The following is a 55,417-nucleotide window of genomic DNA, read 5'->3' on the forward strand; positions in this document are numbered from 1 at the left end:
AGCACGCTGCTCACACTGGCGTACTTCGCACGGCTCGTCGAACGCATGTTCTTCCGCGAACCCAGCGTCGACCTCGAACCCGCCGCCAAGCGCGTCGACGCGCGTGCTGACGGCGGCGAGGACGCGACCGGCGTCTCCTTCGGCATGCAGGCGACAGTGGTCGCTGCGGCCGTCCTCGCGGTCGCGCTCGGCTTCGCGGTCTTCGGCTACAGCGTCGACCTCCAACCGACAATCGAGGCACTCCTCTCATGACCGAAATCACTTCCATCCGGCCACTCGCTGCGGTGCTCGTGTCGGCAGTCGCAGTCGCGCCGATTCTGGCGTCCAACGGCCGCCCGAACGCCCGCGAAGCGTGGACGATGCTGGCGGCGCTGGCGAAGTTCGGGCTGGTGGCCAGCATGGTGCCGGCCGCGCTCGCCGGCGACGTCTACGTTACCAAACTCGGCCAGCTCGTCCCGTACGTCGAATTCACGCTCCGCGCGGACTCGCTGGGCCTGCTGTTCGCGCTGCTGGCGAGCACCCTCTGGATCGTGACGAGCTTCTACAGCATGGGCTACATGCGGGGGCTCGACGAGGACCACCAGACGCGGTACTTCGCTGCGTTCGCGGGCAGCGTCTCTTCGGCGGTTGGCGTCGCGTTCGCGTCGAACCTCGTCGTGCTCTACGTGTTCTACGAGCTGCTGACGGTCGCGACGTACCCGCTGGTCGCCCACGACGGCACCGACGAGGCGCGCGCCGCCGGCCGCAAGTACCTCGCGTACACGTTCGGCGGCGGCGTCGCCGTGCTCGCGGGCACGCTGCTGGTCGTCTACCTCACTGGAACGACGGCGTTCACGACCGGCGGCATCTCGGCGCTCGCGTCCGCCGACCCGACGCTCGCTCGCGCGGCGTTCGCGCTGCTGGTCACCGGCTTCGGCGTGAAGGCCGCGCTGATGCCGCTGCACTCCTGGCTGCCGGACGCGATGGTTGCGCCGACGCCCGTTTCCGGGCTGCTGCACGCCGTCGCGGTCGTCAAGTCCGGCGTGTTCGGCATCGCGCGCGTCCTCTTGGACGTCTTCGGCATCGACCTCGTCGCGGAACTCGGCGTTGGCGGCGTGCTCGCGGCGGTCGCCGCGTTCACCCTCGTCGTCGCCAGCGTCATCGCGCTCCGACAAGACCATCTCAAGCGCCGGCTCGCGTTCTCGACGATTAGCCAGCTCTCGTACATCGTCCTCGGCATCGCGGTCGCCGGAGCCGTCGGTCCCGGCGAAGCCGCGAAGTGGGCGCTCATCGGTGGACTCCTGCACATCCCGGCGCACGCGTTCATGAAGCTCACCCTGTTCTTCTGCGCGGGCGCGGTCCACGTCGAGACCCACGTCGACTACATCTCGGAGATGGCCGGCATCGGCAAGCGGATGCCCCTCACGATGGGCGCGTTCGCCGTCGCCGCCGCCGGTATGGCGGGCATCCCGCTGATTGCGGGGTTCGTCAGCAAGTACTTCCTGCTCATCGGGACCGTCTCCAGCGGCAACCTCGTGTTCACCGGGGCGCTGTTGCTCTCGGGCATCCTGAACATCGCGTACTTCTGGCCGGTCGTCTACACCGCGTTCTTCGAGAGCGCGGAGGGATCCGACGAGAAGCCGCTCGTCTCCGGGCCGCTCGGCGGTCGCTTTGGCGGCGAGGCCCGCACTGACGGCGGGCACGACCACGGCCACGGCGCGTTCGAGCGCCGCGCGCCGAACGGCGCCGAGTCGACGTGGTTCATCCTCGGCCCGATTCTGTTCGCGGCCGCCGGATCCGTCGTGCTCGGCGTCGTGCCGGACACCGCGGTGTTCCTCCAGCTTGTCCGTGACGTCGCCAACACCGCAGTGGGGGTGGTGGCCTGATGGACGCCATCGTGCCGCCGTTCGTCCCCGTGCTGGTGGCGGCGCTACTGCTGCCGTTCCTTGGACGGCGCGTTGGCCACGCGCTCGGCGCGCTCGCTAGCGCCGCCGTCGTCCCCTATGTCTGGCTCGTCTCCGACGGCGTCTACTTCCAGACGCAACTGTTCGGGTTCGACGCCGTGCTGTTCAACGTCGACCCGTTCTCGACGCTGATGGGGCTCATCTTCGGGTTCATCGGTGCCGCCGCCATCCTCTACTCGTACGCCAGCGGCGCCGAGAACCTCCAGAGCGCGTTCGCGCTCGGCTACGTGGGCACGAGTCTCGGCGCCGTCTTCGGCGGCGACTGGCTCACGCTCATTTTCTTCTGGGAGCTGATGGCCGTCACCAGCACGCTGCTGGTGTGGCACTACGGCGGGAAGGCCGTTCGCGCTGGCTTCCGGTACGCGCTCGCGCACGGCATCGGCGGCACGCTCCTGCTCGGCGCCATCGTCTGGCACTTCGCCGAGACCGGGACGTTCCTGTTCGCCTCGGTCCCCGGCGGCCCCGAAGCCGGCGGGCTCGCGGGACCGGTCGCGCCCGTGCTCGGCGCAATCGGCATCGGCGTCAACGTCGGGTTCATCGGGCTGCACGCGTGGCTGCCCGACACCTACCCGCGCCCGCACGTCGCCGCCAGCGTCTTCCTCTGCGTGTTCACCACGAAGACCGGCGTCTACGGCATGTACCGCGTGTTCCCGCAGGACGGCAGCGTCGCCGTCGCGTACATGGGCGGCTTCATGGCCGTCTTCGGCGCGACGATGGCGCTGTTCCAGAACGACATGCGCCGGCTGCTCTCCTACCACATCCAGTCGCAGGTCGGCTACATGGTCGCCGGCGTCGGCATCGGCTCGACACTCGCGCAGGCCGGCGCGTTCGCGCACGTCTTCAACCACATCCTCTATAAGGGCCTGCTGTTCATGGCCGCCGGCGTCGTCGTCTACCGTACCGGCGAGGAGAGCCTGAAGAAGCTCGGCGGGCTCGCACGCGAGATGCCGCTGACCGCCGCCGCGTTCACCGTCGCGGCGCTCTCCATCGCGGGCTTCCCCGGGTTCAACGGCTTCGTCAGCAAGGGCATCGTCATCGCCGCCAGCCACTACGACTTCCACGGCGTCGTCCACGTCTTCGGCCGCACCGGGCTGGAGTGGCTGCTGTTGATTGGGGGTGTCGGGACGTTCATGTCGTTCATCAAATTCGGCTACTACGCGTTCTTCCACGGCAGCTACGACGGCTCCGTGAAAGACGCTAACCGCGGCCAGTCGGTCGCGATGGTCACCGTGGCCGTGCTCTGTGTCGTCTACGGGCTCGCACCGGACGCCCTGTTCGCCGTGCTTCCCTACGACGTCACTAGCTCCGAAGTCGTCTCCCACGCCTACCACACCTACACCACCAGCCACATCCTCGAGGGCGTCGCGCTCGCCGCGGCGGGGCTGGTCGGCTTCGCGCTCGTGAAGAAGCCGCTCTCGAAGCTCGGCCGCGTCCCGGACGTCGACAACGCGTACAACCCACTGACGTTCTACGCCACCCGGTATCTGGTCGTCGGCGTCACCGAACTGTACGCCGCCGTCGACCGCGCCGCCGTCCGCACTGCCGACGCGACTGCGGCGGTCGTCACCGCGCCGGGCGCTGCCGCCGGGCGGCTCGTCGGCGAGGACCGCGTCTCGATGCGCGCGGACATGAGCACGAGCATCCTGCTCGTCGTCGTGATGGTCGCCGTCGCGCTCGTGCTCGTGCTGTAACCCCCGCGAACCCCTCTCACGGTCGCGCTCGTTCCGTCACCTTTTATTCGCGGCGCAAGTACTTCCGCCATGGATAGGCTCAAACAGTCCCTGCTCGACGCGCCCATCATCGAGAAAGACGGCTACCACTACTTCGTCCACCCCATCAGTGACGGCGTCCCGATGCTGGAGCCGGAGCTGCTGCGGGAGATCGTCATCCGCATCATCCGGAAGGCGGAACTCGACGAGGTCGACAAAATCGTCACCCCGGCCGCGATGGGAATCCACATCTCCACGGCGGTGTCGCTGATGACCGACATCCCCATCGTCGTCATCCGCAAGCGCGAGTACGGCCTGCCCGGTGAGGTCGCGCTCAGTCAGCAGACCGGCTACTCGGAGAACGAGATGTACATCAACGACGTGGAGGCGGGCGACCGCGTGCTCGTCCTCGACGACGTGCTCTCGACGGGCGGCACCCTGCGCGCCATCACGGACGCTCTCGAACACATCGGCGCGGACGTCGCGGACGTCCTCGCGGTCATCAAGAAGGCCGGCCCGAACGAACTCGACGACACCGACACGGACGTGAAGACGCTCATCAACGTCGACGTCCAGGACGGCGACGTCGTCATCGTCGACGCTGAAGGCGACGACTGAGCCGACTGCCGGCGGAACTCGCAGCCTCGACGGAGTTTTTCCCGCTGCCGCTCCACTGTTCGCGTATGCCGTCTGCACTATTCGTCGTCAGCGAGGAAGGCTACTGGGGAGAGGAGTGCGTCGAACCGCTCACGACGCTCGACAGCGAGGGCTTCGAGATTACGGTCGCGACGCCGAGCGGGTCGCCGCCGGTGCTCGACGAGCGCTCTGCGGACCCGGAGAACGTTGGCGAGGAGACCGCCGAGTGGGTGCGCGACGTCCACGAGAACGACGAGCGCCTCAACGACCCGGTCTCGGTCACGGAAGTCGAAGCCGCGGACTACGACGCGGTCGTCTTCCCCGGCGGCCACGGCACCGAGTGGGACGTCAATCAGGACACTGACGCCCGCCGCCTCCTCCGGAATGCTGTCGAGGGTGATAGCGAGAAGGCGCTGGTCGTCTGCCACGCTGCTGGGATTCTCGCGTTCACGCGGGACAGCGACAACGATTTCCTCGTCGCCGGCCGCGACGTCACCGGCTTCCCGAACGAGTGGGAGGAAGGCATCGTCGACGACCACGACCGGATGCCCGACGGCCGCAAGCTCCCCTACTGGGTCGAGGACGAAGTGAAGGCCGCTGGCGGGAATTGGGACGCCGAACTCGACGCCGACACCAGCGTCACCGTCGACGGCGACCTCCTCACCGCGCGCGGTCCCGGCTCGTCCAGCGCGGCCGCCCAGACCCTCCTCGAGGAACTCGACGTGTAGCTGGGGAGAACTCCCACACGGCGACCGAAACAGAACCCTTAACTGCGGCACCGGGCTACGATGGAATGCAGCGGGATGGGATAGCCAGGAGATTCCGCCGGGCTCATAACCCGGAGATCGGTGGTTCAAATCCACTTCCCGCTACTCCTCTGATACTCACACTCCGTAGCGTCGCCTCCGTGCGACGCGTCACGTGAGATTGTACGGAGTCGTGTCTACGGCTTGCAGCAGTTCAACGCGCCAGTTTTTCGCCGAGCGCCTCGCGGTAGCGGGCGGCGAGTTCGCGGACGACGAAGCGGTCGCGCGGGTCGACGCCGAGCACGTGGAGAGTACCGACGTAGACCGGGAGGCCGACGAGCACGCCGAGGGGAACGGCGACGATGCCGTCGACGGCAGTCCGAACGCCGGCGAGCACGGCGGCCATCACGATGCCGGCGGCGAGCGGGCGGAGGTAGGTCGCGTCGAACGGCCACAGGTCCTCGAAGCGCCGGAGAAGCACCACCTGAATGCCGTTCTGGACGGCGATGGCCAGCGAGGTGCCGAGCGCTGCGCCGACGAGTCCGAACTCCCGGACGAACAGGTACGTGAGACCGACGTTCAGCACGGCGAGCAGCCAGTCGAGGGCCATGCGGGCGTACTGGTGGTCAGTCATCATCAGTAGCCAGCCGGTCGCGCCGACGGCGCTCCCGACGAAGACGCCGCCGAGGTAGACCGAGAGCGGGACGTACCCGCGGACGTACGTCTCGCCGAACAGCGCGAGGAGTTCCCGCCCGAACACGAGTTGGACGGCGAGAATTGGGACGACCGTAGTCACGATGAGCCGCGTGACCGACGAGTAGACGGCGTTCAGGGTCGTGGTGTCGTCCTCGGCGTAGAGTCGGGAGGCGACCGGCGGCAGCAGTTGGTTGAACGACAGCAGGGGAATCCACGCGATGGAGATGAGTACGAGCACGACGTTGTAGACGCCGGCCGCGACCGCGGTCAGGAGTGTACCGACGAGGAGGACGTCGACGCGGTTTTGGAACACCTTCCCGAGGCTGCTCATCGCGACCGGGAGCGCGTGGTCGTAGAACTGGCGGGCTTCGCTGCGCGCGCCGCGCAGCGACGGCCGGATACCGGTGACGCGCGAGGTGACCGGGTAGCCGGCGACGACCACGACGAACAGGCAGGCGACGAACGCGCCCGCGACGCCGACGACGGTGTAGCCGAGCGCGAGCGCCGCGAGCGCCCCGACGAGCCGCGTGGCTGGCCGCAGGAGTTTGTTGAACAGGACTTCGCCGCGAGCGGACCCGCCAGCGCGGAAGGTCGCGGCGTACACCATCACGAGCCCGAGCAGCACGACGAAGACGCCGAACAGCCGCATCGTCGCCGGGAACGCCGGGTGGTCGACGGTCGTCGCGTTGATCCACGGCGCGAGCACCCACACGCCCGCCGCGATGAGCGCGCCGACACCGATGGTGGTCGCGTACGCGAGCCCGGTCACGCGGGACTGCTTCGCGGGGTCGTCCTCGGCGGCGGGGAGGTAGCGCTGGAGCGTCGGCACGCTGCCGAACGTGACGAGCCGGGAGAGCAGTTGTGCGATGCGCCACGCGAGGGCGTACACGCCGTACGCGACGGGGCCGAGGCCGCGCGCGAGCACGAACTCCGAGGCGGTAATCAGCGCGCGCTGCGCGGAGACGCCGCTGGAGGTCACGACCGCGCCGTGCGCAATCGTCAGCAGCGCGTCGCGTTCCGCTTCTGGGACCTCCTCGTCGTGCGCGCGACTCATCGCTTACTCTCGGGGGTGTCGGGTGCGAGCATTAAGCCGTTCGGTCGCCGAGGAAGGGCGTGAACCCGAAAGCGTTTAGCGGCGGCTACATACGGTTCCACCGATGGAGTACGGCGTCGTCGTTCGCTGGTGGCTGCTCTACCAGGCGTTGCTGATCGTCGGGCTGCCGTTCGCGGCGCGACTGCTGCCGGACGCCCCGGACCGCGGCGCGTCGCTGGCCGTGCCGACGGCCGTCGTGTTGCTGGCGGTGCCGACGCTGTGGGTCGGCCAACTCGCCTTCGGACTGTGGGTGGTCGTCGGCGTCGCAGCCGTGCTGGTAGCGGCGTCGGCGTGGCTGGCGCGCGGCGGCGTCGACGTGCCGAAGCGCCCGCTCGCGGAGGTCGTGGCGGTGTTCACCGTGGCGTTCCTCTTCCTGATAGCGATTCGCGCCGCTGCGGACGGCGTCCACCCTCGCGGCGGCGAGAAGTTCCTCGACTTCGGGCTGCTACAGAGCCTCCTGCGCGCCGACCGGCTGCCGCCCCAGGACTTCTGGTTCGCGGGCGAGCGCGTGGTCTACTACTACGGCGGCCACCTGATGGCGTCGATACTCGCGCTCCTGTCCGGGACGACCGGGCGGTTCGCCTACGACCCAGCGCTAGCGGGCTTCTACGCGATGGCCGTGACCGCCGCGTACGGACTCGCGAGCACGATTATGGCTGGCCGGTTCGAGGACAGCGAGCCCGTCGAGGGGTCGATAGCGCTCGGCGTCGCGGCGGTCGTCTTCGCCGTGTTGCTCGTGACGCTGGGCGTGCCGTGGTACTACCTCGCCGTGCCCGCGGCGTTCGCGGCCGCCGTGCTCGCGGGGTCGACGCGGGTCCGCGCGGGGATTCTGGCGGCGTTCGTCTACGGGTTCGCGAGCAACCTCGTGACGCCGGTGCGCCTGCTCGCGGGCACCTACGACGTGGTGCGGCAGGCGGTCGTCGCCGCGGGCATCAAGTCGAACCGCGCGCCCACGATAACGCCGGCCGAGTTCGACATGTGGCACGCGAGCCGCGTGGTGGAGACGGGTATCAACGAGTTCCCGCTGTTCGCGTACCTGAACGGCGACCTCCACGCGCACATGATGAGCGTCGCCGTGCTCTTTCTCGCGGTCGGCGTCGGGCTGGCGTACGCACGGACCCCCGAATCGGCGCGACGCCGCCGGCTCGCGTTGCTGTTCGGCGCGTTCCCGGTCGCGGCGGCGACGATTCTCACGGTGAACACGTGGAGTTACCCCGCCGTCGCCGGCGTCGCGATGCTGAGCGTCGCGCTCGCAGACGCCGACCCGCGAACGCTGCTGCCCGAGTCAGTCGCACGGCGGATTGAGCGGTCGAGCGCGGCCGCGCGAGAGGTACAGCGAGTCCTCCTCGGTGTGGGCGTCGCGGTCGCCGTCGTCAGTCTGGGGTTCGTCGTGGCGTTGCCGTTCGTGCAGAACGTCCTGCTCGCGGGCGCGAGCAACCAACATCCCGCGGCGTTCCCCGTTCCGACGCAACTCGGCGCGTTCCTCCTCGTGCACGGCCTGTTCCTCGTTTCGTTCGGCGCGTACCTCGTCTCCCGGGTCGCCCGCGACGGCTCGGACTGGGCCGCTGCGGGCCTCGCTGCCATCGCTGCGGTCCTGCTCGCCGCGACCGTCGACCCCGTGATTGCCGGCGTGCGCGTCGGCGTCGTCGGCGTCCTGCTCGCCGGTCCGATACTCGTGGGCGCGTGGCTGCTCCGGCGCCGGGACGCGGTCGGCTTCGAGGGCGTGCTCGTCGTCGCCGGCGCGGGCCTCGTCGTCATCATCGAGTACGTCTACGTCGCGGACGCCGCCTCCTACGAGCGCTACAACACGATTTTCAAGGTGTACGCGCAGGTGTGGGCGCTCTGGTCGGTGCCGGCCGGCGTCGCGCTCGCCGCCCTCGCTGCGCGCACGCCCGACGCGTCCCGCCTGCGGTCCGTCGGTGGCACCGCGCTCGCCGTCCTGCTTGTGGTGTCGGCGTCCATCTACGGCGGGTTCGCGGTCGCCAGCCACGTCGACAGCGCGGACGACGCGACCCTCGACGCCTTCGAGTACGTCAACGACGAGCGCCCCGACGAGGGCGCCGCAATCGAGTGGCTGAACGAGAAGCCCGGCCAGCCACACATCGTCTCCGCGCCGGGGACGACGCCGTACACGTGGCAGAACCCGGCGTCGAGTCTCACTGGAATCCCGACGGTCGCGGGCTGGTCGCACGCCGGCAACTACCACAGCGACTCCGCGTACCGGACGCGCGTCAGCGACGTCGGCGTGGTCTACGAGACCAGCGAAGCCGTCTCGCGGGCCATCGTCCTGCGGAAACACGACGTGCAGTACGTCTGGGTCGGGCCGGTCGAGCGCGAGCGCTACGACGTGCGCGTGACTGACGAGGAACCGGGCATCCGTGTCGCGTTCACGAACGAGAACGTGACCGTCTACGAAGTCACGCAGTCCGAACTCGTCGAACAGTAGGGTCGAAGCCGAGAATCAGACCGCGAGGTCGCCGGCGCGCTTGTGGACGGTGACGTCGTCGGCGTCGACGGTGTCGACATCCAGCCAGTGCGGGATGAAGTTGCGCTTCTCGTAGTCCTCGAACTCGTCCTCGTCGCCGACGACACACCACAGCTGGACCTCGTCCGGGCCGTGCCAGTCGCCGTTGCGCGTCACCTGGAAGAGGACCTTCTCCTCGCCGTCGTACTCGATGACGCCGTCACGGCGCACGCCGGGGTCGCCGTGGATGATGAGTCGCTTCATGGCTGCGGCTTCGGAGGGTGGCGGATTAAACGCTTCGAAGCCGGCCGTCACGCGTCCGCGGCGAGCGCGGCCCCCAGCCAGTACGCGGGCAGCCCGAACACGGCGAGCAGGCCGACCCACGCGACGAGCAGGAACCAGAACAGCGCGCCCGGTCCGAGCAGTGCCACGACGCCCGCCAGCGGGGCGACCACGGCGACGAGCGGGACGACGGTCGTCCTGATTCCCTCCCACTCGCTCGCGCGCTCGATTCTGGTCGCACCGACGACGGCGAACGTCCAGACGTGCGCGGCGAGCAGGCCCGCCGAGAGCGCACGTCCCACGGTCCGGAGCGCAACCCCGGGGTGGGCATAGGAGCCGACGACGGCACCGAGCACACCGAGCACGAGCGGTGTCCCGACTGCAGCGGCTGTGAGCAGCCGCGTATCGTCGAGCCGCCCGCTCGCAGTGAGTGTGCCGACGACGACCGCCGTGAGGGCGGTGAACAGCGCGGTCGTCCCGACGAGCATGAAGTAGGTGCTCGCTAGCCCGGTCACGAACGCAACGAGAGCGACCAGCGTACCGGCTGCTGCGAACGCCACGCCGACGCGCTCGGTGTCGTCGGGTGTACCGACGCGGTCGACCAGTGCGCCGAACCCACGCAGGAGGCCCGCGAGCACGACGACTGGGACGGCGAGCACGAGCGCAGCGTTCGCGAGGAAGCCGGGGAGCACTTCGACGCCGATTGCGAGTTCGGTCGCGACGGTCGAGACGACGCCACCGTCCGGCGCGAACGCGACGAAGTCGTCGTCTACGGAGTCGCCGGCCCGCCACGTTGCGACCGCGTCGCCGCTCGCGCCCGCGGTGATGGTGTAGCCGTCGGGCGCGTGCAGGCGGAAGGTGTCGGTGTCCACTTCCCAGCCGGTCGGCGTGTCGCGGAGTGCGTCCGCGAGCACGACGCCGCCGACGGACGCGTGCCCGAAGTCGGGGTCGGTGTACGTGATGCTGACGCGAGAGCCGTCAACAGAGAGGGTGGCGTCCTCGGGAACGGGTGCGAGTCCGTCGTCCTCGTCGGCGAGCGCAGCCACGACCGCGTCGGAGTGGTTCGCGACGCGCGCCGCGCCGTCGCCCGCGAGCTCGTCCTCGACGACGACACGTGCGCTCCCGTTCGCGCGAACGTGGACGTCCAGCGAGGATTCGACGACGGTGACCGGTTCGTCGGCTGCGTCGGCGGCGGACTCGAACGATTCGCCGCACGCGCCACAGACGTCCTCGGGCGGCGGTGCGGCCGCGGTGCCACCAGCGACGAGCGCGAGCACGACGACGAGCGCGACTGTGGGGAGGGCGAGCGTGCGACGCGGGGTCATAGTCGAACCGTCGCGAGTGGGACGCAAAAACCTGTGTGTGCATTGGGGGTTCCGTCCCCGAAACCAAACGGATTTTAAGCAGCCACGTGTAACCGAGAGACAACAGAGCTGATTTAGCCTATGGAGATGCCACGCCGATTCAACAGCTACTGCCCGCACTGTGACGAACACAACCAAATCGAGGTCGAGAAGGTCCGAACCGGCCGCTCGTCCGGCATGAAGTGGGACGCTCGCCGCACCAAGCGCGCGAACGCCTCCATCGGGAACCACGGTCGGTTCTCGAAAGTGCCGGTCGGCAACAAGCCGACGAAGAAGACGGACCTCAAGTACCGCTGCAACGAGTGCGGGAACGCTCACCTCCGCGAGGGATGGCGCACCGGCCGTCTCGTCTTCCAGGACTAACAATGGCGGGAGGATTCTTCAAAGTCGAGTGTCCGGATTGCGAGAACGAACAAATCGTCTTCGGTAAGGCCTCCTCGGAGGTCGCCTGCGCCGTCTGTGGAACGACGCTCGCGCGTCCGACCGGCGGCGAGGCGGAGTTCACCGGTGAGGTCGTCGAAACCGTCGAGGCCAGATGAAGTACGTCGGCTGGCCCGAGGAGGGCGAACTCGTCGTCGGCAAGGTCGACGACATTGAGGACTTCGGCGTGTTCGTCGACCTCGAAGAGTACGAGGACAAGCGCGGCCTCGTACACGTCAGCGAAGTGGCCAGCGGCTGGATTAAGAACGTTCGCGACCACGTCAACGAAGACCAGACGGTCGTCGCGAAGGTGCTGGACGTCGACGAGTCCGCTCAGCAAATCGACCTCTCACTGAAGGACGTCAACGACCACCAGCGCTCGGACAAGATTCAGGAGTGGAAGAACGAGCAGAAGGCCGACAAGTGGCTGACGCTGGCGTTCGGCGAGGACATGGACGACGACCAGTTCCGCCGCATCGCCAACGAACTCCTCGGTGCGTTCGGCAGCCTCTACGAGGGGTTCGAGCAGACCGCGATTCACGGTTACGAGGCCCTCGAGAAGACGGACCTCGACGACGACGAGCAGGACGCCATCGTCAAGACCGCACGCGAGAACGTCTCCGTGCCCTACGTCACGGTCACGGGCTACGTGACGCTGACGTCGCCCGACCCCGACGGCGTCGACGACGTGAAGGAAGCCCTGCAGGCCGCCGAGGGGAACGGTGAGGTCCCCGACGAGGCCGACCTCGAAGTGACGTATGTCGGCGCGCCCGAGTACCGGATTCGGGTGCAGGCGCCGAACTACAAGACCGCCGAGGACCAGTTGGAAGCCGCCGGCGCTCGCGCCGTCGAGGAAATCGACGCGCAGGGCGGCGAGGGGAACTTCCACCGCGAGCGCCAGCTCGAAGAGGAATGAAGTCCGACATCCGGGTGTGTTCGGCGTGGCGCGACCGCCACGACCGCCCGGTGTACACGCTTTCTGCGGAGTGTCCCGACTGCGGAGCCGACGCCGTCAACAGCGCGCCGGCGCCGTTCGACCCGGAGGACCCGCACGGGCGCTACCGACGCGCTCTTAAGGAACGCAGCCGCCCCTAGGGTATGGACGAAATCGACATCGCGTGGGAATCCGAGCCGGAGCTGGACGACCCCGTGTTCGTCGAAGGACTACCCGGCGTCGGACACGTCGGGAAACTCGTCGCCGAGCACGTCGTCGATGAGGCGGACAGCGAACTTGTCGCGCGCGTGCATAGCGAGCACTTCCCGCCGCAGGTCACGGTCGGGGACGACAGCGTCGCGGCGCTCGCGCACGCCGAGATTCACGCCGTCGACACGGAGGGCCGGGACCTCCTCGTGCTCACGGGCAACCACCAGGCCCAGGACAACGTCGGCCACTACCGCGTCACCGAGGCGTTCCTCGACGTCGCCGAGGACTTCGGCGCGAGTGAGCTGTACGCGCTCGGCGGCGTCCCCACGGGGGAACTCGTCGAGGAGCACGACGTCATTGGTGCCGTCTCCGAGGACGACCTCAAGGAGCGCCTCAAAGAAGCGGGCGTGGAGTTCCGCAGCGAGGAGCCCGCGGGCGGCATCGTCGGCTCCAGCGGCCTGCTGCTCGGGCTGGGCGGCCGCCGTGGCTTCGACGCCGCCTGCCTGATGGGTGAGACGTCGGGCTACCTCGTGGACCCGAAGGCCGCCAAGGCCGTCCTCGCGGTGCTCGAAGACATGCTCGGCTTCGACCTCGACGAGGAAGCCCTCGACGACCGCGCCGAGGAGATGGAGGAGGTTGTCAGCCGCCTCCGCGAGATGGAGGAGGGCCCGAGCCCCGGCGGCGAGGAAGACCTCCGGTACATCGGCTAACGGCGACTCACCTTTTCCTGTCTGCTCGCGGACCGCTGGACCTAACCCCATGTAGTGCCGACTGGGGGGCGTGAGCGACACTCCGTCGTGGCTGGCGTTCGGGGAGCGTGCCGCCTACCTCCCGGAGGCGGACGCGCTCGTGCTTGCTGACGTCCACGTCGGCCGGGACGCGGCCTCCGACGTCGCCCTGCCGCTGGGCGAGCGCACGGACCTCGTGGAGCGCCTCGACACCTTGCTCGCCGAGTTCGAGCCGGCGACCGTCGTTGTCGCGGGCGACCTCTTGCACGTCCACGGAACCATTCCCGACGGCGTCCGCAGTACCGTCGACGCCATCGAGACGGCGGTCCGTGGAGCAGACGCCGCGTTCCGCGTCGTGCGCGGGAACCACGATTCGATGCTGGATGCCGTCGGCATCGACGCCGAAGAGTCGGTCGTACTCGCGGACGGCACGGCGGTCTGGCACGGCCACGATGACCCGCCCGTGGACGCCGAGCGCTACGTCGTCGGCCACGAACACCCCGCGGTCGAAATCGAGGGGACACGCCACCCGTGTTTCCTCTACGGCCCGCGCCAGCACGAAGGCAGCGACGTCGTCGTGCTGCCGGCGTTCACGCGCCTCGCGCCGGGTACGCTCGTGAACGGCCTCCGACGCGACGATTCACTGTCGTCGATGCTCTCGGACCCGGACGGTTTCCGGCCCGTCGTCGTCAGCGAGGGCGAGACGCTGGCGTTCCCCGCGCTCGGCGACCTCCGAGGGCTACTGTAAGTCTTCGCTGACCGCGTCGGCCGCCGCTCTTCCGCTCTCCAGTGCGCCGTTGATAGAGGCGTCGTGGGTGTAGTCGCCCGCGAGGTAGACCGCACCGTCTGGCGCGCGAGCGTCGGGGAGTCCCTCGTGGACGCCCGGCGGCTGCGCGAACTGCGCAAATGGGAGTCGGTCCGTGCGCAGCAACTCGAAGTCGCCCAGCGACGCCGCCGGATACCACGCGGAGAGGATGTCTCGCGTCTGGGTTTCGAGGTCGCCGTCGGACTCGATTCGCACGTCGTCGCCGGCGTCCTCGTGGCCGACTGTCGTGGCGGCGACGAGCGCGCGGTCGTCGGGCGCGTACTCGGGAGCGACGCCGGACAGCGGCGCGACCGTCGTCGGCACCTCGCCGCCCGCGTTCAGGTGGATGCGGTCGCTGTTCGCGAGCGGGTGGCCAGACGGCACCGCGAAGTACTGGGTGACGCAGCCGCGGCCGTCGGTCGGAATCGCGTCGACGCCCGTGAGGTCGCGGCTGGACTTCGGATCCGCGGCGACCACGACCGCGTCGGCGTCGACGGTCTCGCCGGGAATTTGGACGTCGACCGCGGCGTCTCCCGGGGCGATTCCTTCGACCGGCGTCTCCGTGACGATGCGCGCGTCCTGCGTAATCGCACGGTCGGCCAACTGGTCCGAGAGTTCGCCCATCCCGCCTGCTGGGACGACCGTCTTCCCCTCCGAGAGCATCTTGAACGTGAATTCGAAGACGCGCTTGGAGGTGTCGAGGTCGCGGTCGAGCGTGATGCCGCCGTAGAACGGCCGCACGAACCGCTCGACGTACCGCTCGGAGAACCCGTACGTGTAGAGGTGCTGCTCGATGGTGGCGTCGGGTTCGGCGAAGATTTCCTCCACGGACTTCGCTCTGAGGTCCGCGCGCAGCCGGAGCGTGCGGAGTTTGTCCATCGTCGAAATCTCGGCGTTGAACAGTGTCTGCGTGAGCGCGCCGGGCTCCCGCAGCGGGTCGGCGAGCACGGAGCGCTGGTCGCCGCGGCAGATGGTCGCGCCCGCCGAGAACGCGCGCAGGTCCAGCGCGCCGAAGTCCAGTTCACGCCGCGCCGCGGGGTACGCGGTGAACAACACCTGGAAGCCGCGGTCGAAAATGTAGCCGTCGCCGCGCCGCGAGCGCACGCGCCCGCCGACGTCCTCGTTGCGCTCGAACAGCGTCACGTCGAAGCCGTCCGCGGCGAGGTGGCGCGCCGCCGTGAGTCCGGCGACCCCGCCGCCGACGACCACGACCTGAGAGTCAGACATACCTGGCTGTTCGCCCGCGGGCGACAAGAACGTGCGGGCTCCTGGGGCGACCGCGCCGGAAGGGACAGGGCTTTTCGCGCCCGCTACGAAGGCCCGCACATGGAGACGACGCCGGCGTTCGAGGGGCTTCAGTGCGTAGACTGCGAGGAGACGTTCGACCCGGACGAGGCGACTCATCGTTGTCCAGACTGCGGGGGCATCCTCGACCCGACCTACGACTACGACAGCCTCGACGTCACTCGGGAGACGTTCGAGTCGCGGCGCTTCGACTCGATGTGGCGCTACGAGGAACTGCTGCCGTTCTCGCGGGACGCCGCGGTGTCCATGGACGAGGGCGCGACGGCGCTCGTGTCGTGTCCGACGCTCGCCGACGAGATGGGCGTCGGCGAGGTGTACATCAAGGACGAGGGCCGGAACCCGACGGGGACGTTCAAGGACCGCGGGCAGACGGTCGCCGTGACCGCCGCCGACCAGCACGGCGCTAGCGACGTGGCGCTCGTCTCGGCTGGGAACGCTGGCCAGTCGGCGGCCGCGTACGCGGGTCGCGCGGACATCGACTCGCATGTCTTCCTGCCGTCGCGGTCCGGGTTCGCGAACAAGGCGATGGTGAACGTCCACGGCGGCGACATGACTATCGTGGAGGGTCGCATCGGGGACGCGGGCGCTGCCTTCGACGGCGCGATGGACGAGCAGGACGACTGGTACTCGGTGCGGACCTTCGAGACGCCGTACCGCCACGAGGGCAAGAAGACGATGTACTACGAGACCGCAGAACAACTGGACTGGGAGACCCCCGACCACGTCGTCTATCCGACCGGCGGCGGCGTCGGCCTCGTCGGCATGCACAAGGCGGCGAAGGAGCTCCGCGACCTCGGGCTCACCGACGACCTCCCGAAGATGTACGCCGCCCAAGCGGAGGGCTGCGCGCCCATCGTGCGCGCGTTCCAGGAGGGCCGTGACGTCCACGAGCCGTGGGACACACCGGACACCATCTGTGGCGGCATCGAGATTCCAGACCCCGGAGCCAGCCCGCTCGTGCTGGAGGCGCTCCGCGAGAGCGACGGCGGCGCAGTCGCGACCAGCGACGAGGAGATTCTGGACGCCGCGACGACCGTCGCCGCCCACGAGGGCCTGGAGATGGGTGCGACGTGTGCGGCCGCCGCTTCGGGTGCGTCCGCGCTCGCCGAGGACGGCGCGTTCGGCGAGGACGACACGGTCGTCATCCTGAACACGGGGAGCGCCAACAAGGACGCCGACGTGCTGCGCTCGCACCTGATGAGCAAGGGCATCTGAGGACGACCTCGCCTCGATACCCCAGAACGAGCGACGAACGCCGTTCCGACTGAGGTCGGAACGGCACGCCCTGGTGACGGTCGCGGTCACGTTTCTCGCAACGACGCAGAACAGTCCTAACGTAAAAATCGTCGACGACAGCGGCGCGCTCAGGCGGACGCTGTGTCGGGCGTCTCGCCGGTCGAACCGAGCTCCCGCCGGTTCTTCAGCGTGAGCGCGACGAACAGGACGAAGCCGACACCTCGGAGCGTCAGGTCGAGCAGTAGCGCGTTGGCCGAGACCGTAACGCCGACGAAGCCCAGCAGGTCGAACACCGACGTCGAGAGGAGAGCGGGAGCCATGAGGAGGAGAGAGCTGAGCGCGAAGCCCGCTCGCTCGCTCCGGTTGACGTCCGTGTACAGCGTGCCGATGACGGTCGCCCCGAGCGCGATGACGCCGAGGAAGACGCCGGCAATCGGCACCAGTATCTCGGGCACGGAGTACGACAGCTCCGCAAGGTCGCCGAAGTTGACCACGCGGTAGCGCTCCCGCAGCGGCAACTCGGCCGCGTTCGCCTTCTCCCGGAGGAGGACGATGCCGGGCGCGAGCACGAACGCGAAGGGGACGATTGCTTTGTTCAGCGACAGTGAGAATGCCTTCACGCCGGTCTGGAACGGGTCGGACTTCGCGACGCCGCTGGCGGCGTAGGCCGCGACGGCGACCGGCGGCGTGATGTCGGCGATGACGCCGAAGTAGAGGATGAACAGGTGCGCGGCCAGCAGCGGGATGCCGAACTCAACGAGCGGCGTCGCGAGCATCGAGATGAGGATGATGTACGTCACCGTCGTCGGCATCCCCATACCGAGGATGATGCTCGCGACGGCGGTCACGAGCAGCATAATCACGATGGAGCCGCCGGAGAGCGCGAGCAGCAGCGAGGTGAGGTTCGGCCCAAGGCCGGAGACGCTGATGACACCCGGGATAATGCCGGCAGCCGCGACTGCGATGACGACCGGGACGGCCGTCCGCGCGCCTTCGTCCATCGACTTGACGACAAAGGTGCCGGTGCGGAACAACTGGTTCTTGCCGAGGTCGCGTCCGGCGCGTTCGCCGGCGGATTCGGCGGCGTTCTGGACGGTCGGGTTCAGGTCCAGCAACGCCGACTGCACGTCCGTGTAGTACAGCATCGTCAGGACGCCAGCGAGCATCGCGTACCAGCCGAACCGCGGGACGACGATGCCGGCCGCCTCGCCGAGCGGGATTCCGGCACCGCCGGCACCGCCGAGGAAGCCCGTGACCGGGACGCCGGCGACGACGAAACTCAGGAGGTCAGCGCCGGCGATAACGGCCAGCGACCCGAGCAGGAAGGTGCGCGTCCGCTCGCTGTAGGCGGCGATGAACGTGATGAGTGCAACGAGCGCGACAAGCGTGAACCACGCCGAGCGGGAGACGGAGAGCCGCTCGATGATGAGGTAGTACAGCAACAGGAAGATGGGGACGAGGTAGAACCAGCCGCGCTTGAGGTGGTCGCGCATCGACGCGGTTTCGACGCTCTCGACGCCACCGATACCCTCCTGGACGGCTTTCAGGTGCACCATCACCCAGACGCCAAAGAAGAACACGATGGCCGGCACGGTCGCGAGGAGGATGATGTCGCGGAACGGCGTCGCGGTGTACTGGACCATCAGGAACGCCGCCGCGCCCATCACTGGCGGGAGAATCTGGCCGCCGGAGGACGCAGAGGATTCGACGGCACCGGAGAACTCCGGCGAGTACCCCGAGCGCTTCATCAGCGGGATGGTGAACGCGCCGGTGGTGACCGTGTTCGCGATTGACGACCCCGAAATCGTCCCCATGAAGCCGCTCGCGAGGATGCTCGCCTTCGCGGGGCCGCCCTTGCGCTTGCCGGTCGCGGCGTACGCGAGGTCGATGAACCACTGGCCGGCGCCGCTCATCTCGAGGAACGAGCCGAACAGGATGAATATGTAGATGAAGCTCACGGAGACCGTCACCGGAACCCCGAAGACGCCGTTCTCCGTGTTGTACCAGAGGTTCTGCACGATGTCCGGCCAGGTCAGCCGGGGAATCGCAAGCAAGCCCAGGAACGGCGTGTCGCTACTGATGAGGAATCCCCAGCGTGCGTACACGATGAACGTCGCGACGATAATCATCAGTGGGAGCCCGAGCGTCCGACGCGTCGCTTCGAGCACGAGGGCGATGCCGATTGCGCCCAACAGTAGCGCGTACGAGAACTCGCTGACGAACGGCACGCCGCCGAGAACCGGTTCGAGGAACGGGTAGACGCCCGTGACCGGCCGACCGGACTCCAGCCCGAACACGCGCATGTCTCGTATCTCTCCGAACTCGGTGAGGAAGTACAGCGCGGTGAGTACCGCGAAGCCCATACAGACCACGTCGAAGGGCGTGACGCGACTTCGGCTGGGGTCGACGAATGCCCAGCGAGCGACGCCACGGAGTCTGTCGAGAACGCGTGCGACAGGGTTCGCCGAGCCGAGCCGGGCGGCCGCTGCGTCGACCGCGGTCCCGAGGCGCTTGGAGAAGACCCCCTCGCCCATCGTCGCGGGGAACATTAGGAACGTCAACACCAGGGCGAACGCCACGTGGATGGCGTTCGCCTGCAGGAGCTGTAATCCCACTTCGATGTCGGCGACCAGCGGAAGCGGAATCGTGAAGTAGAAGCTCTGGGCAGCCAGAATCAACTGGAACAGCGAGAAGAGAATCCCTATCGCTGAGACGGCGAGGGCGGCGAGCCCCTTCAGCGACCGCCGCCGTTCGATTTCGTCGATGAGCTCATCGGCCTCTTCTCTGGAAAGCTCCGCTTCGTCACTGTCGTCTGGGTTGTTCGTGCTCATAGGAATACGTCGGTCAACGTCCGCCGTTCGACGTGAATGCGGACATCACTCGCGTTCGTCTGCGCCACCAAGTCAATCCGTCGGTCGTCGACGATTAGTGTGTGGTTCGCAACCCGACCAGGGGACACTGAGAGCGTCTCGAGGATCATGATTGGTTCCGGCGGGTCGTAGACGAACGTTCCGTTGACGTTCGTGACGTTGACCCGCGATGGGAGCCCCCAGCCGTAGGATTCGAACTCCATTCGCGTGTTGACGAGCGTCTCGCCGTCGATGCGATACACGTCGTTCACTGGCGTCTTCTCGACACTGTGCATGTACCGTAGTTCGACGGTGCTGCCCGTCTCGACCGGCTCCGTGACGTATCGTTCGCCCGTGTCGAGGTCTTCGACCACGAGCACCTGCCCGGTCGAGATACCTGCTGCTCCGCCAGCGAGAGCGACCAGTAGCACGGCGACGACGGCTACCAGCGCTACCACGACCCGCTTTCGTCGGAGGATTCGGTGAATCACGATGGGTAGTGGAGGGGATTACCGCGACGGCACCGAGGAGGAAGCGAGTGTCGGCGCCGCGATGGCTGTCTGTGTGGTTTACGCGTCGAAGTACGCCGCTGCGCCGTCGTGGAGCTCGATGGACATCCCGTCCTGCGCACTGTCCGCGGAGATGAAGTCCGTCTTGATGGTTAGCTCGTCGACGTTGTCGAAGATGGCCGCGGTGACCGTTTCGACGGTTTCGGCAGCCACGCCCGAGTGTGTGGCAATCATCGCCTGCACGGCGACAGTCTCGACGGCCTGGTCGACGCCGGTGTACGTCCCGGCCGGAATCGTGTCGTCGGCGAACCACGAGGCGGCGTCCTTGACGGCCTGCCGGTTCTCGCCCTGAATCGGGACGATCTGGACGTCGTTCGTGTTCGCGAGGTCCTCGATTGCGCCGACCGGCCAGCCGCCGACGACGAACGCCGCGTCGATGTCGCCGTTCGCGAGCTGTTCGGACGCCTGGGAGAAGCCGGCGTTCTGCTCGTTGTAGTCGGTGATGCCGACCGCTTCCAGAATCTGGTTCGCGTTGACCTGCGTCCCGGAGCCGAGGTCGCCGGTGTTAATCGTCGCGCCGCTGAGGTCGCTCAGCGTCTCGATGCCGGTGTCCTGCAGCGTCACGACGGTGATCGTTTCGGGGTACAGCGTCGCCACGCCCTGGAGGTTCTCGATTGCGTTGCCCTGGAACGTATCGATGCCTGTCCCGTTCTTCGCGAAGTACGCGATGTCGTTCTGGATGAGTGCGAAGTCCGCGGAGCCGTCCGAGAGGCTCCCGACGTTCTCGACGCTGGCACCCGTGGACTGGACGTTCAGCGAGAAGTCGGTGTTTGCCTCGACGATGGTCTTGATTTCGTTCGAGAGTGGGTAGTACGTGCCACCTGTGCCGCCCGCGTGCCAGCTCAAGCGGTTGCTCCCGCCGCCACTCTGTGTTGTCGTCGAGTCGCTGTCCTGTGTCGTCGAGTCGCCGTCCTGTGTCGTCGAGTCGCCGTCGCCGCCATTCCCGCTGCAGCCAGCGAGCGCCGCAACGCCAGCAATACCCGCTGCTTCGAGGAACCGACGACGCGTCTTTTCGGATGACATACTATGACACAAAACGCCCGGCAGGTTTATATCACTATCGAGTACCGCCCGTCAATGGCCGGAACGCCCAGCCGCGGCGCGCACGGTGCACGGGCGTACAGAACACGGACGCGGACTCCACACGCCAGGGTAGTTCGCTAACGCCAACTATTTGTTTAGACGCGTCTAAACTACGACAACGAATGCTCTCGGACGTCATGGAGGACTATCTGAAGGCGGTCTACGTGCTCCAGCGCGAGCATGGCCCGCCGGTCAAGACCTCCGCCATCGCCGACTACCTCGACGTCACGCCCCCGACGGTCACCAGCATGGTGGGGAAGCTCGAAGAGCGCGGGCTCGTCGCCCGCGAGAAGTACAAGGGCGTCGAACTCACCCCCGAGGGCGAGACGGTCGCGCTGGAAGTGTTGCGCCACCACCGCCTCCTGGAGTCGTTTCTCGCGGACCACCTCGACTACGAATACGACGAGGTCCACGACGAGGCCGACGCGCTCGAACACCACATCAGCGAGGAGTTCGAGCGCCGCCTCGCCCGGAAACTCGACGACCCCACCGTCGACCCGCACGGCGACCCAATTCCGAGCGCGGACCTCGAACCGCCCGAACACCCCGACACCACCGCGCTCGCCGACCACGTCGCCGGCGACCGCGTCGTCGTCGCGCGCGTCGACGACCGCAACTCCGAGGAACTGCGCTACCTCACCGACGCCGGCATCGAACCCGGCACCGAGCTCTCTGTCCGCGAACACGCCCCCATCGGGCTGTTCGTCGTCGACGTCGACGGCGAGGACGTTCACCTCCCGGACCGCGTCGCGGCCGTGATTCGCGTGCGCTCGCTCGACGAGGTGTCCGAACCGTGACCGGCTTCGCGGAACTCGCCGGCATCGCGTTCGCCGCCCAACTCGCGGTCCTGCCGGGCGAGAAAGTCCAATTCATCATCGCGGGGCTGTCCACGCAGTACGACCCGAAAGTCGTCGTCGCCGCCGCCACCACCGCGTTCGCCATCTGGACGGCCGCCGAAATCCTCGTCGGAAACGCGCTCCGGAACGCGCTCCCCGGCGTCTACCTCGACGCCATCACGGGCGCGCTGTTCTTCGTGTTCGGCGTGCTCCTGTTGCGCTCGATGCCCGCCGACGGCAACCCCGGGCCGATGCAGGGCGATGGCGGCATTGTCGCGGTCGGCGGCCGCTTCGAGCAAGCCACAATCTTCGGGCGCGCCATCCCGACGTACTTCGGCGGGTTCCTCCCCATCTTCGCGATGATGTTCGTCGGCGAATTCGGGGACAAGACCCAACTGGTCACCATCGGACTGGCCGCCCAGTACGGCGCGGCACCGGCCATCTGGGTCGGCGAGATGGCCGCCATTATCCCCGTCAGCCTACTGAACGCGATGTTCTTCGCACGGTTCTCCCAGAGCTTCGACGCGCGCCGCGCGCACCTCGCGGCCGCCACGCTCTTCTTCTTCTTCGCGGGGGACGTCGCGCTGCAACTCCTCTTCGACGTCTCCGTCTGGGAGGGCATTGTCGGCGCGGTCGCTCGCGCGCTCCCGGTGACGCTGGCGGCGTAATCGGCGGCTTTTTCGCGGCCTGCGACTATCTGTAGTCGTGTTCGACGTTGCCGTCTCCGTGATTGCTGGGCTCGCCCTCGGACTGTCGCTGGCCGCGCCGCCGGGCCCGATGAACGCCGTCATCGCCGAGGAGGCCGTGACTCGCGGCTGGCGTGCGGGCTTCTTCGCGGGCCTGGGCGCGATGGCCGCCGACGCGTGCTTCTTCGTGCTCGCGCTCGTCGGCGTCGTCGCCCTCATCCACGACGCCCCGGCCGTCGAGACAGTGATGGTCGGTATCGGCGGCGTGCTCATGCTCTACTACGCGTACGGCGCCTTCCAGGACGCCGGATCGTTCTCCGACGCCGAGCCCGCAGAAGGCCGCGGCTTCCGGAAGGCGTTCGTGCTCGCGCTCGCGAACCCCTACCAGATGACGTGGTGGCTGACCGCCGGCGTCGCCCTCCTCAACCCGACCGAGATTTCGGCGTTCGGCCTGCAGCTGGCCGCGGGCAACGGCGCGCTCACCATCGCCGGCTTCTTCGCCGGCATCTTCCTCTGGGCCGCGGGGTTCCCGGCGTCGCTGCGCGCGGCCGGCGAGCGCGTCGACGCGTTCGGAAAAGCAGTCGCGTACGTCAGCGCGGGCGCGCTGGCAGTCTTCGGCGTCCTCTTCCTGAAGACGGCGGCCGGGCTGTAACTACTCGCGCATCCCCGGCACTTCGGCTTCCAGCCACTCCCGGAACCACCGCACGCGCTTGATGCGCTGGTGGGCGATGGAGTCGGCGGTGTCGCTCTCCACGCGCTCGGCGGCGTTCTCGCCGCGTTCGAGCACGCGGTCGACCATCTCCGCGGCGTCGACGTGCGTGCGGGCCTCGTACCCCATCCGCAGTAACATCAGCGCCGCGCCGTTCGCGCCCGCCTTGTCGAGGACGTCGGCCTCGATGAGACACCGCGTCTCCAGCGGCAGTTCCGAGAGGTCGCCCTGGTGGGAGTGGTCGGCGATGGCCGCACACACCTGGTCGACGAACGACGGCGCGAAGTCGCCGTGGGTCTCCAGGTACTTCCGCGCGATGCGCGCGCCCTCGTCGGCGTGCTCCTCCTGCTCGGCTTCCAGTTTCGCGATGTCGTGGAACAGCGCCGCGACGCGAACGACGTCGATGTCCGCGCCCTCCTCGCTCGCGATGCGCTCGCCGAGCTCGACGACGTTACGGATGTGGGTGAAGCGGTACTCCGCGGAGTGCCACGGGTACCACCGCATTCGCCCGCCGTCGTCCTCGTTCTCCACGCTCGCTTCGAGGTAGTCGCGGACGAACGCCGCCATCTCGTCGAACTGCGGCTCGGAGACCGGCGACTCCTTTATCTCGACGCCCACAGTCTCACCTCCGTTGGCCGGCGTACACGTACTGTCATTACTACAACGAAGGCTTGTTTCTCTCTTTAGCCTTTTGCAGGTCTCCCGAGACCGGCCGAACGGTCAGTCGAGGTCGTACTCGGCGACCGCCGCCTCGCAGTCCCGCATCGCCTCGAAGCGCTCCTCGTCGGGGTCGTCGATGGCGACCGACTCGACCTCCAGCCAGCCATCGTCGTACACCAGCCCCCTCACCCAGTCGTCGGTGCCGAGGATGACGCGTTCGGTGATGACGACGGGCTCGCGGGTGTCGGCCTCGACGGCGTCCTCGCGGTCGACGGGCACCACCAGCGAGAACGCGTCGGCGTGGTTGAGCGCGGTGACTTCCTGCTGTCGCAGCGGGCGGTCCGGCAGCGACTCCAGCGTATCGCTCATACGCGCTGGAGGCGGCCGCGACGGTTAGGCCGTTCGCTCTGTGGGCTCCTGAGGCCTATTTATTCACGACGGTACAATACACACAAAACATATATACTGGCACTTCATCGCCTTCAATCGAGATGCCGCTCTGCCAGAACTGCGAGTCGTTCGTCACCAAAGACTACGTCCGCGTGTTCACCCCGCCCGGCGTCGAACAGCCACGCGTCTGCCCGGACTGCCCCGACATGGTACGGGACGGTGCGGACGTCCGCGAGGCTCGCGCCACCCGGTCGTAACGGCGAAGAATCGACGCGCCCGCTACAGGCGCGTGACGTTCGTCGCGCGCGGTCCCTTCTCGCCCTCCTCGATGTCGAACTCGACTTCCTGACCTTCTTCGAGGTCCGCGCCACCGACGTCCTCCATGTGGAAGAACACGTCGTCGTCGGCGTCCTCGGTCTCGATGAACCCGTACCCCTTCTGGTCGTTGAAGAAGTCGACGGTGCCGGTTGCCATAGTGGGACTCCACGAGAGTGCTCTCGTGGACGACACTTAACCGCTCTGCCCGCGCCGGGCGTGCGCGGCTACTGCGCGGCGTCGGCGCGCTCGACCAGTCCCACGCCCGTGATTTCGAAGCGGGCGCCGTCCTCGCTGTCCGCGACGCTGACCGACCAGCCGTGCGCGTTCACGATTTCCTCGACGATGGCGAGCCCGAACCCGGTGCCGTCGTCGCTGGTCGTGTACCCGTGTCCGAAGACGGCCTCGCGCTCGTCCTCGGGGATGCCCCAGCCGTCGTCCTCGACGTAGAACCCGTTGCCGTCGTCGAGGCGGCCGACGCGCACCGTGATACCCTCGCCACCGTGTTCCACCGCATTTCTGAAGAGGTTCTCGAACACCTGCTGGAGGCGGTCGCGGTCGCCACGGACGGCGAATTCGTCGACCACGTCCAGCGTTGCCGACGTGTCGGCGACGCGCGCCCAGCACTGCTCGGTAACGTCTGTGACGTCGACGTGCTCGCGATCCGAGACTGCCTGTCCTTCCCGGGCAAGCGTCAGCGTGTCCTCGATGAGCGTCTCCATGCGGTCCAGCGACGCCGAGACCGCTTCGAGGTGTTCGCCGTCGCGCTCCTCGCGAGCGAGCGCCAGCCGGCCACTGGCGACGTTCAGCGGCGCTCGCAGGTCGTGGGAGACGATGGTCGCGAATGCCTCGAGGCGCTCGTTCTGGCGCTCCAGTTCCTCCGTGCGCTCACGGAGTTGCTGCTCGGACTCCAGACGCGTGAGCGCCTCCCGCGCGTGGCCCGCCAGCAGTTCCGCCAATTCGCGGTCCGTCGCGCCGAACGCTTCCGGCTCGCGCGAGACCGCCTGGAACGTCCCGATGTCCGCAATCGGCGTCGTCAACGCCGACCGATACTCGGGGTCCGCGGGCGTAATCTCGAACTTCCGGAGGTCGTCGACGACGATGGTCTCCTGGCGCTTGTACGCCCGCGTCGCGAACGTATCCTCCTCCAGCGGCGTCACCTCCCAGTAGCCCTCCGTGTCTGCGTCCAGCGACCACGCCGCCTGCACGAGCGCGTCGTCGTCGTCGTAGACGTCCACCGCCACCAGGTCGAAATCGAGGATGTCCTCGGCGGCGTCCACGAGAATCTCGTACACCTCGTCTTCGGTGTCCGCCGCCTCCAGGTCCGTCGCCGCGTCGTGCAGCGCCGCCAGCGCCTCCCCGCGCTCCCGGTTCTGCGTGATGTCGCGCACGGTACAGACGAGTTCGTCGTTCTCCGTCAGCGCCAGCGTGTGGTCCTCGACGAACGTCTCGCCGTCCGCCCGCAGCCCCGTCGTCTGCCCGCTCCACACGCCGGCCTCCCTGACCTGCGGGAGGATTTCGTCCTCGACGAGCGACACGGCGTCATCCGGGTACAGCACCCGCCAGTGCTCGCCGACGAGGTCCGCGCGCTCGTAGCCGTAGAGGTCGGCGTACGCCTCGTTCACGTAGATGAACTCGCCGTCCTCGTCGAGGATGCTGATGCCCTCCTTCGCGGCCTCGATGGCGTCCAACTGCCGCTGCCGCTGGGACTTCGCGCGCGCCGTGTCGACGTAGTTCAGCACGCGGTTCGCCAGAATCGTGTACTGGTCGGTGCCAGCCTCCTTCTGGAGGTAGTCGGTCGCACCTGCCGAAATCGCTTCGCTGGCGACTTCTTCGCTACCCTTCCCCGTGAACAGCACGAACGGTAACTCGGGGTACTCCTCCCGCACGGCTTCGAGGAACTCGATGCCGTTCTGCCCCGGCATGTCGAAGTCCGAAACGACGCAGTCGATGTCTTCGTCGGCGAGTATCGAGTGTGCGTCGCTGGCGTTCGAGGCGGTCACCACCTCGATGCGGTCGTCCTCGCGTTCGAGGAATTCGCCCGCCATCTCCGCGAACCCGGGCTCGTCGTCGACGTGGAGCACGCGGATGGAGTCAGTCATTATCCTCGGTAGGGGCTACAGATTAACGGGTTTGCTGGTCTGCTCGCTTCGAAGCACGACGTCCCTTTAGTTCTTCACGTCGCCGCGAAAATCTCGGTAGCGGGTTCGGTTCGTTGCTCTGCTACCGGGTTCAAAGTAGTGGAGAACGACACCCAAGCCGTATAAGAAAATTGACAATAGTCCCGGGCGGATTCGAACCGCCGTCATAGGCTGTCTTTCCGGTACGCAAACCCGCACCGGTCCAAAGGCCCATATGATTGGCCACTACACCACGGGACTGCATTCGACGGTAACCGGCGGGCACACAATAAGATTGCTCTTCACGGATTCCAAGAGGGGAGCGCCACGTCACCGTCCTCGACGCGACGGTGACACGACCGACAGAGACAGACCACGTTCTCTAGGTGGTGGGCGTCCTCGGGGTCATCGAAATCCCGAACGCGGTCGAGGTGATGGACGTCCGGCTTCCGACCCAGTTCCTCGACCCCGGCGCCGCAGTTCTGGCACTCGTACTCGTCACGAACCAGTGCCGCACGCCGGACTTGCCACCACGAGGAACCATAGGGAATCGTCCCACCCTCCCACTGGTGGTGGGACTCCCCGACGACGTTCTCTGACAGCCACTCACCGTAACATTCGAGGTCGCAGAACTCTCCGTACGACGCCGACTCGACGCGTGATGGGTGCCGTTCTAACGTCTCTCCACAGTATTCACACTCGACTTCGACGTGCGGGACAGGCAAACTTTCGCCGGGGAGTAGACCGTCCGCGTCCTCGACGCACCCCGAACAGTAGACGCCGTCCCTGTTCGACGGGTAGTAGTCGAAGGTGTCGCCGCACTGCTCGCACTCGGTCGTCTCTTTCGCACCGCTGTAGTTCCCGTTTTTCTCCCCCGCCTGAGAGTAGCAGTCGTCGCAGTACGTGCGCCGCGACTTCGGGTCGTAGAATTCAGTACCACAGTCCGCACAGGTCCGGTTCGGGAGTGGTTCGTCGTGGACTTTCGTATGGTGCTGGCGCATCCCTCGCTCCGTCGAGAGCGCCTTCCCGCAGGTCGGGCAGTCCATACGGACGCCACGCGCGGACCCGACTAGAAATTTAGCCCACTTAAAGAACCGCTCAGTCGTCGGCTTCGATGCCTTCCTCGACGAGCAGGCCGCAGGCGTCGGCTTCCGCGTCGAAGCACTCCGGACACTGCGGCTCGCGGTCGATAATCATGTCGAGGCGGTCCGCGACCGTCTCGTCGATGACTGGCTCCAGTTGTCGGGCTTCCGCGCGGAAGTCGTCGACGTCGAGGACGTTCGCGAGGAAGCGTTCGAGGATGCAGTACGTCTGCAGCGCCTCGCGGGCGCGGGCTTCGCCGTCGTCGGTGACGGTCGCACCTTTGTACTTCTCGTGGGCGACGAGCCCGCGGTCTTCGAGTTTCCCCACCATCTCGTTGACGCTCGCCGGGCTGACGCCGAGGCGGTCGGCGAGCTCGCCGGTCGCCGCCGGGCCATCTTCGAGCTGCTCGACGAGGAAAATCGTCTTCAAGTACTGGTCGGCAGTATTCACGCGACACACCTCCGCTGTGGGGTCGGTTGTTCCGTGCTCATGCGCGGGCCTCCATCAGTTTCGCGACCTCTTCGACGCCCTCGGCTTCCGCGTGGCGGATGTCCCGGAGCGTCTCCAGGACCGCCTCGCGGTCGACGCCGAACGTGGCGTCGCTGGCTTCGACGGCGTCGATGAGGTCGTCGTAGAATTTGTACGCGGTCTCCTCGCCGTGGAGCTGGTCGTAGAGTACGCCGTCGAAGTCCTCCGGGCCGGTCTGCCCGTAGCTTCCCGCGACGAGCTCTTTGACATCCTCGAAAGGGATGCTGTCGGCGTCAAGGTCCTCGACGAGCGATTCGAGTCGGCGGCGGTGTTCGGCGGACTCCGCGCTGGCCTCCGAGAGCAGCTCCTCGATGGCTTCGTCGCGCTCCTCGACGGGCAGCGACTGGTAGTGTCTGTGCGCGCGGGCCTCCACGACCTCTTCGAGCACGATGCCGATCTGGAGGAGGCGCGCGAGCTGGTCGTCGGAGTCGACGCGGGCCGCGACCGAACTCACGGCGTACACCTCGACGGCGGTACTCCGGTCATACTACTCGTAACTGAGAGAGAAGCGGACTTAAACCGTTCCCTCCGACGACGGCGCGACAGTGGCCGTCCTCAGAGCGCGAACGCCTACTGCAGGCGCTCGTGGATGCGCGTCTGGAGGTCCTCGCGGAGCTCCTCGACTTCGACTTCCTCGAGCACCGGCACGAAGAAGCCCTCGACGAGCATGTCCGTGGCGAGCTGCTCGGGGACGCCGCGGTTCTCCATGTAGAACAGCGTCTCCTCGTCGACCTGACCGACGGTCGCGGAGTGGCTGGCCTCGGTGTCGTGGTTGTTGATGATGAGCTTCGGGGAGGCGTCGGCCTCGCTCTCGTCGCTCAGCATCAGCGTGTTCTCGCGCTGGTAGCTGGAGGTGTCCCAGGCGTCTTCGCCGACGTCCTGGACGCCCTCGTACACCGAGCGCGCGTCGTCGTCGATGACGCCGCGCGTGACGAGGTCGGCGGTCGTGTGTTCGCCGCGGTGCCAGACCTTCGAGTCGAGGTCGAAGTGCTGGCCGTCGTGGCCGAAGAACGCGCCGACAATCTTCGTCTCACTGGAGTCACCGTTGAGTTCCGTGGAGACGCTCGTCTTCGTCAGGCGGCTGCCGAGGTTGCCCTCGATCCAGTCGACCGTGCTGTAGGTGGTCGCGTCGCCGCGCTTGACGGTGTAGTTGTACGTGTCCTCGTCGAAGTCCTGCAGGCTCCCGTACTGGACGTAGGAGTTCTCGCCCGCGTCGACTTCGACGACGCCGGAGTAGTACCGGCCGTCGTCGACGGCTTCGGCGTCGTCGCTCGTGTCCTGGCGCTCCAGGATGGTCACCGAGGAGTTGCTTTCGGTGACGACGAGCGTGTAGTTGAACAGCGACCGGGAGGTCATTGACGTCCGAATCTTCACGTCCTCGGCGTCGACGCCGGCGGGCACGTAGACGACCGTGCCGGTCGTGAACAGCGCCGTCGACAGCGCGGTCAGGCGGTTCTGCTGCGGGTCGACGATGCTGCCGAAGTGCTCCTCGACGAGTTCGGCGAGGTCATCGTCCTGCAGGGCCTCGTGGAACGACGCGACTTCGACGTCCTCGGGGCCGACCTGGTCTTTCTGCTCGGTCTGGGTGAGTGGGTCGACCAGCGCCTCGAAGTCGAGGTCCTCAAGGTTCGTCCACTTGCGGCCGGGCGTCTCGATGACGCTCGGATAGTCGAGGTCTTCGAGCGCGTCGAGGGCGTCCAGTCGCGTCTGGAGCAGCCACTCGGGCTCGTCGTGCTCGTCGGCGAGCTGTCGTACGGTCTCTTCGCTGATGTCCTGGTGCAGTTGGGTGCTCATGTTATCCGAGGCTCCCCTCCATCTCGAGTTCGATGAGGCGGTTGAGCTCCACCGCGTACTCGATGGGCAGTTCCTCCGTGATGGGCTCGATGAAGCCCGCGACAATCATCTGCTTAGCGTCGTCGTCGTCGAGGCCGCGAGACTGGAGGTAGAAGACGTCCTCGTCGCCGATCTTGCCGACGGTCGCCTCGTGGGCAACGTCCACCTTCGACTCGTTAATCTCCATGTACGGCATGGTGTCGCTAGTGGACTCGTTGTCGAACATCAGCGCGTCACACTCGACGGACGTCGAGGAGTTCTCGGCACCGTCAGCGATGTGGACGAGGCCGCGGTAGTTCGTGCGGCCGCCGTCTTTCGCGATGGACTTGGACTCGATGGTGGACTTCGTATCGGGCGCGTTGTGGTAGACCTTCGCGCCGGTGTCGATGTCCTGGCCCTCGCCTGCGAACGCGATGGTGATGTGGTTGTCAGTCGCGCCGCGGCCCTTCAGAATCGACGAGGGGTACAGCATCGTCGCCTTCGACCCCATGGAACCGGAGACCCACTCCATGGTGGCGTTCTCCTCGACGATGGCGCGCTTCGTGTTGAGGTTGAACGTGTTCTTCGACCAGTTCTGCACGGTCGAGTACTGCACGTGAGCGTCCTCTTTCACGAAGACTTCGACGCCACCGGAGTGGAGGTTGTGGCTGCCGTACTTCGGCGCCGAACAACCTTCGATGTAGTGCACTTCCGAGCCTTCCTCGGCGATGATGAGCGTGTGCTCGAACTGACCCATGCCCTCGGAATTCATCCGGAAGTACGCCTGTACGGGCATGTTCACGGTCACGTCCTCGGGGATGTGCACGAAGCTCCCGCCGGACCAGACTGCGCCGTGGAGCGCCGCGAATTTGTTGTCGCTGGCCGGCACGCACTTCGTCATGAAGTGCTCTTTGACCAGTTCCGGGTACTCCTGCACGGCTTCGTCCATGTTACAGAAGACGACGCCCTTCTCCTCCCAGCGCTCCTGCATGTTCTGGTAGACGACTTCGGACTCGTACTGGGCGCCGACGCCGGAGAGCGCCTCGCGCTCGGCCTCGGGGATGCCCAGCTGTTCGAACGTGTCCTGAATCTCGTCCGGGAGGTCCTCCCACTCGTCCGCGCCCGAGCGCTTGTCCACGTCGGGGCGGATGTAGGGAACAATCTCTTCGACGTCGAGTTCGGAGAGGTCCGGCTGGCCCGGCCAATCCGTCGGCATCGGCATCTTCTTGTACTGCTCGAGGGCGCGCAGGCGCCGGTCGAGCATCCACTCGGGCTCGTCTTTGTCTTCGGAGATGAGCCGAATGGTCTCCTCAGTAAGGCCTTTCTCGGACTTGAAGGCGGACTTCTCCTCCTTCTTGAATTCGAATCGGGCCTCGGTGTCGGTTTCTTCGAGGTGGTCTTGGTCTGAGCTCATGATTGTGGTTTACGCAGTCTCGTAGACCTGGTCGCGCACCCAGTCGTACCCCTTGTCTTCGAGCTTCTCGGCGAGCTCGGCGTCCCCTTCCATGACGACTTCGCCGTCAAGCATGATGTGGACGCGGTCGGGTTCGACGTAGTCGAGGATGCGCTGGTAGTGGGTGATCTGGAGGATACCCGTGTCCTGTTCGTCGCGCAGTGCGTTGATGCCCTTCGCGACGTCCTGCAGACGGTCGATGTCGAGGCCCGAGTCGATCTCGTCGAGCACGGCAATCGACGGTTCGAGGATGGCAGCCTGGAGGACCTCGTTCTGCTTCTTCTCGCCGCCGGAGAAGCCGGCGTTGAGGTAGCGCGTCGCGAACGACTCGTCCATGTCCAGGGCTTCCATCTTCTCGGAGAGGAGTTCCTGGAACTCCGCGACGCCGACTTCGCCTTCGTCGGCGGGGCCCTCCATCGGGGAGGTCTCGTAGCCCTCGTCGTCTTCTTCTGCTTCCTCGTCCTCACCGAAGAGGAGTTCGTCGCGCTCTTCGAGTTTTGCGTTGAGCGCGGTGCGGAGGAAATTCACGAGCGTGACGCCCTCGATTTCGGCAGGGTACTGGAAGCCGAGGTAGATGCCGAGCGCGGCGCGCTCGTTCGGCTCCAGTTCGAGGAGGTCCCACGTCCGTGCGTCCTCCGGCAACTCGGCGACGTCGTCGAAGTCACCCTCCTCGAGGTGGAGGAGGACTTCACCTTCGGTGACGTCGTAGGCCGGGTGGCCGGCGATAATCTTCGAGGTGGTCGACTTCCCCGAGCCGTTCGGGCCCATCAGGGCGTGGATTTCGCCCGACGGGATTTCGAGGTCGACGCCTTCGAGAATCTGCTCTCCGCCCTCTTCTGCGACTTTCGCGTGTACGTTTTTGAGTTCGAGCGTAGCCATTGCCTCAGTCGTCTGTAGGGAGGGGCGTGGGACGCATAACGGTTACGGAATTCACGGGTTCCGGTTCGCGTTTGCGAAAAAACTGTTTTCGTTTGGGAAAACCTAAACCCCTGAACGGGTCGTGATGGGGACCTGTTTTCGCCGCAGACTCGGCCAACTATCAAGCCCCTCGCTGCCGTTCGGCCGCACATGGTCTCAGCAGGACTCAACGGCGAAGTCGCCATCGTCACCGGTGCCAGCAGCGGCATCGGCGAAGCCACGGCGCGCGTGCTCGCTCGCGACGGCGCGACAGTCGTGCTCGCCGCACGCCGCCGCGAACGCCTCGAAGCGATTGCCAACGATCTCGCCGCCGAACACGACGCCGACACCCACGTCGTGCCGACGGACGTGACGAACGAAGCCGAAGTTCAGTCGCTCGTGGCCGCCACCGTCGAGGAGTTCGGTGGCGTCGACGTGCTCGTGAACAACGCCGGCCTCGGCCGCGGCAGCGACGTTGAGAGCCTCGACACGAGCCAGTACCGACAGATGATGGACGTCAACTGCGACGGCGCCTTCTTCGCGACGCGGGCGGCGCTCCCACACCTCCGCGAGGCCGACGGCAACCTCATTTTCGTGGGGAGTTTCGCTGGCCAGTACCCGCGGCCGTCGAACCCCGTCTATGCCGCGACGAAGTGGTGGCTGCGCGGGTTCGCTCACAGCGTCGAAGCCGCGTACGGCGACGACGGCCTCGCGGTCACCGTCGTCAATCCCACGGAGGTCCGCTCGGAGTTCGGCAGTGAGGACGGCGACACCTTCGAGGAGGTGTTCGAGCCCGGCGAGGTCACCGAGCCAGTCGAAATCGCGGAAGCCATTGCGTTCGCCGCTCGGCAGGAAGCGCCGACGACGACCAGCGAAATCGACGTCTACCGCCGCGACAAATTCAGCCACTTCTGACCGCCGCCGGCCGGACGAACGACCAGAAATTCGCCGGACACGAAACCTTCTTGCTGGCTATCGTTCTATGCTAACGTGTGACAATATGATTCGTGCGGGCCTGACCGCGAGTCGAACTGGCGACTGAGCACACTCACACACAGGACCGTGTCAGCACGCGAATCAGAGCCGATACGACGGAGTATCGAGGTCGAATACTGGGTCATCGACGAGGACGGCCGACTGACCGAACCCGGCGCGCTCGTCGACGCGGAGGGTGCAGAGCGGGAGTTCGTCGAACCGGTGCTGGAAGTCAAGACGACGCCCTGCGAGACGTCGGCTGAACTGCGCGCGACGCTGCTCGACCGTCTCCGGACCGTACTCCGCCATGCGGACGACGCCGGGAAGCGCCTCGTCCCGCTGGCGACGCCCGTGAACCACGACGAAATAGCCGAGCGGACGAGCGACCGCACGCGCATCCAGAGCCGGGCGGTCGGCGAGCGCTTCGACTACGTCCGGCCCTGTGCGGGCACGCACGTCCACGTCGAACAACAACCCGGCCACGAGGTCGCGCAGTTCAACGCGCTCGTCGCGCTCGACCCGGCGCTGGCGCTAGTCAACTCCTCGCCGTACTTCCGGGGCGAACGCGTCGCCGCCGGCGCGCGCTCGAAGTGCTACCGTCGACTGGCCTACGACGCCCTCCCCGAGCAGGGCGAACTGTGGCCGTACGTCGAAGACCCCGCCGACTGGGAGGACCGCCTCGACCGCCGCTACGAAGAGTTCGTCGATGCCGCCGTCGACGCAGGCGTCGACCGACAGACGGTGGAGTCGACGTTCGACCCGGAGAACGCCGTCTGGACGCCAGTGAAGTTCCGCGAGGAGTTCGGCACCGTCGAGTGGCGCGCGCCCGACACCGCGCTCCCGAGTCAGGTGCTCCAACTCGCCGACGACGTCGTCAGCGTTGTCGAGCACGTCCGCGAGGACGGGTTCCGGGTCGGGGAGGACGGCGGAATCACCGAGCGCGGCGTCGTCGCGCCGGCGTTCGACACCGTCCGCGAGTACGTCGACGCCGCGATTCGCGACGGACTCGATTCGTCGGCCGTCCGCGCCTACCTCGAACGCATGGGGTTCGACGTCGACGCGTACGACCCGATAACCCACGAAATCGACGGAGACAGAACAGTGTCGCGCGAGCGAGCCAGGGCGCTCCGCCTGGAACACGCCGACCGGCTCGAACGCGACGTCCAGCGGGCGCAGTCGATCCACGGCGACTGACGCCCCTGGCGCTTCACATGAAGTTGCCGAGCCCGGTCTGGGTCTGCCCGCTCTTGACCTCGTCCCAGGAGATGTCCAACGCTTCGAGGATGCGCTCGATAGGGCCCTTGAGGGTCTTGTCGAGCATCACGTCGTAGTCGATTTCGAACGACTCGGGAATCTGGTCGGCGTACTCGTAGCAGATGACGTCGTGGTCAGTCTTGAACTCCACGTACAGCGGGTCGTCGCGGATGTCCGGGTTCTCGCCCTCCAATTCGCGGAAGAACTCCGGATGCACCTTCTGCAGGTAGACGCGCTTGGGCTTCGAGCCGCGCTGGAAGTTCGTGCCGAGCAGGAGGTTCGCGTACTTCGCGCCCCGAACCTGCGCGGTGTCCGTGTCGTAGTTGTCGAGGCGCTTGCCGATGCCACCCGGGATGCCGATGTCGTCGAGGTCGACGTCCCCGTCCTGGTACTCCTCGATGACGTCGTGGACGTACTCCTCAACGGCGTCGACGTCGCCCTCCTTGACGATTAGTTCGATGACGCGCTTCTGCACGCGCTTCGTGATGGGCGCGATGTCCGAGCGCTGGTACTCGAAGCCCGTGATGTCGATGTCGTCGACGTCCTTGCCCTCCTTCCAGACGATGTGGCCGGCGTAGCGCTTCTTCTTGCCCGCCTGGAAGAACCGTCGGTAGAGCTTCTCGAATTCGATCTGGAAGCGGTGCTCGTCGGCGTTCAGTTCCTCGCTGGCGAAGTCGTCGTAGGCCGCGTTGATGTGGTCCTCGATGTCGAAGGACTCCTCGATGGCCTCCTCCGTGGTGACGTCCCCACCGAGTTCCAACATCACGCTGTCCGTGTTGTGGAGGACGATTCCGCCGACGGCGTCTACGAAGTTGTCGTTCTCCGCGACGCTGAGGTCGTACACGTAGCCGTCGTGTTCGGCTTCGCTGACGACCGGGTCGTGGCCCGACCGATAGTAGTCGCAGGTTCGAACCGTGTACGAATCCTTCTCGTCCCGGTACTTGAGCGAGTGCTTCTTCCCGCGCTGCGTGAGCAGCATCGACAGTCCGGCTGCCAGTTCCCGACTCGTCGTCTCGTAGTCGAAGTTCCACTCAGCGTACTCGTCGCTGTAGCGTGGGAATTCTCTCGACCCGTCCCCCTCAATAAGGACGTCGAGGAACAACTCTTGGAGGTCGTCGTCGAGGTGGTAGACGAACGACGGAATTCGCTTGCCGCGTGACGTCTGTCCCGCGAACTCCCGGAAGAACACTGCCGAGAGTTCGTTCATCATCTGGAGTTTCCGCGTTGTGTCGCCGTACGAGACCTCACTCTCGCCATCCGCGGTGCTGTATCCAACTGTTCGTTCGTCGCTCGAATCGCTCGAGATCACGCTAACTGTCGCGTTTTCGAACAGCCTATCGTAATCTTCCTGCAGCCCTTCGAGCCAGGGACGCCGGGATTCAGCTATGCTCGCTCCGAACTTCGATTCGGCGGTTTCCTTCGTCGTAGCGCTTCCTTCGGTGACGTACGCGGCGAGGAGCCGGACCAGCGCCCGACCGTCCTCGCTGTGTACGTCGACGTGGCGCTTGACCTTAATCGTGGAGTTGAGGTTGCCGTGATGCTCGTGGCCGAACCAGACGTACTCGTCGTCGGCGTGGACGCGTTTCACTTTCTGTTCGGCGTCAGCCGACCCGACGCTCCGGCCGTCCTCGTAGGTCCGCGTGTACCCCGACAGTACCTCGTACACGTCGATCTCTGCTACCTCGTCGACGTCGGCAAATCCGGGGATTCGGAGCGGCTTCGAGACATCCTCCGGCGACATCTCCACGTATTCGTCGCCATCCTCGACGACGTACGAGTGGTCGCGGGTGGTCGTGGACTCACCGAACTTGTGCTGGAGGTTCAGCACTGGCTTGTCGGTCTCGTGGCGGATGGCTTGCTGGATCGGCTGCCACTCCGGTTCGCCGCCGTCGCTCAGCGACAGTGCTTCCCAGCCCTCCAGTGACCGCCGCGTCTTCCCCGGCGTCGCACTCGCAACGACATCCCCGTCCGCGGCGATGAGGACTTCGGACTCCGTCTCGCCGTGCTCGAAGAGGTCCTCGATCGGGAGAATGCGGACACGCCCGTCCGGGTCCCGGATGACGACCGGCCGGTCGCCAGTGACGCTGTCCCCGTACGCGACTTCGTGGCCGACCTCGTTGGCGGCCTCCTCCGTGAACGAGATGACTTCGCGGCCCGTCGCGGTGACCGCCGCGCCCATCTCCTTGTCGTAGAGGCGGAAGCGCTCCCAGCCCAGCACGCCGTAGAGACTGTTCATGATGACCTTCACTGCGGCCTGCTGGCGATCGTAGCGGTCGTAGTCCTCGCTCTCTGGGTCGTGCTCGTTTCTGAGGGCTTTCTTCTGCTCGCGCTCCGCGAGCGTCTCGTCGATAATCTCCCGGATGATGCCGTCCGGCTCCTTCCGGAAGTGCGTCCCGTTGGGCGCGCGGTATGTCTCCCCGTCGTAGGCCTCGCGGTCGACTTTCGTCTCCGGTGACGCGTTCGTCGTCACCATGCACATCGGGTAGAGGCTCTTCAGGTCGAGCACCGTGACGTTCTCGCGGACGCCCGTAATCGGGTCGAACACCGCGCCGCCCTCGTAGTCCTCGGACTCCTGCTGGCCCTTCGACGGCAACACGAACCGGCCGTACGCCTTGTGCAGGATGTACACGTCCACCGCGTCCCCGGGCGTGGTCGCGTCTTCGAGCTTGCAGCCGACGAACTCCGCGACCTCCTTCCAGAACGGGACGATGTTCTGCTTGCGGTCGATCTCCACGCAGAGCTCCACGTCCCTGACGTTGTACTCCAGCAGGCGCTCGGGGTCGTTCTCCCAGAGGTCGCCGATGTCGCCCGTGTAGCGCTCCTTGCCGGCGTCCAGCTCTTTCTCGCCGACCGCGTCCAGCCGGTAGGAGTCCAACTCGGAGCGCTGCATCCGCTGGTAGCCGTACAGCAGGTCGAAGACGACCCGCCCCTTCACGTTCGGGCCGCCCCAGCCAGACGTCCAGACTTCGTCCACGCGCGAGAGCCTGTCCGAATCGAGGTCGTGGTCGGTGTACGGGTCGAGTTCGTCCAGCCGGTCGATGTAGTACGGCGCGTCGAAGTCGTCGAAGTTCCAGCCCGTGAGCACGTCCGGGTCGGTCGTATCGAGGTAGTCGACGAACGCCTCGTGCATCGCCTCCTCCGTGTCGAACGCCCGGACTTCGAGGTCCGCGCTCTGGTCCATCAGGTCGTGGTCGACGAGTTCCTCGGGTGAGGGTGCGGTCGCCTCGGGCGCCTCGTAGAGCCACGCGATGTACTCGTCGTCGTAGGAGTCGTGGCTCGTCAGGCACAGTATCGGCTCTTCGCCCTCCTCGGGGAATCCGGAGCGGTCGTCGACCTCGATGTCGAAGGTGTTGACGCGGACGTCGGCGTCGACTTCGGCGGTTTCGATTTCGTCGTGGTGGACGTAGACCGCGTCGTCGTCGTCGGCGCGACGCTCGGGCACGCGCATGCCGCTGGTGATGTCCTTGTCGATGAGCAGGCGGTTCGGGAACAGGATGTCCGCCTCGTAGTGCTCGAAGCGGTCCCGGACGTTCCCGACGTCGCGGGGCGTGCGCCCGAAAATCTTCGTGAGTTTCTCGCCGCGGATGGACTTATAGGGGTCGCCGTTCTCGTCGGTCTCCTCGGAGCCCGTGATGACGTCCTGCGCGAGGTCGTCCTCGTCGATGCTGTCCGTGGGTGCGTAGAAGTACGGCCGGAACCCGTGGACGCGGACGTGCTCGGCGGTGTTGTCGGCGGTACGGCCGAACACGTGGACGACGGGGCGCTCGCGGTCGCCGTCGCCCTCGACGGTGTAGTCGACCTGCGTGACCATCAGTTCGACGTCGCCGTCGGCGTCCGGGAGCGCGTCGGCTTCCGCGGAGACGATTTCGTTCACGACGGGGTCGCCGTCCCCCGCGACGACTTCCGCTTCCGCGCGGACCGTGTCGTCGGGGACGTCCGCCGCGTCGTCGGCGGCGTCGCTCCCCTCGTGCATGAACTCGGAGAGGTCCGTGTCTTCCATTACGTAATCGTTCGGTCCTGTCGCCTAAAAACTCGCCCTTCCGGGCGGCGAAATCGGACATCGGGAGAAGGCTTATGGTATGCTACTTCCTACCACAGATCGAGGTGACAGACGTGACTGACCACGCAGCGGGCGACACGCACCGCCACAATGACGTCCCACAGCTGCCCGAGGCCGAGGAGGCCCGAGACTCCGTGGAGTCCTACGACACAGAGGACGGCGTCGTGTTCTACGACGCCGACAATCCGCTCGCGTGGCTCAAAGCGACGAACGCCGTGTCGCTGGGCGACGTGCTCTGATAGGCAACGCTTTTCCACCGACGCCGCCCTTCTCCGAGCGTGTTCGACGAGTCCGAAGCGGACGGCGACCACGACTTCCTCGACGACGAACCCAGCGACGCCGAGCAGGAGCTCGCGCCCGAGGTCGACGTCCCGTCTGTCGACGCGCCCGAGATTCCGGACGGCTCGGACGCACCCGCGGGCCTCCGCCGGAAGTTCTGGACGCTCGTCGCCACGTTCAACGTCGCGCTGCTCGCCGTCAGCCTCGGCCTGATGTTCGTCGCATTCCGCGGCCGCTGGCAGTACGGCGGCCTCGCGGTCATCCTCGGACTCGTGCTGTTCGCGTTCGGCTACTGGCGCTACCAGCGCTACACCGGCGACGAAACCGACGGCGAGTGACACCCCGGAAGGCCTAACGCCACGCGCCCGCTCGTTTCTCACATGCGTACGGTTCGCGACGACGACGGCAACCACTATCTCCTCCTCAAGCAGAGCAGCGACAGCAGTCTCGTCCGCGACCCCGAGACCGGTGACGAGCGCCACGTCCCGAACGACGACCTCGAACCCGCGGACGGCGACGCGCCCCTCGACGCGCTCGCGACCGCCGTCCCCGAGCCCGCGCGCCGCGTCGTCACCGCCTGCCACGACGACTGGCTGCTCGGCCTGCTCGTCGATTTGGCGGACCGCGGCCCGTTGGCCGCCCGCGAGATGCTCGGCGCGTACGACACCTGCGAGAGCGACCTGCTTGGTGGCGTCACCGAACTCCGCGCCGCCGGCCTCGTCGCGGAAGCGACGGTGAACGGCGAGCGCGGCTACCAGCTCACCGAGACGGGGAGAGACGGCATCGATGCGCTCCGTCAGAACTAGTCCGCCAGCACTTCCTCGGCGTCCCGCACCACGCGGGAGCGGTTCGTGGTCGCGTCTTTCTCCACGCGCACCACGTCGTCGGCGGCGTCCACGAGTTCGTCGTCGTGGCTCACCACGACAATCTGCTCGACGCCCATGCGGCGCATCTGCTCGACCAGTTCGACGAGCTGCGAGACGTGCCCCGAATCGAGGAACACCGTGGGTTCGTCGAGGATGAGCGGCGGGAGCGGTGCCTCGCCGTCGATGCCCTCCGCGAGCAGCCGGTAGATGGCGCACCGCAGGCTGAGGTTGAACAGCGCGCGCTCGCCCCCAGAGAGTTGCTCGGGTTCGAGTGGTTCGCCGTCCTTCTGGTAGACGGTGAGTTCGTAGTCCCCGGAGAGTTCGATGCGGGCGTACGAGTCGTTCTGGTACACCAACTCGAACGTCTCGTTCAGCAAGCGCTCCAGTTTCGCGACGTTCTGCTGGCGCAGTTCCGCGCGCAGGTCGCCGTACATCGACTCCAATTCGGAGACCTCGTCGTGAATTTCTTGGAGTTCGTCGAGGCGCGCGGCGACCGTCTCGCGCTGGTCGCGCAACGCCTCCAGTTCCTCAATTGCGTTCTCCGCCGCGCCAATCCGGCCCTGTAGATCGTCGCGGCGCTCGTGGAGGTCGTCCAGTCTGGGTTCGACCTGTTCGAGGTAGTCCTCGGCGCGTTCCTTGTCCGCCTTCGCCGCCTCGATGCGGTCCTCGTCGAAGTCGGCTTCGAGGCGCTGCTTGCGCTCCCGGAGGTCGCTGAGGCGGTCGCGGCGCTCGCCGTTCCGGTCCTTGAGGCTCGCGCGCTTCTCCGCGAGTTGGTCGGCGGCCTTGCGGTGGTCCGCGGCCTCCTCCAGTACGTCCACGAGGTCGGCCAGCCGCTCGATGCGTTCCTTGAGCGTGGACTGTTCGGCGTTCAACTCCGCGAGTTCCTCGCGCTTGGCTTCGGCCTGCTCGCGCTTGGACTCGGCTTCCTCGCGAGCGTCCTCGGCGTCGGCTTCGAGGTCGTCGGCTTCCTCGCGCTTGGACTCGGCTCCCTCTCGCGCTTCGCTCGCGGCGTCCTCGTGGTCGTCGCGGCGCTCGACGGCCAACTCGCGGTTGCGTTCGAGGTCGGCGACCTCACGCTCGCACTCCACAAGGCCCTCGGTGCGGTCGATGCGCTCGGTCACGTCCGCGACATCTTCCTCGATGGTCTCCAGTTCGGCTTCGAGGTCGGCGACGCGCTCGCGGTACTCGTCAACGCTCTCGACGTGCGGCGACCCCTCGATTGGCTGGCCGCACTCCGGGCACTTCCCGGCGTCCAGTAGCTTCTCGGCCTCTGCCACGCGGTCCTCGGCGGACTGGAGGTCCGCGCGAACGCCCTCGCGGCGCTCCCGGAGGTCGTCGAGGTCCGCGTTCAGCGAGTCGAGGTGTGCTTCGGCGTTCCCGAATTCGACTGGTGCGTCCTCGAACGCCGCCTTCGCCTCCGCGATTTCCCCGTCCAACTCCTCGATGCGCTCGATGGCTTCCTCGCGCTCGGCCTCGAGTTCCTCGACCTCGTCTTCGAGGTCGTCGGCCGCCTCCCGGAGGTCCGCTACGCGGGCTTCGAGGTCGTCGGCGCGCTCGGCGGCGTTGTCGGCTTCCGTCGATAGTTTCGACACCTCGGGTGCGACCTCGGAGACGCGCTCGGTGACGTTCTCGCGCTCGGCGGCGAGTTCCTCGCGCTTGCTTTCAGCGGCTTTGGCGTCCGCCTCGTTCAGTTTGGTCTCCGCGACCAGCTCGTCGGCCTCGGCTTCGAGTTCGTCGGCCTGCTCGCGGTGCTCGCCGATTTCGTCGGCGAGTTCCTCCCGTTCGCTCTCGGTCTCCGCGATGGCCTCCCGGACGTCGCTAATCGTCTCCGCGACGTCGTCCAGTTCCGCGCGCTTCTCCTCGTAGGCTTCGAGGACGCTCTCGGCGTCCTCGAGCGTCTGGCGGGCGGTCTCGCGCTGGTCCTCGTAGTTCTCGATGTCCTCGGTGACGTCCGCGAGTTCGGACTTCAGACTCGCGAGCGCGTCGTGGGGATTCTCGGACTCCTTGGCCTCGATTTGCTCGTCGAGCTGGTCGAGCTTGCCCGCGACGTTGCTCCTGACGTCCTCCACCCCGAGCCGCGCGTCGCCGGCGCGCTGGCGGTAGTCCTCCAACTTTCCGAGCTGGAGGAGGTCGTCGAGCATGTCCTGGCGCGTGCTTGGGGAGGCGTTGATGAGCTTGTTCACCTCGCCCTGCCGGACGTACGCGCAATTCACAAACGCCTCCGCGTCCATCCGCAGCAGGTCGCCGACGTACTCCTCGACGTCGGTGACGCCGTCGATACTCCCGGACGGCGTTTCGAGCGTGCAGTCCGGCGTCGACGCGCGCTCGCCCGTGTTCCGGACGCGCCGGTGGACGTGGTAGTCGCTGCCCGCGTGCGTGAACCAGAGGTCGATTTCGGCTTCTTCCGAGCCGATGGTGACGATTTCGTCCAGCGTCTTGTCGAGCGCGCTCGCGCCGTACAGCGCGAAGAAGCAGGCCTCGAGGAGGCTCGACTTCCCGCTGCCGTTCAGCCCGTGGATGACCGTGACCCCGCGGTCGAGGCGTACGTCGGCGTCTTCGTAGCACTTGAAGTTCCGCAGGGAGACGCGCGTGAATCTCACGAGAAGTCCTCCATGGTCGTCGCCTGCGCTTGCTCGGCCGGTTCGTCGTCAGCGTCAGTGTCAGCGTCGGCGCCGGACTCGGTCGTCGGTTTGTCGTCGAGTACGGCTTCGACGCGCTGTTTCACGCGCTCGCGGACGTTCGAGTCCGCGAGGTCGCCGTCGCGGACCGTGTCGTCGATGTCGAGGCTCGCCTCCCGAAGCCCGAGGTCGCGGACGCGCTCCCGGACGGCCTCGTCGGGGTCCGCGAACGACACCTCGACCTCTTCGTCGGCCTCGACCTCGCGGCGGTCGTTGACGCGCGTAAGTAGCGCGCCGCGTTCGTCGCCGAACCGCTCGACGTCGGCGGGCGTCACTGTATCGCCGTCGCCCTCCACGGTGACCACGACGACGGCGTCTTCGAGGTTGCGCTCGCGGAGGCGCTCGCGGACGTACTCGGTGCCGTCCTCCGGCCCGAGGTCGACGTCCACGAATACGAAGTCCCGCGTCTCGATGCCCTTCCGGGAGATGGCGACGTCGCCGTCGTCGAACTCCACGACGTTGTAGCCGCGGGGGTCGCGCTCGCTGGCGCTCGCGCGTTCCGTCGACCCGCAGTACGTGACCCACGTGTCGCCGACTTGCGCGGTGTCGGCGGCGTGGTTGTCGCCAAGGAGGACGGCGTCGAAGTCGACGTTCGACTCGCCGAGCACTTCGTCGAGGTCCCAGTTGGCGTGCGCGAACGGCGTGAACAGGCCGTGGGAGACGAGCGCGGTGTGCTCGACGTCGGGTTCGGCGAAGTCGTAGTTGAGGTCGAGGCGCTTCGACTCGGGGACGTAGTCGAGGCCGTAGAACATGGTGTCGTCGACGCGGCGACCGGTCTCGTCGAGGCGCTCGGCGAGCCCCAGCGTCTCGAAGAGGTCGAGCCACTGGGCGTCCCGCGTCCCCTCGTGGTTGCCGACGATGGCGAGGAACGGGATGCCAGCTTCGCGGAGCGGCCGCAGCACGTCGATGGTGCCGAGGATGTCGCGGAGGCCGGGACGCCGGTCGTGGTAGAGATCGCCGGCGTGGACGACGGCGTCTACGTCGGCCGCGACGGCGTCCTCGACGACCGACTCGAAGGCGTCGAGGAAGTCCTGCCGGCGCTCGGGGGAGTGGTACTGGCGGTAGCCGAGGTGGGTGTCCCCCGTGTGGATGACGCGAACCATTACTGTGGGGATGTAGCGCTACGCCGGATAAAGGTTCGGCGCTTCTTCGGGGTAGTGGAGGGTGTTCCGACTCTGCGAACGAGAGACGGGACGAGAGACAGGAAGTAGACCTGGCCGGGGGCAGATTGCGGCAGAACGAGCCCGAATCAGGCGAGCGTGTAGATGCGCTTGCGCGCGTCGGAGAACGAGAACCGGGACTCGACGATATCCTGTTCTTCGAGGCGGGTGAGCGCGTACCGGACGGTACGGGCGGGCAGTAGTGTCTCCTCGGCAAGTTCGCTCTGCGTGAGAGTGTCGTTGTATTCGAGGACTTTCGCGACGAGCTTCGCGCTCGGGGGGAGGTCTTCGAGTGCTTCGGCCGTCTCCGTGTCTTTGGCGGTGGCGCTCATACCCACCCATTCCGGATGCACTTAGATAATGGTTTCGTTATCGAAAATGCACAACGGTTATTCTCAACGCGAGGTGTTGGGTCACCCGAAGCCTCTTATGAACTAACACCCTACCCAGAAGTGATGACTGAGACCGCAGAGGACGCCGAGCTGCCTTACGACGACGGCGCCTCTCTCCAGGAGAAAATCGAGGCCCTAGAGGAGCAGCTCTCCGCCCTCGAGGACGAGAACGAGGAGATGCGGGACCGCCTGCTCGACGCCAACGCCGAGAACAACAAGTACCAGCAGAAGCTCGAACGGCTCTCCCACGAGAACAAGAAGCTCAAGCAGTCGCCGCTGTTCGTGGCCACCGTCCAGGAACTCAACAACGACGGTGCCATCATCAAACAGCACGGCAACAACCAGGAGGCGCTCACCGAGGTCACCGACGACCTCCGCGACGACCTCGAACCCGGCGCTCGGGTCGCGGTCAACAACTCACTCTCTATCGTCGAACGCCTCGACGACGAGGCCGACGTCCGCGCCCGCGTCATGGAAGTCGACGAGTCCCCAGAGGTCGGCTACGAGGACATCGGCGGGCTCGACGAACAGCTCCGCGAGGTCCGCGAGACCGTCGAACTCCCGATGAAGGAGCCCGAGATGTTCGACACCGTCGGCATCGACCCGCCGAGCGGCGTGCTCCTGCACGGGCCGCCGGGCACCGGGAAGACGCTGATGGCGAAAGCCGTCGCAAACCAGACGGACGCGACGTTCATCAAGATGGCCGGCAGCGAACTCGTCCACAAATTCATCGGCGAGGGCGCGAAGCTCGTCCGCGACCTCTTCCAGGTCGCCCGCGACCACGAGCCCGCCGTCGTCTTCATCGACGAAATCGACGCCATCGCCTCGAAGCGCACGGACTCGAAGACCTCCGGCGACGCCGAGGTGCAGCGCACGATGATGCAACTACTCTCCGAGATGGACGGCTTCGACGAGCGCGGTGACATCCGCATCATCGCCGCCACCAACCGCTTCGACATGCTCGACCGCGCCATCCTCCGCCCCGGCCGCTTCGACCGCCTCATCGAGGTGCCGAACCCCGACGAGACCGGCCGCGAGAAGATCTTCCGCATCCACACGCGGAGCATGAACCTCGCCGAGGACGTGGACTTCACGCGCCTCGCCGCGGAGACCGACGACAAGTCCGGCGCGGACGTCGCCGCAATCTGCACGGAAGCAGGGATGTTCGCCATCCGCGACGACCGCGAGGAAATCACGATGCAGGACTTCGAGAACGCGCTGGAGAAGCTCGAACAGGACACAGACGCCAGCGCCGAACCCACGCGAACCTTCGCGTAACGCTCCTCTCTCGTCCTCTCCGGTTCGACGCCGCGTAGCTGGCGCTCTCGCCTGATTTTACGTGACGAGGATTTTGTACGCTAGTTCCTGCTCACAGCGCCGTGAAAATGGCGTACGGCACAAGGAACAACAGGACGGTCATCGCGAGCAGGACAAGCCCGTAGCTCGCGAACGTGGCCATCGCCGTCACCCAGGACGGATGGTCGAAGTCGGGGAGCGTCGCGGTCATACTCGCTGATGGCCGCGCTCGAACCTAAAAGTTCGCGTCTAGACGATGTCGCCGATGCGCCGCGGTTCGCCGGAGAGCGAGGGGTCGCGCTCCACAAGTTTGAGCACCTCGTGGTCGGTGACTTCGTGGTAGTTCTTGCCAGTGGCTTCCTCGATAAGTTCGCGCTCCATGCGGAACTCCGTGCCTTCGTAGACGATGTCGACGCCGTCGTCTTCGAACGAGAGCGTAGTCATACCATCGAGTAGGCGACGAGCGGACAAAAGCCCGCCGTCCGACGGTTGGCGTGCGCTCTCGCGGGGTTTATTGGCGTGCGGGATGATTGGACGGGTGTGCTCGGCCCGAACCCGATAGACGAACTCGTCGTGCCCGACGGAACCACCGTACAGGAACACGACGTCGTGGTGGACGGCGACGTGCTGGTCGGCGGCCAGTCCACGGTCGAACTCGGAGTTCGCGGCCACAGCGTAATCGCGGGCGAACGCGTCTCCTTCGCCGGCGACATCGAGGCCGACGGCGACTGCCGGCTGGACATGTGGTGCGACGTGGACGGGAACGTGCTCGCCAGCGAGGACGCTTACCTCGGCGAGCGCGTCCACATCACGGGCCGGCTGGTCGTCGGCGGCGACCTCGACATCGGCGACGACGTCGACATTGAGGAGGGGTTCGAAGCCTCCGGCTGGATCGTCATCCGGAACCCGATGCCCACCATCACGTTCTTCGTCGTCTACCTCACCCACCTCCTCCAAATCGGCGAGGAGGAGGAAGCCGAGGAACTCGTCGACCAGTTCGCTGCCAGCGGCGACGCCCAGCCGCTTACGATCCCGCGCTCCGGGAGCGTCTCCGACGACGCGTGGCGCGTCTCCACGCCCGCCACCATCGGCGACGACTGCCGGCTGCACGGCAACATCCGCGCGACCAGCATCGACGTCGGCGAGGACAACAACATCTTCGGCAGCCTGCGCGCACAAGACGACGTGAGCGTGGGTTCGGGCACGAAGATTCACGGCGACGTCACCACACGCAACGGCGACGTTCGCGTCGAACCCGGTGCGGTTGTGCTCGGTGACGTCTCCGGGCAGGACGTCCACGTCCACCCGGACGCCGACGTCGACGGCGTCATCCGCGCCCGCGGCGAGATGCACCTTGGCAGCCGCGCGGACCGCGACCCCGAATAGTTTAGTTGGCTCCTCGACCAGTCCGCCCTATGTCTGACTCGCCCTCGAGCGGCGATGCCGACACGGGCAATCCCCACGTTCCCGAGCGCGGCGAATCCGACACATCCCCGTCGCCGCTCGTGGTCGGCGTGAGACTGTGGCGCGAGGGACTCGTCGCGTTTCTGGGCCTCGTTGCGCTGCTCACCGGTGTCAACGGCTACTGGTTCGTGCTCGGCGGTGGCCTCGACGAGTGGGGGTACACCGCGCTCAATCTCGCTGGCGACCTCGCGTTCCTGCTCGCGGGCGTTTTCCTCCTCGTCGTCGCAGTCGGGAGCGTCGCGACGCGCCTGCGAGCGCATTAACGCTCGTGTTCGTCGTCGAGCGGGTCCTCGACCTCGCCGGCGATGGCTTCCAGTGCGTCCGTGACCGTGACGAGGCCGACGACGCGGTCGTCCTCGTCGGTGACGAACGCCAGCTCCTGGCGCTCCGACTGGAAGCGGTCGATGGCGTCACTGACGGGTAGTGACGCCGGAATCGTCATCGGCGGCTGGGCGACGTCCTCGAGGGTGTCCTCGCCCGACCGGAGGTCGTCGAGGTCGCGGAACACCGCCGGCAGGTAGATGATGCCGCGGAAGTCGTCCAGGGTCTCGCCGACCAGTGGGTACCGGACGTGGGGCGTCTCGCTCATCCGCTCGAGGTTCTCCTTGAGGCCGACGGTCGTCGACAGCGCGACGACGTCGTCGGCGTCGACCATCACGTTCTCGATGGGCATCTGGTCGATGTCGAGCGCGCCCAGGACTTCCTCGCGGCGCTCCTGGGTGAGGTCGGACTCGCCGAGCACGGACCCGAGGCGGTTCCGGAGGTCGGCACGTGACTCGATGACGTCCTCCTCGGTCTCCAGCCACGCACCCGTCATCTCGACGCCGAACAGCTTCAGCGTCCCCTTCGCGACGCCGTCGCCGAGCTTGATAATCGGCGAGATGGCGAAGTGGAACCAGTACAGCGGCCCGGCACCGTACTTGGAGACGAACCGCGAGCGCTCCACGCCGAGGTAGGTCGGCGTCTGTTCGCCGTGCGTGAGGTGGACGAGGTTGATGATGAGGAACGCCAGCACCGCTCCGGCGCCGACCGATGCGAGCCACGTGTTGTGGAACACCGGCTCGAAGATGGCTGCGAGCGCCGGCTCGGCGACGATACCGACCGCAATCGAGGACGCTGTGATGCCGACCTGGCACGTCGTCAGGTAGAGCTCGAGGTCGTTGGTCATCTCCCACGCGCGTTCCAGAGAGGGGTTGCCGTCGACGAACTCCTCCTCGGTGAATTGGCGGGCGCGGGTCAGGGCAAACTCGATGGCGACGAAGAAGCCGTTCGCGAGAATCAACCCGAGCCCCGCGACCAGGCGGAGGGTGACCTCTAGGGTGTTCATCGTCCGGATGGTTCCGTCGCGCGCCGAATATCGCTTGGGGTGGGTCGCCCAACCGAAAGCCATTCTTCCGCGCTCGCGCTACCACGTGGTATGCTCTCTATCGCGCTTGCCGGGAAGCCGAACGCCGGCAAGTCGACGTTCTATACCGCCGCGACGCGCTCGGAGGTGGACGTCGCGAACTACCCGTTCACCACTATCGACGCGAACCGCGGCATCACTCACGTGCGCACGGAGTGCCCGTGTCTCACCCGCGAGGAGCGCTGCGGGCACGAGAACTGCCACGACGGCAAGCGCTACGTCCCCGTCGAACTGCTGGACGTAGCGGGTCTCGTGCCGGGCGCACACGAGGGGCGTGGACTCGGCAACCAGTTCCTCGACGAACTCACGAACGCGGACGTTATCGTGAACGTCGTGGACGCCGCGGGTGCGACCGACGAGGAGGGCGAACCCGTGGAGGTCGGCACACACGACCCAATCGAGGATATCGACTTCATCGAGGAGGAGATGGACCTCTGGCTGGCGGGCATCGTCGACCGCAACTGGGAGACCGTCGAGCGCCAGTCCCGCAGCCCCGGATTCGACATCGAGGAGGCCGTGACGGACCTGATGACGGGGTTCGGCGCGACCGAGTACGACGTCGCTGCCGTCCTGCGCGGGATGGACTACTCCGAGGACCCGGTGCAGTGGACCACCGAGGACCGCGAGGCGCTCGCACGTGGCATCCGCCAGCGCACGAAGCCCATCGTCGTCGTCGCGAACAAAATCGACGTCGCGCCCGCTGAGAACGTCCAGCGCCTGCTTGACCTCGACAAGCCGGTGATACCCGCGACTGCGCAGGGAGAACTCGCGCTCCGGCGCGGCGTCGACGCCGGCTTCCTCGACTACGACCCGGGCGACGAGGACTTCGAGATAACGGGCGAAATCAGCGAGGGCCAGCGCGAAGCCCTCGACGAACTCCGCGAGACGATGAGCGAGTACGGCGGCACGGGCGTCCAGGCGGCGCTGAACCACGCGGTCTACGACCTGCTGGACATGGTTACAGCTTACCCCGTGCAGGACCAGTCGAAGTGGACCGATGCGAGGGGAAACGTCCTCCCGGACGCGTTCCTCTTGGAGCACGGTTCGACGCCCGTGGACCTCGCGTACGCCGTCCACTCGGACATCGGCGAGGGCTACCTCCACGCGGTGAACGCCAAGACCAAACGCGAGGTCGGTGAGGGTTACGAAGTCGAAGAGGGCGACGTTATCAAAATCGTCTCCACCGCGAAGTAGTCACCCCGACGCGACGAACACGCCCACGGACCGTTCGACGACGAACCTGTCTTCGCCGATTTTCTCGTGGAACTTCTTTTCCAATTCGAAGGCGTCGGCGCCGTCGAAGCCCGGCAGCGAGAGCAGGTACGCGACCAGCGGCTCGGACTTCGTAATCTCGAGTTCGTCCTCGAAGCCCTGGCGTTCGACGCTCGCGAACTGCTCGCGCAGTTGTGCTTCGCCGTTCTCCAGCGCGAACCCGTCGTCCGCGGGCCGGCTACCGAACTCGGCGACCGCGTCGAAGACGGCGGCGAGGTCGTCGGTCCCGGTCGTCGCCGCGTACAGCGTCCCGTCGGGCTTCAGCACGCGCCGAATCTCCGAGAGTGCCTGCTCGCGGTCCGCGTCGGTGAGGTGGGAGAGCACGAAGTGGGCGGTGACGGCGTCGAAGGTATCGTCCGGGTAGGGGATGTTGCGGGCGTCGACCGAGTCGAAGTCGAACTCGCGGCCGACGTCCTCCAGCGCCTCCATCGCGTCCATCATCATCCCCGCGGAGTTGTCCGTCACGGTGACGTCCCAGCCCGCGGCAATTCGGTCGGCGTTGGCAGTCCAGAGCGCGCCGTGCCCCGAACCGAGCGAGAGCACGACGGCATCCACGGGGAGGTCGAACTGGTCGAACAGCCACTCGTGGGGAGAGCGGTCGGCCGTGGAGAACCGCGCGTGCAAGACCTGTCGCGCGGCGAGGTTCGACGCGTCCGCGTACTGGTCGGCGAGCGCGTCGTCGTCCTGCCAGGCGTCCATAGCCGTCCAGACACCGCCCGCACCCTTCAGCACACCGCTCTCGCTATGCGAGTGGCCGAAACCAGACCGCGGCGACCAGCACCGCGAGGAAGATGTAACAGCCCCGCACGAGCAGCATCGTCGCGACCGTGGGTTCGGAGCGCGCCGCGAACCACGCGACGACGGCGAACGCGACGACGGCGAGCACGGCGCTCGGCGGGAAAACGGCGAGTGCGGCGAGCGCCACCACACCACTCATCGCGGCCGCCATCAGGCTGTACGCGAGTTGTCGTGCGCCTGGCTTCCCGAGCACGACGGCGACGCTACGCTTGTCGATGGAGCGGTCGTAGTCGTAGTCCTGCGCGTCGTCGACGACCTTCACGCCCGAGAGCAACACGAGCAGGACGCCCGCGAACGCGACGGGGCGAACCGCCAGCGACTGGGCTTGCGCGTAGTAGCCCCCGACGAGCGCGACGGCGATGCCGAGCGGGTAGCCGGTCGTCGTCGTGACGGGGTTCGTGTCCAGTTGGGGCGCGTGGTGGTACCCGACGAGCCACGCGGGCACGGCGAGCGCGGCGGCACCGGGGCCGACGAGCCACCAGAGGCCGGCGACACAGGCGAAGAACGACAGCGACGCGCCGCGGATGGCGAGCCGGCAGCCCGCCACGGTGAGCGGGTGGTCGTCGTCCTCGCCGCGCACGTGAAAGTCCACGTAGCCGTCCTTGACGTGGGCGGTGTAGACGGCGCAGAACATCGCGGCGAGATGGACGCCCACGACGGCCAGCGAGAACTCGCCCGCGAGCACGGCCCCGAACCCGGCCGCGGCCAGCGGCGGCAGCATGAACACCGGGTGGACCTGCGACGCCAACGCCGCGACAGCCGCGTGGCCCCCACGCCCGTGCCGCGTGATGTGCATACACGTACCAAAGAACGCGGGCGGCATAACTGTCAGGGAGCGAACTACGCGACCCGTCAGGGGGAGCGAGAAAGAGACCCTACTGGAGTGCGTTCGTCGCCTCGCGCATGATGTCAAGGGCCTCGCGGAGCTGTTCAGTGTCCGTAGCGTAGGAGATACGGGCGTAGCCCTCGCCGTGCTCGCCAAACGCCTCACCGGGCACGACGACGACGCCGCGGTCGATGACCTCGTCCACCCAGCCGTCGGGCACCTTCGGCATCGCGTAGAACGCGCCCTCCGGCTTCGGCACATCCAGGCCCATGTCTTCGAGTTCGTCGAGCACGAGGTCGCGGCGCTGCTCGAACTCCGCGACCATCTCGTCGACGACGTCTTGTGGGCCGCTGAGCGCGGCTTCCGCCGCATACTGGGCGGGCGCGCTGGCGCAGGCCTGCGAGTACTGGTGGACGCGCAGCATGCGCTCGGCGCGGCGCTCGCTGGCGGCGACCCAGCCCAGCCGCCACCCAGTCATCGAATACGTCTTCGAGCACGCGCTCACCACGACGACGTTGTCCGTCTCCGCGAACTCCATCGGCGAGCGGTGTTCGCCGTCGAAGACGATGTGCTCGTACACCTCGTCGGAGATACAGAGCACGTCGTGCTCGTCGGCGATGCGCGCGAACTCCCGCATGTCCTCCGGGGACTGCACCGCGCCCGTCGGGTTCGCGGGCGAATTCACGACGAACGCCGCCGTGTCCTCGGTGACCCGCTCTTCGACAGTCGCGGGGTCGAGTGTGAGGTCCTCGCGCAGCGGCAGGCCGACCGGCTCGCCGCCCGCGATGCGCGTTAGCGCGTCGTAGGAGACGAACCCAGGGTCCGGGAACAGCACTTCCTCACCGGGGTCGACGTGAGCTTCCAGCGCGAGGTGGAGCGCTTCGCTCCCGCCCGAGGTCGCAATGACGCCCTCCGGCGCGATTTCGAGACTGTTGTCGCGCTCGTGCTTCTGGACGATGGCGTCAACGAGTTCGGGCGTCCCGCGGTTCGACGTGTACGCGTCCGCATCGCCCGCCTCAATGGCGTCGACGGCGGCCTGCCGGGCGTGCTCGGGCGTCGGGAAGTCGGGCTGGCCGAGCCCGAGGTTGATGGCGTCCTCGCCGGCCGCCTCGAACACTTCCCGGATGCCGCTGATGGAGATGGCTTCGACTCTCTGGGGGAACTCCGTCATACGAACGACCCGGGCGTCGGACGACATAATTCCTCCTGTCCGGCGGCCACCTTCCGCGAGCCGAACCGTTTTCTCCCGCAATCCACGAACGGGAACATGGACCTCTCTGTCGTCGACCTATCCCCGGTCCCCGAGGGCGGCACCGCGACGGACGCCTACGCGAACACCGTCGAGGCCGCCCAGCAGGCCGAACGCCTCGGCTACTCGCGCTTCTGGGTCGCCGAGCACCACGGCATGGGCGACACGCTCGCCGGCACCACGCCCGAAGTGTTGCTTGGCCACCTCGCCGCCGAGACGGACGAGATTCGCCTCGGCTCGGGTGCCGTCCTCCTCAACCACTACAGCCCGTTCAAGGTCGCCGAGCAGTTCGGCGTCCTTGACGCGCTCGCGCCGGGCCGCATCGACGCCGGCCTCGGGCGCGCGAACGGCTCGCCAGCCGTTGACCGAGCTCTCGGCACCGAGCGCCACGTTCCGAACCCGGACGAGGACCACCGCGAGAAAATCGAGGCCGTTGTCAACCACCTCTACGACGACTACCCCACCACACACGCCTACAGCGACGTCGAGATTCCGCGCTCCAGTGAAGCGACCCCCGTTCCGTGGGCGCTCGGCTCCAGCCCCTCCAGCGCAAAAATCGCGGGTGAACTCGGCCTGCGGTACTGCTTCGCGGCGTTCATCCGCCCGCAGTTCGCCACGCACGCCTTCGAGGAGTACCGCGAAGCGTTTCAGCCCTCGCAGTTGGCCGGAAGCGTCGACGAACCGGAGGGAATAGTCGCCGTCAACGCCGTCTGCGCCGAGTCCGACGAGGAAGCCGCGCGACTTCGCGCGACCGCGGAAGCCTCCTTCAAGCGGATGAAGCGCGGCGTCACCGGCACCGCACCGTCCGTCAAGGAAGCCATCGACGAACTCGGCGGCGTCCCCGAGCCGACACCCGAGACGCTCGCCGAGGACGAGTGGCCGCGCGCAATCTCCGGTAGCCCGGCGACGCTGAACTCGCTCTTAGAACAACTGGCGGACCGCGTCGGCGTCGACGAAGTGATGATTCAGCACGTCGTCGCCGACCACGACGACGCGCTCCGCTCGCACGAACTCCTCGCCGACGCCGTCAGCCTTACGCCGCGCTGACCATCGTTCGACAGGACGGTCATATCGGTAGCAGCGCGGAAAATCGCCCCCTCAAGGATGGGCGCCTGACAGAGGTAATCGCTCGTCCTACGCGACCTGCTCGTCGACCGGTCGGCCCGTGTCGGTCTCGACGCCCGAGAATTCGAAGCGCGTGCCGCCAGCGTCGCTCTCCGTGATTGTGACATCCCAGCCGTGCGCATCGGCGATGCTGCGGACGATGTTGAGCCCGAACCCGGTGCCGTCCGGGTTCGTCGAGTAGCCCACGTCGAACACCGTCTCACGGTCTGCTGGCGAGATGCCGGGCCCGTCGTCAGCGACGTAGAAGCCGTCGGCGTCGTCGAGGTTGCCGACGGAGACGGTGACGTCGTCGTCGGCGTGTTCGATAGCATTTCGGAAGAGGTTCTCGAACAGTTCGCGGATGCGGCTCTCGTCCCCGGAGATCGTGCCGAGCGACGGCTCGGCGTCGAGTGTCGACGCCTCGGTCTCGGTGGTCGCCCACGCGTCCTCGACGACCGTCCGGAGGTCGACGCTGTCGAACTCGCTCACCAGTTGGCCGGTCCGCGCGAGCGCCAGGATGTCCTCGACGAGTTCGTTCATCCGCGTGAGCGCGTCCGCTGCCCGCTGGAGCGCGTCGCTGTCGCGGTCCTCACGCTCCAGAGAAATCGAGCCCTCCGCGACGTTCATCGGGTTGCGGAGGTCGTGGCTGACGACCGACGCGAACTCCTCCAGACGGTCGTTCTGACTGGCCAACTCGCGCTCGCGACGGCGGAGTTGCTCGCGGGCTTCCAGCGAGGTGATGGCGTGCCCGATGGTCTCGCCGAGTTCCATCAATACCTCCCGCTCGGGCTCGTCGAAGACGTACGGGCGGTCGGCATACACGCTCAGAATCCCATGGACGGTGTCACCGTCCACGAGCGGGACGACCGCCACCGACTCGACGCCGTGCTCGGCGAACAGCTCCCGCCACGGCTCCATCGACGGGTCCGTCGAGACGTTCTGCGAGCACTGGATCTCGCCCGTGCGGACGGCGCGCCCGCCGGCACCCTTCCCGTGGGCGTCGTCCCCGTCGACGGCGATGACGACGGATTCGTAGTACTCATCGTCCAAGCCCGCCCACGCGTCCGGCTGGAGTTCGCTGTCTTCCGGGTCATAGCGCCCGATCCACGCAGACTCGTACGGCTTGGACTGCTGGAGGCGCTCGCAGACCTGTTGTTCGAGTTCGTTGCGGGTGTCCGCGTTCACGATTTCCCGTGTCGCGATGCGGAGCGTGTTGTTGATGCGGTTCAACTGGTCGACCTGGACCTGCTGTTCGCGGCGGCGCGCGTCGTAGACGCCGACCAGGTAGCCGATGAGGCCGCCGAGTGTCGAGGCGTTCAACAGCGTCAGCGTGGCGTTCGCCGGCAGCGGTCCGGTGACGAGCACGCTCGCGAACAGCCACGCCGTCGCCGCGGCGAGCACGATGACGCCGACGACTACCCATGAGAGCACGCGCGTGACGAACTGGTCGGCGACCACGTCGTTGCGCACGAGTTGCACGCCTGCGGCCACCACGAACGCGGCCAGCACTAACGGGAGGATTCCGTTCACGACGACGCGAGCCGGCGCGCCCCACAGCACGCCGACGGTCCGCACGTGGAACGCGGAGAGGACGAGGCCGAGCACCACGATGGCGGTACCGCCCGTCCGGGTCGAGAGAGACACAAGTATGCGGCTCTGGTGAATCGCTGGACAGCGTCGGCTTCGACCGTCAGAACTAGTGGAATGAAGCGGGAAACCGCCGATGCCTATGTCGAAGATTTCCCGCTTCACGAAGAAAGCGGTTCAGTTAGCTAAAA

Annotated in this window: 54 protein-coding genes, 2 tRNA genes and 1 pseudogene; 28 read left to right on the plus strand and 29 right to left on the minus strand. The window is 66.9% G+C overall.

The window, feature by feature from the left end:
- The 6 genes and pseudogenes from LPA44_RS14710 to LPA44_RS14735 all read left to right on the plus strand — a co-directional run.
- A pseudogene (locus LPA44_RS14710) lies at positions 1-252 on the plus strand (monovalent cation/H+ antiporter subunit D family protein); the annotation flags it as partial.
- Positions 249-1,865, plus strand: coding sequence for a proton-conducting transporter transmembrane domain-containing protein (locus LPA44_RS14715; RefSeq protein WP_230890284.1), 1,617 nt, complete (start codon positions 249-251; stop codon positions 1,863-1,865). The pseudogene LPA44_RS14710 and the gene LPA44_RS14715, both read left to right, overlap by 4 nt.
- Complete coding sequence (locus LPA44_RS14720; protein WP_230890285.1) at positions 1,865-3,634, plus strand: Na(+)/H(+) antiporter subunit D; 1,770 nt, start codon at positions 1,865-1,867, stop codon at positions 3,632-3,634. The genes LPA44_RS14715 and LPA44_RS14720 overlap by 1 nt, the downstream gene beginning before the upstream one ends.
- 69 nt (positions 3,635-3,703) lie before the next feature.
- Entirely contained in the window at positions 3,704-4,270 is a 567-nt protein-coding gene (gene hpt / locus LPA44_RS14725) for a hypoxanthine/guanine phosphoribosyltransferase (protein WP_230890286.1), read from the plus strand.
- A gap of 65 nt (positions 4,271-4,335) precedes the next feature.
- On the plus strand, positions 4,336-5,016 hold the full coding sequence (locus tag LPA44_RS14730) for a type 1 glutamine amidotransferase domain-containing protein (RefSeq protein WP_230890287.1): 681 nt from the start codon (positions 4,336-4,338) through the stop codon (positions 5,014-5,016).
- A gap of 69 nt (positions 5,017-5,085) precedes the next feature.
- Positions 5,086-5,160: transfer RNA gene (locus LPA44_RS14735), tRNA-Met, on the plus strand.
- Between the two features lie 88 nt (positions 5,161-5,248).
- Here the strand turns inward: LPA44_RS14735 and LPA44_RS14740 are convergent.
- Positions 5,249-6,784: a lipopolysaccharide biosynthesis protein gene (locus LPA44_RS14740; RefSeq protein WP_230890288.1), complete on the minus strand. Its 1,536-nt coding sequence runs from the start codon at positions 6,782-6,784 to the stop codon at positions 5,249-5,251.
- A 103-nt stretch (positions 6,785-6,887) separates the two neighbouring features.
- Here LPA44_RS14740 and LPA44_RS14745 point away from each other — a divergent pair, with 103 nt between their 5' ends.
- The gene (locus LPA44_RS14745) at positions 6,888-9,269 is read left to right on the plus strand and encodes a DUF2298 domain-containing protein (protein ID WP_230890289.1); all 2,382 of its coding nucleotides are present in this window, start codon (positions 6,888-6,890) and stop codon (positions 9,267-9,269) included.
- Between the two features lie 15 nt (positions 9,270-9,284).
- On the opposite strand, the gene LPA44_RS14750 is transcribed toward LPA44_RS14745, so the two are convergent.
- Both LPA44_RS14750 and LPA44_RS14755 read right to left on the minus strand, forming a co-directional pair.
- A complete protein-coding gene (locus tag LPA44_RS14750) occupies positions 9,285-9,551 on the minus strand; it encodes an HAH_0734 family protein (RefSeq protein ID WP_230890290.1) in 267 nt (88 codons plus the stop codon).
- A 47-nt stretch (positions 9,552-9,598) separates the two neighbouring features.
- Positions 9,599-10,894, minus strand: a complete 1,296-nt coding sequence (locus tag LPA44_RS14755; RefSeq protein WP_230890291.1) for a hypothetical protein — start codon at positions 10,892-10,894, stop codon at positions 9,599-9,601.
- Positions 10,895-11,014: 120 nt separating this feature from the next.
- On the opposite strand from LPA44_RS14755, the gene LPA44_RS14760 reads away from it, so the two are divergent.
- From LPA44_RS14760 to LPA44_RS14785, 6 genes are all read left to right on the plus strand, one after another.
- Positions 11,015-11,296 carry a 50S ribosomal protein L44e gene (locus tag LPA44_RS14760; protein ID WP_058981839.1) on the plus strand — a complete coding sequence of 94 codons (282 nt, stop codon included), beginning with the start codon at positions 11,015-11,017 and terminating at the stop codon, positions 11,294-11,296.
- 2 nt (positions 11,297-11,298) lie between these two features.
- Positions 11,299-11,472: a 30S ribosomal protein S27e gene (locus tag LPA44_RS14765; protein WP_230890292.1), complete on the plus strand. Its 174-nt coding sequence runs from the start codon at positions 11,299-11,301 to the stop codon at positions 11,470-11,472.
- A complete protein-coding gene (locus LPA44_RS14770; protein WP_230890293.1) occupies positions 11,469-12,269 on the plus strand; it encodes a translation initiation factor IF-2 subunit alpha in 801 nt (266 codons plus the stop codon). The genes LPA44_RS14765 and LPA44_RS14770 overlap by 4 nt, the downstream gene beginning before the upstream one ends.
- Positions 12,266-12,448 (plus strand): RNA-protein complex protein Nop10, encoded by a 183-nt coding sequence (locus LPA44_RS14775; protein WP_157503606.1) that lies wholly within the window; start codon positions 12,266-12,268, stop codon positions 12,446-12,448. Before LPA44_RS14770 ends, LPA44_RS14775 begins: the two co-directional genes overlap by 4 nt.
- A gap of 3 nt (positions 12,449-12,451) precedes the next feature.
- On the plus strand, positions 12,452-13,207 hold the full coding sequence (locus tag LPA44_RS14780; protein WP_230890294.1) for a proteasome assembly chaperone family protein: 756 nt from the start codon (positions 12,452-12,454) through the stop codon (positions 13,205-13,207).
- A 70-nt stretch (positions 13,208-13,277) separates the two neighbouring features.
- A complete protein-coding gene (locus tag LPA44_RS14785; RefSeq protein WP_230890295.1) occupies positions 13,278-13,973 on the plus strand; it encodes a metallophosphoesterase in 696 nt (231 codons plus the stop codon).
- On the opposite strand, the gene LPA44_RS14790 is transcribed toward LPA44_RS14785, so the two are convergent.
- A complete protein-coding gene (locus LPA44_RS14790; protein ID WP_442903405.1) occupies positions 13,965-15,284 on the minus strand; it encodes an NAD(P)/FAD-dependent oxidoreductase in 1,320 nt (439 codons plus the stop codon). The two genes, LPA44_RS14785 and LPA44_RS14790, sit on opposite strands and share 9 nt — an antisense overlap.
- Positions 15,285-15,356: 72 nt before the next feature.
- On the opposite strand from LPA44_RS14790, the gene LPA44_RS14795 reads away from it, so the two are divergent.
- Positions 15,357-16,550 (plus strand): threonine synthase, encoded by a 1,194-nt coding sequence (locus LPA44_RS14795; protein WP_230890297.1) that lies wholly within the window; start codon positions 15,357-15,359, stop codon positions 16,548-16,550.
- 149 nt (positions 16,551-16,699) lie between these two features.
- On the opposite strand, the gene LPA44_RS14800 is transcribed toward LPA44_RS14795, so the two are convergent.
- The 3 genes from LPA44_RS14800 to LPA44_RS14810 all read right to left on the minus strand — a co-directional run bounded on the left by LPA44_RS14800 (position 16,700) and on the right by LPA44_RS14810 (position 21,012).
- On the minus strand, positions 16,700-19,402 hold the full coding sequence (locus LPA44_RS14800) for a TRAP transporter permease (protein WP_230890298.1): 2,703 nt from the start codon (positions 19,400-19,402) through the stop codon (positions 16,700-16,702).
- Positions 19,399-19,878 carry a DUF1850 domain-containing protein gene (locus LPA44_RS14805; RefSeq protein ID WP_230890299.1) on the minus strand — a complete coding sequence of 160 codons (480 nt, stop codon included), beginning with the start codon at positions 19,876-19,878 and terminating at the stop codon, positions 19,399-19,401. Before LPA44_RS14805 ends, LPA44_RS14800 begins: the two co-directional genes overlap by 4 nt.
- A gap of 111 nt (positions 19,879-19,989) precedes the next feature.
- On the minus strand, positions 19,990-21,012 hold the full coding sequence (locus LPA44_RS14810) for a TAXI family TRAP transporter solute-binding subunit (protein ID WP_230890300.1): 1,023 nt from the start codon (positions 21,010-21,012) through the stop codon (positions 19,990-19,992).
- A gap of 182 nt (positions 21,013-21,194) precedes the next feature.
- Between LPA44_RS14810 and LPA44_RS14815 the strand changes: the two genes are divergently transcribed.
- The 3 genes from LPA44_RS14815 to LPA44_RS14825 are packed head-to-tail and all read left to right on the plus strand — an operon-like array spanning position 21,195 to position 23,246.
- The gene (locus LPA44_RS14815; RefSeq protein ID WP_230890301.1) at positions 21,195-21,869 is read left to right on the plus strand and encodes a metal-dependent transcriptional regulator; all 675 of its coding nucleotides are present in this window, start codon (positions 21,195-21,197) and stop codon (positions 21,867-21,869) included.
- Positions 21,866-22,576, plus strand: coding sequence for a TMEM165/GDT1 family protein (locus LPA44_RS14820; RefSeq protein WP_230890302.1), 711 nt, complete (start codon positions 21,866-21,868; stop codon positions 22,574-22,576). The genes LPA44_RS14815 and LPA44_RS14820 overlap by 4 nt, the downstream gene beginning before the upstream one ends.
- A gap of 37 nt (positions 22,577-22,613) precedes the next feature.
- Positions 22,614-23,246 carry a LysE family translocator gene (locus tag LPA44_RS14825; protein ID WP_230890303.1) on the plus strand — a complete coding sequence of 211 codons (633 nt, stop codon included), beginning with the start codon at positions 22,614-22,616 and terminating at the stop codon, positions 23,244-23,246.
- Here LPA44_RS14825 and LPA44_RS14830 read toward each other — a convergent pair whose 3' ends face one another.
- Positions 23,247-23,921: an HD domain-containing protein gene (locus LPA44_RS14830; protein WP_230890304.1), complete on the minus strand. Its 675-nt coding sequence runs from the start codon at positions 23,919-23,921 to the stop codon at positions 23,247-23,249.
- Between the two features lie 102 nt (positions 23,922-24,023).
- Positions 24,024-24,332, minus strand: a complete 309-nt coding sequence (locus LPA44_RS14835; RefSeq protein ID WP_230890305.1) for a hypothetical protein — start codon at positions 24,330-24,332, stop codon at positions 24,024-24,026.
- Positions 24,333-24,454: 122 nt separating this feature from the next.
- On the opposite strand from LPA44_RS14835, the gene LPA44_RS14840 reads away from it, so the two are divergent.
- Positions 24,455-24,610 carry a DUF7563 family protein gene (locus LPA44_RS14840; RefSeq protein WP_169793386.1) on the plus strand — a complete coding sequence of 52 codons (156 nt, stop codon included), beginning with the start codon at positions 24,455-24,457 and terminating at the stop codon, positions 24,608-24,610.
- A 22-nt stretch (positions 24,611-24,632) separates the two neighbouring features.
- Here LPA44_RS14840 and LPA44_RS14845 read toward each other — a convergent pair whose 3' ends face one another.
- The 9 genes from LPA44_RS14845 to LPA44_RS14885 all read right to left on the minus strand — a co-directional run bounded on the left by LPA44_RS14845 (position 24,633) and on the right by LPA44_RS14885 (position 32,543).
- The gene (locus tag LPA44_RS14845; RefSeq protein WP_230890306.1) at positions 24,633-24,827 is read right to left on the minus strand and encodes a cold-shock protein; all 195 of its coding nucleotides are present in this window, start codon (positions 24,825-24,827) and stop codon (positions 24,633-24,635) included.
- A 68-nt stretch (positions 24,828-24,895) separates the two neighbouring features.
- The gene (locus LPA44_RS14850; RefSeq protein WP_230890307.1) at positions 24,896-26,770 is read right to left on the minus strand and encodes a hybrid sensor histidine kinase/response regulator; all 1,875 of its coding nucleotides are present in this window, start codon (positions 26,768-26,770) and stop codon (positions 24,896-24,898) included.
- Between the two features lie 177 nt (positions 26,771-26,947).
- A tRNA-Gln gene (locus LPA44_RS14855) sits at positions 26,948-27,049 on the minus strand.
- A 41-nt stretch (positions 27,050-27,090) separates the two neighbouring features.
- Positions 27,091-27,834 (minus strand): HNH endonuclease, encoded by a 744-nt coding sequence (locus LPA44_RS14860; RefSeq protein WP_230890308.1) that lies wholly within the window; start codon positions 27,832-27,834, stop codon positions 27,091-27,093.
- A gap of 52 nt (positions 27,835-27,886) precedes the next feature.
- Positions 27,887-28,321 carry a metal-dependent transcriptional regulator gene (locus LPA44_RS14865; protein WP_230890309.1) on the minus strand — a complete coding sequence of 145 codons (435 nt, stop codon included), beginning with the start codon at positions 28,319-28,321 and terminating at the stop codon, positions 27,887-27,889.
- Positions 28,322-28,358: 37 nt separating this feature from the next.
- Complete coding sequence (locus tag LPA44_RS14870; protein WP_230890310.1) at positions 28,359-28,853, minus strand: ferritin-like domain-containing protein; 495 nt, start codon at positions 28,851-28,853, stop codon at positions 28,359-28,361.
- A 116-nt stretch (positions 28,854-28,969) separates the two neighbouring features.
- On the minus strand, positions 28,970-30,193 hold the full coding sequence (gene sufD / locus LPA44_RS14875) for a Fe-S cluster assembly protein SufD (protein ID WP_230890311.1): 1,224 nt from the start codon (positions 30,191-30,193) through the stop codon (positions 28,970-28,972).
- A gap of 1 nt (position 30,194) precedes the next feature.
- Entirely contained in the window at positions 30,195-31,625 is a 1,431-nt protein-coding gene (sufB, locus tag LPA44_RS14880; protein ID WP_230890312.1) for a Fe-S cluster assembly protein SufB, read from the minus strand.
- Positions 31,626-31,634: 9 nt separating this feature from the next.
- Positions 31,635-32,543 (minus strand): ABC transporter ATP-binding protein, encoded by a 909-nt coding sequence (locus tag LPA44_RS14885; protein ID WP_230890313.1) that lies wholly within the window; start codon positions 32,541-32,543, stop codon positions 31,635-31,637.
- A gap of 189 nt (positions 32,544-32,732) precedes the next feature.
- Here LPA44_RS14885 and LPA44_RS14890 point away from each other — a divergent pair, with 189 nt between their 5' ends.
- Positions 32,733-33,476: an SDR family oxidoreductase gene (locus LPA44_RS14890; RefSeq protein ID WP_230890314.1), complete on the plus strand. Its 744-nt coding sequence runs from the start codon at positions 32,733-32,735 to the stop codon at positions 33,474-33,476.
- Between the two features lie 147 nt (positions 33,477-33,623).
- Positions 33,624-34,730, plus strand: a complete 1,107-nt coding sequence (locus LPA44_RS14895) for a glutamate-cysteine ligase family protein (RefSeq protein ID WP_230890315.1) — start codon at positions 33,624-33,626, stop codon at positions 34,728-34,730.
- A gap of 13 nt (positions 34,731-34,743) precedes the next feature.
- On the opposite strand, the gene LPA44_RS14900 is transcribed toward LPA44_RS14895, so the two are convergent.
- Entirely contained in the window at positions 34,744-38,790 is a 4,047-nt protein-coding gene (locus tag LPA44_RS14900) for a DNA polymerase domain-containing protein (RefSeq protein ID WP_230890316.1), read from the minus strand.
- Positions 38,791-38,903: 113 nt separating this feature from the next.
- Between LPA44_RS14900 and LPA44_RS14905 the strand changes: the two genes are divergently transcribed.
- The 3 genes from LPA44_RS14905 to LPA44_RS14915 are packed head-to-tail and all read left to right on the plus strand — an operon-like array spanning position 38,904 to position 39,935.
- Positions 38,904-39,089 (plus strand): DUF7331 family protein, encoded by a 186-nt coding sequence (locus LPA44_RS14905; RefSeq protein WP_230890317.1) that lies wholly within the window; start codon positions 38,904-38,906, stop codon positions 39,087-39,089.
- A 39-nt stretch (positions 39,090-39,128) separates the two neighbouring features.
- Positions 39,129-39,467: a DUF7322 domain-containing protein gene (locus tag LPA44_RS14910; protein ID WP_230890318.1), complete on the plus strand. Its 339-nt coding sequence runs from the start codon at positions 39,129-39,131 to the stop codon at positions 39,465-39,467.
- Between the two features lie 42 nt (positions 39,468-39,509).
- Complete coding sequence (locus LPA44_RS14915) at positions 39,510-39,935, plus strand: DUF7346 family protein (RefSeq protein ID WP_230890319.1); 426 nt, start codon at positions 39,510-39,512, stop codon at positions 39,933-39,935.
- Here the strand turns inward: LPA44_RS14915 and rad50 are convergent.
- The 3 genes from rad50 to LPA44_RS14930 all read right to left on the minus strand — a co-directional run bounded on the left by rad50 (position 39,932) and on the right by LPA44_RS14930 (position 44,165).
- On the minus strand, positions 39,932-42,595 hold the full coding sequence (gene rad50, locus LPA44_RS14920) for a DNA double-strand break repair ATPase Rad50 (protein WP_230890320.1): 2,664 nt from the start codon (positions 42,593-42,595) through the stop codon (positions 39,932-39,934). The two genes, LPA44_RS14915 and rad50, sit on opposite strands and share 4 nt — an antisense overlap.
- On the minus strand, positions 42,592-43,776 hold the full coding sequence (gene mre11 / locus LPA44_RS14925) for a DNA double-strand break repair protein Mre11 (protein WP_230890321.1): 1,185 nt from the start codon (positions 43,774-43,776) through the stop codon (positions 42,592-42,594). Before mre11 ends, rad50 begins: the two co-directional genes overlap by 4 nt.
- Positions 43,777-43,922: 146 nt before the next feature.
- The gene (locus LPA44_RS14930) at positions 43,923-44,165 is read right to left on the minus strand and encodes a MarR family transcriptional regulator (RefSeq protein ID WP_230890322.1); all 243 of its coding nucleotides are present in this window, start codon (positions 44,163-44,165) and stop codon (positions 43,923-43,925) included.
- Positions 44,166-44,288: 123 nt separating this feature from the next.
- On the opposite strand from LPA44_RS14930, the gene pan1 reads away from it, so the two are divergent.
- A complete protein-coding gene (pan1, locus tag LPA44_RS14935) occupies positions 44,289-45,503 on the plus strand; it encodes a proteasome-activating nucleotidase Pan1 (protein ID WP_230890323.1) in 1,215 nt (404 codons plus the stop codon).
- A gap of 91 nt (positions 45,504-45,594) precedes the next feature.
- Here pan1 and LPA44_RS14940 read toward each other — a convergent pair whose 3' ends face one another.
- Together LPA44_RS14940 and LPA44_RS14945 are read right to left on the minus strand one after the other, a co-directional pair.
- Complete coding sequence (locus tag LPA44_RS14940; RefSeq protein ID WP_230890324.1) at positions 45,595-45,732, minus strand: hypothetical protein; 138 nt, start codon at positions 45,730-45,732, stop codon at positions 45,595-45,597.
- Positions 45,733-45,770: 38 nt separating this feature from the next.
- Complete coding sequence (locus LPA44_RS14945; RefSeq protein ID WP_230890325.1) at positions 45,771-45,965, minus strand: DUF5800 family protein; 195 nt, start codon at positions 45,963-45,965, stop codon at positions 45,771-45,773.
- A 96-nt stretch (positions 45,966-46,061) separates the two neighbouring features.
- Here LPA44_RS14945 and LPA44_RS14950 point away from each other — a divergent pair, with 96 nt between their 5' ends.
- Together LPA44_RS14950 and LPA44_RS14955 are read left to right on the plus strand one after the other, a co-directional pair.
- Complete coding sequence (locus tag LPA44_RS14950) at positions 46,062-46,907, plus strand: polymer-forming cytoskeletal protein (protein ID WP_230890326.1); 846 nt, start codon at positions 46,062-46,064, stop codon at positions 46,905-46,907.
- 29 nt (positions 46,908-46,936) lie between these two features.
- Complete coding sequence (locus LPA44_RS14955) at positions 46,937-47,248, plus strand: hypothetical protein (protein ID WP_230890327.1); 312 nt, start codon at positions 46,937-46,939, stop codon at positions 47,246-47,248.
- Here the strand turns inward: LPA44_RS14955 and LPA44_RS14960 are convergent.
- Positions 47,245-48,312 carry a hemolysin family protein gene (locus LPA44_RS14960; protein WP_230890328.1) on the minus strand — a complete coding sequence of 356 codons (1,068 nt, stop codon included), beginning with the start codon at positions 48,310-48,312 and terminating at the stop codon, positions 47,245-47,247. The genes LPA44_RS14955 and LPA44_RS14960 overlap by 4 nt on opposite strands.
- A 90-nt stretch (positions 48,313-48,402) precedes the next feature.
- Here LPA44_RS14960 and LPA44_RS14965 point away from each other — a divergent pair, with 90 nt between their 5' ends.
- Complete coding sequence (locus tag LPA44_RS14965; protein WP_230890329.1) at positions 48,403-49,584, plus strand: redox-regulated ATPase YchF; 1,182 nt, start codon at positions 48,403-48,405, stop codon at positions 49,582-49,584.
- Here the strand turns inward: LPA44_RS14965 and LPA44_RS14970 are convergent, their stop codons facing one another.
- The 3 genes from LPA44_RS14970 to LPA44_RS14980 form a co-directional block, all read right to left on the minus strand.
- Positions 49,585-50,361, minus strand: a complete 777-nt coding sequence (locus LPA44_RS14970) for a class I SAM-dependent methyltransferase (RefSeq protein ID WP_230890330.1) — start codon at positions 50,359-50,361, stop codon at positions 49,585-49,587.
- A 43-nt stretch (positions 50,362-50,404) separates the two neighbouring features.
- A complete protein-coding gene (locus tag LPA44_RS14975) occupies positions 50,405-51,256 on the minus strand; it encodes a UbiA family prenyltransferase (protein WP_230890331.1) in 852 nt (283 codons plus the stop codon).
- A gap of 79 nt (positions 51,257-51,335) precedes the next feature.
- Positions 51,336-52,457, minus strand: a complete 1,122-nt coding sequence (locus LPA44_RS14980) for a pyridoxal phosphate-dependent aminotransferase (RefSeq protein ID WP_230890332.1) — start codon at positions 52,455-52,457, stop codon at positions 51,336-51,338.
- A gap of 96 nt (positions 52,458-52,553) precedes the next feature.
- Between LPA44_RS14980 and LPA44_RS14985 the strand changes: the two genes are divergently transcribed.
- On the plus strand, positions 52,554-53,582 hold the full coding sequence (locus LPA44_RS14985; RefSeq protein WP_230890333.1) for an LLM class flavin-dependent oxidoreductase: 1,029 nt from the start codon (positions 52,554-52,556) through the stop codon (positions 53,580-53,582).
- 87 nt (positions 53,583-53,669) lie between these two features.
- Here LPA44_RS14985 and LPA44_RS14990 read toward each other — a convergent pair whose 3' ends face one another.
- Positions 53,670-55,283 (minus strand): receiver/sensor box histidine kinase, encoded by a 1,614-nt coding sequence (locus tag LPA44_RS14990; RefSeq protein ID WP_230890334.1) that lies wholly within the window; start codon positions 55,281-55,283, stop codon positions 53,670-53,672.
- Between the last annotated feature and the right edge of the window lie 134 nt (positions 55,284-55,417).

The sequence above is a fragment of the Halobacterium sp. KA-4 genome (assembly GCF_021028995.1).
Classification (GTDB): domain Archaea; phylum Halobacteriota; class Halobacteria; order Halobacteriales; family Halobacteriaceae; genus Halobacterium.

What these genes read in the sequence shown, in the direction of transcription:
- LPA44_RS14715 (WP_230890284.1), top strand. Translation starts at nt 249, where the DNA reads ATGACCGAAATCACTTCCATCCGGCCACTCGCTGCGGTGCTCGTGTCG.
- LPA44_RS14720 (WP_230890285.1), top strand. Translation starts at nt 1,865, where the DNA reads ATGGACGCCATCGTGCCGCCGTTCGTCCCCGTGCTGGTGGCGGCGCTA.
- hpt (WP_230890286.1), top strand. Translation starts at nt 3,704, where the DNA reads ATGGATAGGCTCAAACAGTCCCTGCTCGACGCGCCCATCATCGAGAAA.
- LPA44_RS14730 (WP_230890287.1), top strand. Translation starts at nt 4,336, where the DNA reads ATGCCGTCTGCACTATTCGTCGTCAGCGAGGAAGGCTACTGGGGAGAG.
- LPA44_RS14740 (WP_230890288.1), bottom strand. Translation starts at nt 6,784, where the DNA reads ATGAGTCGCGCGCACGACGAGGAGGTCCCAGAAGCGGAACGCGACGCG.
- LPA44_RS14745 (WP_230890289.1), top strand. Translation starts at nt 6,888, where the DNA reads ATGGAGTACGGCGTCGTCGTTCGCTGGTGGCTGCTCTACCAGGCGTTG.
- LPA44_RS14750 (WP_230890290.1), bottom strand. Translation starts at nt 9,551, where the DNA reads ATGAAGCGACTCATCATCCACGGCGACCCCGGCGTGCGCCGTGACGGC.
- LPA44_RS14755 (WP_230890291.1), bottom strand. Translation starts at nt 10,894, where the DNA reads ATGACCCCGCGTCGCACGCTCGCCCTCCCCACAGTCGCGCTCGTCGTC.
- LPA44_RS14760 (WP_058981839.1), top strand. Translation starts at nt 11,015, where the DNA reads ATGGAGATGCCACGCCGATTCAACAGCTACTGCCCGCACTGTGACGAA.
- LPA44_RS14765 (WP_230890292.1), top strand. Translation starts at nt 11,299, where the DNA reads ATGGCGGGAGGATTCTTCAAAGTCGAGTGTCCGGATTGCGAGAACGAA.
- LPA44_RS14770 (WP_230890293.1), top strand. Translation starts at nt 11,469, where the DNA reads ATGAAGTACGTCGGCTGGCCCGAGGAGGGCGAACTCGTCGTCGGCAAG.
- LPA44_RS14775 (WP_157503606.1), top strand. Translation starts at nt 12,266, where the DNA reads ATGAAGTCCGACATCCGGGTGTGTTCGGCGTGGCGCGACCGCCACGAC.
- LPA44_RS14780 (WP_230890294.1), top strand. Translation starts at nt 12,452, where the DNA reads ATGGACGAAATCGACATCGCGTGGGAATCCGAGCCGGAGCTGGACGAC.
- LPA44_RS14795 (WP_230890297.1), top strand. Translation starts at nt 15,357, where the DNA reads ATGGAGACGACGCCGGCGTTCGAGGGGCTTCAGTGCGTAGACTGCGAG.
- LPA44_RS14800 (WP_230890298.1), bottom strand. Translation starts at nt 19,402, where the DNA reads ATGAGCACGAACAACCCAGACGACAGTGACGAAGCGGAGCTTTCCAGA.
- LPA44_RS14810 (WP_230890300.1), bottom strand. Translation starts at nt 21,012, where the DNA reads ATGTCATCCGAAAAGACGCGTCGTCGGTTCCTCGAAGCAGCGGGTATT.
- LPA44_RS14815 (WP_230890301.1), top strand. Translation starts at nt 21,195, where the DNA reads ATGCTCTCGGACGTCATGGAGGACTATCTGAAGGCGGTCTACGTGCTC.
- LPA44_RS14835 (WP_230890305.1), bottom strand. Translation starts at nt 24,332, where the DNA reads ATGAGCGATACGCTGGAGTCGCTGCCGGACCGCCCGCTGCGACAGCAG.
- LPA44_RS14840 (WP_169793386.1), top strand. Translation starts at nt 24,455, where the DNA reads ATGCCGCTCTGCCAGAACTGCGAGTCGTTCGTCACCAAAGACTACGTC.
- LPA44_RS14845 (WP_230890306.1), bottom strand. Translation starts at nt 24,827, where the DNA reads ATGGCAACCGGCACCGTCGACTTCTTCAACGACCAGAAGGGGTACGGG.
- LPA44_RS14850 (WP_230890307.1), bottom strand. Translation starts at nt 26,770, where the DNA reads ATGACTGACTCCATCCGCGTGCTCCACGTCGACGACGAGCCCGGGTTC.
- LPA44_RS14860 (WP_230890308.1), bottom strand. Translation starts at nt 27,834, where the DNA reads ATGGACTGCCCGACCTGCGGGAAGGCGCTCTCGACGGAGCGAGGGATG.
- sufD (WP_230890311.1), bottom strand. Translation starts at nt 30,193, where the DNA reads ATGAGCACCCAACTGCACCAGGACATCAGCGAAGAGACCGTACGACAG.
- sufB (WP_230890312.1), bottom strand. Translation starts at nt 31,625, where the DNA reads ATGAGCTCAGACCAAGACCACCTCGAAGAAACCGACACCGAGGCCCGA.
- LPA44_RS14885 (WP_230890313.1), bottom strand. Translation starts at nt 32,543, where the DNA reads ATGGCTACGCTCGAACTCAAAAACGTACACGCGAAAGTCGCAGAAGAG.
- LPA44_RS14890 (WP_230890314.1), top strand. Translation starts at nt 32,733, where the DNA reads ATGGTCTCAGCAGGACTCAACGGCGAAGTCGCCATCGTCACCGGTGCC.
- LPA44_RS14900 (WP_230890316.1), bottom strand. Translation starts at nt 38,790, where the DNA reads ATGGAAGACACGGACCTCTCCGAGTTCATGCACGAGGGGAGCGACGCC.
- LPA44_RS14915 (WP_230890319.1), top strand. Translation starts at nt 39,510, where the DNA reads ATGCGTACGGTTCGCGACGACGACGGCAACCACTATCTCCTCCTCAAG.
- mre11 (WP_230890321.1), bottom strand. Translation starts at nt 43,776, where the DNA reads ATGGTTCGCGTCATCCACACGGGGGACACCCACCTCGGCTACCGCCAG.
- LPA44_RS14930 (WP_230890322.1), bottom strand. Translation starts at nt 44,165, where the DNA reads ATGAGCGCCACCGCCAAAGACACGGAGACGGCCGAAGCACTCGAAGAC.
- pan1 (WP_230890323.1), top strand. Translation starts at nt 44,289, where the DNA reads ATGACTGAGACCGCAGAGGACGCCGAGCTGCCTTACGACGACGGCGCC.
- LPA44_RS14940 (WP_230890324.1), bottom strand. Translation starts at nt 45,732, where the DNA reads ATGACCGCGACGCTCCCCGACTTCGACCATCCGTCCTGGGTGACGGCG.
- LPA44_RS14945 (WP_230890325.1), bottom strand. Translation starts at nt 45,965, where the DNA reads ATGACTACGCTCTCGTTCGAAGACGACGGCGTCGACATCGTCTACGAA.
- LPA44_RS14955 (WP_230890327.1), top strand. Translation starts at nt 46,937, where the DNA reads ATGTCTGACTCGCCCTCGAGCGGCGATGCCGACACGGGCAATCCCCAC.
- LPA44_RS14960 (WP_230890328.1), bottom strand. Translation starts at nt 48,312, where the DNA reads ATGAACACCCTAGAGGTCACCCTCCGCCTGGTCGCGGGGCTCGGGTTG.
- LPA44_RS14965 (WP_230890329.1), top strand. Translation starts at nt 48,403, where the DNA reads ATGCTCTCTATCGCGCTTGCCGGGAAGCCGAACGCCGGCAAGTCGACG.
- LPA44_RS14970 (WP_230890330.1), bottom strand. Translation starts at nt 50,361, where the DNA reads ATGGACGCCTGGCAGGACGACGACGCGCTCGCCGACCAGTACGCGGAC.
- LPA44_RS14975 (WP_230890331.1), bottom strand. Translation starts at nt 51,256, where the DNA reads ATGCACATCACGCGGCACGGGCGTGGGGGCCACGCGGCTGTCGCGGCG.
- LPA44_RS14980 (WP_230890332.1), bottom strand. Translation starts at nt 52,457, where the DNA reads ATGACGGAGTTCCCCCAGAGAGTCGAAGCCATCTCCATCAGCGGCATC.
- LPA44_RS14985 (WP_230890333.1), top strand. Translation starts at nt 52,554, where the DNA reads ATGGACCTCTCTGTCGTCGACCTATCCCCGGTCCCCGAGGGCGGCACC.